Origin of the sequence: Peteryoungia aggregata LMG 23059, assembly GCF_030814435.1 — a bacterium.
Taxonomy (GTDB): Bacteria; Pseudomonadota; Alphaproteobacteria; order Rhizobiales; family Rhizobiaceae; genus Allorhizobium; species Allorhizobium aggregatum.
The window spans coordinates 570,329-627,999 of record NZ_JAUSUW010000001.1; the positions used below are offsets into that span (position 1 = coordinate 570,329).

At 61.0% G+C, this 57,671-nt stretch carries 52 protein-coding genes (2 of these 52 running past the window's edge); 21 read left to right on the plus strand and 31 right to left on the minus strand.

Annotated features, from left to right (window positions below; all coding sequences use genetic code 11):
• From J2045_RS02650 to J2045_RS02710, 13 genes are all read right to left on the minus strand, one after another.
• Window positions 1-1,828, minus strand: partial view of a PA14 domain-containing protein gene (locus J2045_RS02650; protein ID WP_307369092.1) — the 5' portion only. The gene continues 683 nt to the left of window position 1, outside the view; the window shows 1,828 of its 2,511 coding nt (coding positions 1-1,828); the start codon lies at window positions 1,826-1,828; its stop codon lies beyond the left edge, outside the window.
• Complete coding sequence (locus J2045_RS02655) at window positions 1,825-3,102, minus strand: HAD family hydrolase (RefSeq protein WP_307369094.1); 1,278 nt, start codon at window positions 3,100-3,102, stop codon at window positions 1,825-1,827. Before J2045_RS02655 ends, J2045_RS02650 begins: the two co-directional genes overlap by 4 nt.
• Window positions 3,102-4,145, minus strand: a complete 1,044-nt coding sequence (locus J2045_RS02660) for an ABC transporter ATP-binding protein (RefSeq protein WP_307369096.1) — start codon at window positions 4,143-4,145, stop codon at window positions 3,102-3,104. Before J2045_RS02660 ends, J2045_RS02655 begins: the two co-directional genes overlap by 1 nt.
• The gene (locus J2045_RS02665; protein ID WP_307369099.1) at window positions 4,145-5,200 is read right to left on the minus strand and encodes an ABC transporter ATP-binding protein; all 1,056 of its coding nucleotides are present in this window, start codon (window positions 5,198-5,200) and stop codon (window positions 4,145-4,147) included. The genes J2045_RS02660 and J2045_RS02665 overlap by 1 nt, the downstream gene beginning before the upstream one ends.
• Window positions 5,201-5,212: 12 nt before the next feature.
• Window positions 5,213-6,376: an ABC transporter permease gene (locus J2045_RS02670; RefSeq protein ID WP_307369102.1), complete on the minus strand. Its 1,164-nt coding sequence runs from the start codon at window positions 6,374-6,376 to the stop codon at window positions 5,213-5,215.
• A gap of 6 nt (window positions 6,377-6,382) precedes the next feature.
• Window positions 6,383-7,369, minus strand: coding sequence for an ABC transporter permease (locus J2045_RS02675; protein WP_307369105.1), 987 nt, complete (start codon window positions 7,367-7,369; stop codon window positions 6,383-6,385).
• A 141-nt stretch (window positions 7,370-7,510) separates the two neighbouring features.
• On the minus strand, window positions 7,511-9,415 hold the full coding sequence (locus tag J2045_RS02680; protein WP_307369108.1) for an ABC transporter substrate-binding protein: 1,905 nt from the start codon (window positions 9,413-9,415) through the stop codon (window positions 7,511-7,513).
• A 119-nt stretch (window positions 9,416-9,534) separates the two neighbouring features.
• Window positions 9,535-10,578, minus strand: coding sequence for a LacI family DNA-binding transcriptional regulator (locus J2045_RS02685; RefSeq protein WP_307369111.1), 1,044 nt, complete (start codon window positions 10,576-10,578; stop codon window positions 9,535-9,537).
• Between the two features lie 10 nt (window positions 10,579-10,588).
• A complete protein-coding gene (locus J2045_RS02690; RefSeq protein ID WP_307369114.1) occupies window positions 10,589-11,821 on the minus strand; it encodes a CehA/McbA family metallohydrolase in 1,233 nt (410 codons plus the stop codon).
• Window positions 11,818-14,901, minus strand: coding sequence for an alpha-mannosidase (locus tag J2045_RS02695; RefSeq protein WP_307369117.1), 3,084 nt, complete (start codon window positions 14,899-14,901; stop codon window positions 11,818-11,820). The genes J2045_RS02690 and J2045_RS02695 overlap by 4 nt, the downstream gene beginning before the upstream one ends.
• Window positions 14,902-14,923: 22 nt before the next feature.
• Window positions 14,924-16,267: a polygalacturonase PglB gene (pglB, locus tag J2045_RS02700; RefSeq protein ID WP_307369120.1), complete on the minus strand. Its 1,344-nt coding sequence runs from the start codon at window positions 16,265-16,267 to the stop codon at window positions 14,924-14,926.
• 510 nt (window positions 16,268-16,777) lie between these two features.
• Window positions 16,778-17,677 carry a SphA family protein gene (locus J2045_RS02705; protein WP_307369122.1) on the minus strand — a complete coding sequence of 300 codons (900 nt, stop codon included), beginning with the start codon at window positions 17,675-17,677 and terminating at the stop codon, window positions 16,778-16,780.
• 340 nt (window positions 17,678-18,017) lie between these two features.
• Complete coding sequence (locus J2045_RS02710; RefSeq protein WP_166599199.1) at window positions 18,018-18,944, minus strand: LysR substrate-binding domain-containing protein; 927 nt, start codon at window positions 18,942-18,944, stop codon at window positions 18,018-18,020.
• Between the two features lie 186 nt (window positions 18,945-19,130).
• On the opposite strand from J2045_RS02710, the gene J2045_RS02715 reads away from it, so the two are divergent.
• From J2045_RS02715 to J2045_RS02760, 10 genes are all read left to right on the plus strand, one after another.
• Entirely contained in the window at window positions 19,131-20,294 is a 1,164-nt protein-coding gene (locus tag J2045_RS02715; protein WP_307369125.1) for an alpha/beta hydrolase family protein, read from the plus strand.
• Window positions 20,295-20,350: 56 nt separating this feature from the next.
• The gene (locus tag J2045_RS02720) at window positions 20,351-21,298 is read left to right on the plus strand and encodes a VOC family protein (RefSeq protein ID WP_307369128.1); all 948 of its coding nucleotides are present in this window, start codon (window positions 20,351-20,353) and stop codon (window positions 21,296-21,298) included.
• Between the two features lie 36 nt (window positions 21,299-21,334).
• Window positions 21,335-22,552 (plus strand): FAD-dependent oxidoreductase, encoded by a 1,218-nt coding sequence (locus J2045_RS02725; protein ID WP_307369130.1) that lies wholly within the window; start codon window positions 21,335-21,337, stop codon window positions 22,550-22,552.
• Window positions 22,545-22,940, plus strand: coding sequence for a Rieske (2Fe-2S) protein (locus J2045_RS02730; RefSeq protein ID WP_307369132.1), 396 nt, complete (start codon window positions 22,545-22,547; stop codon window positions 22,938-22,940). Before J2045_RS02725 ends, J2045_RS02730 begins: the two co-directional genes overlap by 8 nt.
• The gene (locus J2045_RS02735; RefSeq protein ID WP_307369134.1) at window positions 22,937-24,067 is read left to right on the plus strand and encodes an FAD-dependent oxidoreductase; all 1,131 of its coding nucleotides are present in this window, start codon (window positions 22,937-22,939) and stop codon (window positions 24,065-24,067) included. The genes J2045_RS02730 and J2045_RS02735 overlap by 4 nt, the downstream gene beginning before the upstream one ends.
• Window positions 24,068-24,143: 76 nt before the next feature.
• The gene (locus J2045_RS02740) at window positions 24,144-25,262 is read left to right on the plus strand and encodes an MFS transporter (RefSeq protein ID WP_307369136.1); all 1,119 of its coding nucleotides are present in this window, start codon (window positions 24,144-24,146) and stop codon (window positions 25,260-25,262) included.
• Entirely contained in the window at window positions 25,259-25,840 is a 582-nt protein-coding gene (locus J2045_RS02745; RefSeq protein ID WP_166599050.1) for a cupin domain-containing protein, read from the plus strand. The genes J2045_RS02740 and J2045_RS02745 overlap by 4 nt, the downstream gene beginning before the upstream one ends.
• A 27-nt stretch (window positions 25,841-25,867) precedes the next feature.
• Window positions 25,868-26,845 (plus strand): fumarylacetoacetate hydrolase family protein, encoded by a 978-nt coding sequence (locus J2045_RS02750; RefSeq protein ID WP_307369138.1) that lies wholly within the window; start codon window positions 25,868-25,870, stop codon window positions 26,843-26,845.
• Window positions 26,845-27,762, plus strand: coding sequence for an NAD-dependent epimerase/dehydratase family protein (locus J2045_RS02755; protein ID WP_307369139.1), 918 nt, complete (start codon window positions 26,845-26,847; stop codon window positions 27,760-27,762). The genes J2045_RS02750 and J2045_RS02755 overlap by 1 nt, the downstream gene beginning before the upstream one ends.
• Before the next feature lie 3 nt (window positions 27,763-27,765).
• Complete coding sequence (locus J2045_RS02760) at window positions 27,766-28,545, plus strand: cyclase family protein (RefSeq protein ID WP_307369141.1); 780 nt, start codon at window positions 27,766-27,768, stop codon at window positions 28,543-28,545.
• Window positions 28,546-28,975: 430 nt separating this feature from the next.
• Here J2045_RS02760 and J2045_RS02765 read toward each other — a convergent pair whose 3' ends face one another.
• The 4 genes from J2045_RS02765 to J2045_RS02780 form a co-directional block, all read right to left on the minus strand.
• Window positions 28,976-30,622, minus strand: coding sequence for a subtype B tannase (locus tag J2045_RS02765; RefSeq protein ID WP_307369143.1), 1,647 nt, complete (start codon window positions 30,620-30,622; stop codon window positions 28,976-28,978).
• A 123-nt stretch (window positions 30,623-30,745) separates the two neighbouring features.
• Window positions 30,746-32,020, minus strand: coding sequence for a PHB depolymerase family esterase (locus J2045_RS02770; RefSeq protein WP_307369145.1), 1,275 nt, complete (start codon window positions 32,018-32,020; stop codon window positions 30,746-30,748).
• A 57-nt stretch (window positions 32,021-32,077) separates the two neighbouring features.
• Window positions 32,078-32,716: a DedA family protein gene (locus J2045_RS02775; RefSeq protein WP_307369147.1), complete on the minus strand. Its 639-nt coding sequence runs from the start codon at window positions 32,714-32,716 to the stop codon at window positions 32,078-32,080.
• Window positions 32,709-33,131, minus strand: a complete 423-nt coding sequence (locus J2045_RS02780) for a hypothetical protein (protein ID WP_307369149.1) — start codon at window positions 33,129-33,131, stop codon at window positions 32,709-32,711. The genes J2045_RS02775 and J2045_RS02780 overlap by 8 nt, the downstream gene beginning before the upstream one ends.
• 277 nt (window positions 33,132-33,408) lie before the next feature.
• On the opposite strand from J2045_RS02780, the gene J2045_RS02785 reads away from it, so the two are divergent.
• The 8 genes from J2045_RS02785 (at window position 33,409) to J2045_RS02820 (ending at window position 40,925) form a co-directional block, all read left to right on the plus strand.
• A complete protein-coding gene (locus J2045_RS02785) occupies window positions 33,409-33,972 on the plus strand; it encodes a sigma-70 family RNA polymerase sigma factor (RefSeq protein WP_307369151.1) in 564 nt (187 codons plus the stop codon).
• Window positions 33,959-34,345, plus strand: coding sequence for a hypothetical protein (locus tag J2045_RS02790; protein ID WP_307369153.1), 387 nt, complete (start codon window positions 33,959-33,961; stop codon window positions 34,343-34,345). Before J2045_RS02785 ends, J2045_RS02790 begins: the two co-directional genes overlap by 14 nt.
• A gap of 20 nt (window positions 34,346-34,365) precedes the next feature.
• Window positions 34,366-34,821, plus strand: coding sequence for a periplasmic heavy metal sensor (locus J2045_RS02795; RefSeq protein WP_307369154.1), 456 nt, complete (start codon window positions 34,366-34,368; stop codon window positions 34,819-34,821).
• A gap of 327 nt (window positions 34,822-35,148) precedes the next feature.
• Window positions 35,149-36,120 (plus strand): AraC family transcriptional regulator, encoded by a 972-nt coding sequence (locus tag J2045_RS02800; protein ID WP_307369246.1) that lies wholly within the window; start codon window positions 35,149-35,151, stop codon window positions 36,118-36,120.
• 107 nt (window positions 36,121-36,227) lie between these two features.
• Window positions 36,228-37,199 (plus strand): hypothetical protein, encoded by a 972-nt coding sequence (locus J2045_RS02805; protein WP_307369156.1) that lies wholly within the window; start codon window positions 36,228-36,230, stop codon window positions 37,197-37,199.
• A gap of 86 nt (window positions 37,200-37,285) precedes the next feature.
• Window positions 37,286-38,020 carry a hypothetical protein gene (locus J2045_RS02810; protein ID WP_307369158.1) on the plus strand — a complete coding sequence of 245 codons (735 nt, stop codon included), beginning with the start codon at window positions 37,286-37,288 and terminating at the stop codon, window positions 38,018-38,020.
• Between the two features lie 2 nt (window positions 38,021-38,022).
• Window positions 38,023-40,212, plus strand: a complete 2,190-nt coding sequence (locus J2045_RS02815; protein WP_307369160.1) for a vWA domain-containing protein — start codon at window positions 38,023-38,025, stop codon at window positions 40,210-40,212.
• Complete coding sequence (locus J2045_RS02820; protein WP_307369162.1) at window positions 40,212-40,925, plus strand: hypothetical protein; 714 nt, start codon at window positions 40,212-40,214, stop codon at window positions 40,923-40,925. The genes J2045_RS02815 and J2045_RS02820 overlap by 1 nt, the downstream gene beginning before the upstream one ends.
• A 162-nt stretch (window positions 40,926-41,087) precedes the next feature.
• Here J2045_RS02820 and J2045_RS02825 read toward each other — a convergent pair whose 3' ends face one another.
• The 5 genes from J2045_RS02825 to J2045_RS02845 form a co-directional block, all read right to left on the minus strand.
• Complete coding sequence (locus J2045_RS02825) at window positions 41,088-41,867, minus strand: SDR family oxidoreductase (protein ID WP_307369248.1); 780 nt, start codon at window positions 41,865-41,867, stop codon at window positions 41,088-41,090.
• A gap of 2 nt (window positions 41,868-41,869) precedes the next feature.
• The gene (locus J2045_RS02830; protein ID WP_307369163.1) at window positions 41,870-42,733 is read right to left on the minus strand and encodes an aldose 1-epimerase; all 864 of its coding nucleotides are present in this window, start codon (window positions 42,731-42,733) and stop codon (window positions 41,870-41,872) included.
• Window positions 42,730-43,680, minus strand: a complete 951-nt coding sequence (gene araH, locus J2045_RS02835) for an L-arabinose ABC transporter permease AraH (RefSeq protein WP_166599063.1) — start codon at window positions 43,678-43,680, stop codon at window positions 42,730-42,732. Before araH ends, J2045_RS02830 begins: the two co-directional genes overlap by 4 nt.
• A 17-nt stretch (window positions 43,681-43,697) precedes the next feature.
• Complete coding sequence (gene araG, locus J2045_RS02840) at window positions 43,698-45,206, minus strand: L-arabinose ABC transporter ATP-binding protein AraG (RefSeq protein ID WP_307369166.1); 1,509 nt, start codon at window positions 45,204-45,206, stop codon at window positions 43,698-43,700.
• A 64-nt stretch (window positions 45,207-45,270) separates the two neighbouring features.
• Window positions 45,271-46,254, minus strand: coding sequence for an arabinose ABC transporter substrate-binding protein (locus J2045_RS02845; protein ID WP_307369167.1), 984 nt, complete (start codon window positions 46,252-46,254; stop codon window positions 45,271-45,273).
• 201 nt (window positions 46,255-46,455) lie between these two features.
• Between J2045_RS02845 and J2045_RS02850 the strand changes: the two genes are divergently transcribed.
• Both J2045_RS02850 and dgoD read left to right on the plus strand, forming a co-directional pair.
• Entirely contained in the window at window positions 46,456-47,220 is a 765-nt protein-coding gene (locus tag J2045_RS02850) for a FadR/GntR family transcriptional regulator (RefSeq protein WP_307369250.1), read from the plus strand.
• Between the two features lie 39 nt (window positions 47,221-47,259).
• A complete protein-coding gene (gene dgoD / locus J2045_RS02855; RefSeq protein ID WP_307369169.1) occupies window positions 47,260-48,408 on the plus strand; it encodes a galactonate dehydratase in 1,149 nt (382 codons plus the stop codon).
• Window positions 48,409-48,615: 207 nt separating this feature from the next.
• On the opposite strand, the gene J2045_RS02860 is transcribed toward dgoD, so the two are convergent.
• The 9 genes from J2045_RS02860 to J2045_RS02900 all read right to left on the minus strand — a co-directional run bounded on the left by J2045_RS02860 (window position 48,616) and on the right by J2045_RS02900 (window position 57,431).
• Window positions 48,616-49,803: a saccharopine dehydrogenase family protein gene (locus tag J2045_RS02860; protein ID WP_307369171.1), complete on the minus strand. Its 1,188-nt coding sequence runs from the start codon at window positions 49,801-49,803 to the stop codon at window positions 48,616-48,618.
• 50 nt (window positions 49,804-49,853) lie between these two features.
• Entirely contained in the window at window positions 49,854-51,365 is a 1,512-nt protein-coding gene (locus J2045_RS02865) for an aldehyde dehydrogenase family protein (protein WP_307369173.1), read from the minus strand.
• A 76-nt stretch (window positions 51,366-51,441) separates the two neighbouring features.
• The gene (locus J2045_RS02870) at window positions 51,442-51,789 is read right to left on the minus strand and encodes a cupin domain-containing protein (RefSeq protein WP_370872961.1); all 348 of its coding nucleotides are present in this window, start codon (window positions 51,787-51,789) and stop codon (window positions 51,442-51,444) included.
• 26 nt (window positions 51,790-51,815) lie between these two features.
• Window positions 51,816-52,166 (minus strand): cupin domain-containing protein, encoded by a 351-nt coding sequence (locus tag J2045_RS02875; protein ID WP_307369252.1) that lies wholly within the window; start codon window positions 52,164-52,166, stop codon window positions 51,816-51,818.
• A gap of 4 nt (window positions 52,167-52,170) precedes the next feature.
• On the minus strand, window positions 52,171-53,466 hold the full coding sequence (locus J2045_RS02880) for a nucleotide disphospho-sugar-binding domain-containing protein (RefSeq protein WP_307369176.1): 1,296 nt from the start codon (window positions 53,464-53,466) through the stop codon (window positions 52,171-52,173).
• Between the two features lie 17 nt (window positions 53,467-53,483).
• On the minus strand, window positions 53,484-54,545 hold the full coding sequence (locus J2045_RS02885) for an ABC transporter ATP-binding protein (RefSeq protein WP_307369177.1): 1,062 nt from the start codon (window positions 54,543-54,545) through the stop codon (window positions 53,484-53,486).
• Window positions 54,542-55,330 (minus strand): ABC transporter permease, encoded by a 789-nt coding sequence (locus J2045_RS02890; RefSeq protein WP_307369179.1) that lies wholly within the window; start codon window positions 55,328-55,330, stop codon window positions 54,542-54,544. The genes J2045_RS02885 and J2045_RS02890 overlap by 4 nt, the downstream gene beginning before the upstream one ends.
• Complete coding sequence (locus tag J2045_RS02895) at window positions 55,327-56,214, minus strand: ABC transporter permease (protein ID WP_307369180.1); 888 nt, start codon at window positions 56,212-56,214, stop codon at window positions 55,327-55,329. The genes J2045_RS02890 and J2045_RS02895 overlap by 4 nt, the downstream gene beginning before the upstream one ends.
• Before the next feature lie 146 nt (window positions 56,215-56,360).
• The gene (locus tag J2045_RS02900) at window positions 56,361-57,431 is read right to left on the minus strand and encodes a polyamine ABC transporter substrate-binding protein (RefSeq protein WP_307369182.1); all 1,071 of its coding nucleotides are present in this window, start codon (window positions 57,429-57,431) and stop codon (window positions 56,361-56,363) included.
• Window positions 57,432-57,642: 211 nt separating this feature from the next.
• Here J2045_RS02900 and J2045_RS02905 point away from each other — a divergent pair, with 211 nt between their 5' ends.
• On the plus strand, window positions 57,643-57,671 hold the 5' end (the start) of the coding sequence (locus J2045_RS02905; RefSeq protein ID WP_307369184.1) for a GntR family transcriptional regulator. Its footprint extends 904 nt past the window's final position; 29 of the gene's 933 nt are visible here — the first part of the coding sequence; it begins with the start codon at window positions 57,643-57,645; its stop codon lies beyond the right edge, outside the window.

The following is a 57,671-nucleotide window of genomic DNA, read 5'->3' on the forward strand; positions in this document are numbered from 1 at the left end:
GCCTTGCCGCCTCGTCGTGGCCCTGGACATAATGGGCGGTGATTGCCTCGCCTGCGGGTGGCGTGACCACTTCCGCTGCGGCAACAGGCGGGCTGTAGTCGCCGGCCGCCAACATCGGCAACGCAGCAACACCATCGTTGAGCCATCCCTCACCGAAGCCAACTGTGGCGAAGGGGGCAAGCTCCGTCAGTGGCCCCGCCCGCAATTCCTTGTCATAGGCGCGCCCCATGGTTCCGGCCGGGACACCCGCCAGCGTATGCAGCCCGATCATGACGAAGAGGCGATCGAGCAGCGTCCGCGCACGATCGCGGACAGCGCCCTGGCCAAGATGTTCCAGCGCAAGCAGGCCGATAAAGTCGATCGGGTAGTAGGCTGCAGAATTCCACTCCGCCAGACCGTGAACCTCGACGGAATCGAACCAGTGCATCAGACGATCGCACGCGAGGTCCGCCTGCGCCGCGCCGAGACGACCAGAGCATTCAAAGCGATGGTCCGGATACAGACGACCGGCCAGATACTGCGAAACATGGAAGCAGAGGACATGGTTCTCGCTCCAGAACCACATGACATCGTTTCCGGGTTCATCCACCCAATAGCGATAGCCGAGAATGCTGTGCTCGATTTTCGCCATGATGTCTCCGGGTATCTGAGCAGCATAGCAAGCGGCTGCCCAGAGGAGCGGCACCATGACGAAATCCGAGCAGTCCCGCCGCTCGTCGATCGCAGCAAGCGTGTTGTCGACAATCTCCCGGAACGTCGCACCGACGGGCAAACCATGGGCTAGCGCGGCCACGGCGCGCCCAGCGCGCAGTTCGCCATGTTCGGCCATGTATTCGAGCGCAATCGCCTTTCGTTGCGCCAGGGGCAGATGCCGCATGTCGCGCGGTGGATCTCGAAACCTGGCAAAGGCGATCTGCCGTTCGACCCGAGTCTCCCCGACCGACAACGTAAGGTCCAGAGCGTGATAGGCATCCGGCAAGGTCCACACACCCTCAAGGGTGACCCGCCGTTCACCAGCGCTCAATACCGCACGCGCATCGAGAAGCGGAGGCTTGCCACGCATGTGAACACTGGGCAGGATCTGTGCCCGGATCTCCACGTCGACAGAAGCAGGAGTTCCGAATTCGAGAACAAGCTCGCCATCGCGCACATGCATCGGGCTTGGCCGAACATCCCTCGCCAGCGCCTTCAAAACCTCGATCGTTTCGACAGAAACGTCGACCGGCAATTCGATACGCAGTGGCACCGCGTCGAGAACGGTCAGCTCGAAATACCAAAGTGCGTCACGCTCGGCGAGTTCCTCGGCAAGGACAACGATTTCGCTGCCACCGGCCTCAAGCCACAGCTCGATCTCCGTCACGCTTTCCTTGTTGCGCCGAAAGGGCTCGAACTTTGCGGCCAGCGCGCCGTCCACCCAAAGGTGGACACCGCCACACGTGGCAAGCCGAAGGCGATAGCGACCGGATACCGGCGGCACAATCCGTGTCCGCAGCCAGCGCGCCAACAGGGTCGGACGGTGCCAGAAGCCGGAAAACTCGACCCGCCGGTTGAACCCGGGAAGGTAAAGGGCGCTGATCGGAAAGTCGGCCGTCAACGCCACGGTCCGCGCCGCCACATGCTTCCAGAGTGCCAAGCGGCACGGTAGGTCACCGACATCGACGAAACCATTGACGAACCGGTAATTGACCCGGTCTTCCGCCAGTTCCGGCTCCCCGGGATAGAGCGTTTGGGTGATCTCCCCCATGGCCCAGGCCGTGATCGCTTCGCCCGTTTCGACGAGGAAGCCCTTGGATGCCTTATCGGCATCGGTCGCAAGAGCGTGCTTCATTCGACATCCCCTCCTCTTTCGACTGCGGCTGCCGGCAGGGCAAGCTCGATCTTCTCCAGGAGTGCAGGCAACTGCGTGATCTGCCGGATGGTCAGGCGCGGGCGTTCACGACGGTTTTTCGGGCGATGGGACCGCCGGAGTGACCACGCCAGAAAGACGCTGATGAGGCCGAAGCGGTTGGCGCCCAGGATGTCACGCTCAAGATTGTTGCCGACCATCACCGTGCGTGCGCGGTCATCCCCCGAAAGCCCAAGGGCTTCGAACGCGGCCGCAAACATGCGTGCGGACGGTTTGAGCTCGCCGACATCGCCGGAGATCACATGCGCCTCGAAGCTCGACCATAATCCGTGCTGGCCCAGCAGGTTTTCAAAGGTGGCCCGCGGCCCATCGGCGACAAGCGCCAATCGATGACCCGCAGTCGCCAGTTCCTGCAGCATGGCATCGGCGCCGGGGATGAGCTTGCCGGACAAGACGACATCAGTGCCTGGTGACTTTACCTCCGTGGATTCGTCAACCAGCGTATCACCGCAGTCGAGCAGGACGGCCGCCAGATGCGGCACTGTCCCGGGAAGCCGCCTCGTCAGCGAGGCAAAGCGTCGTGGGATCCAGTCGCCGAGAACCTCCCATGGAAGAAGGACCGGCTGTATAGCATCGGATACGGGCGCAAAGGTCCACGCCGGAGCGAACGAACGGCGTTTGAGATGAAGCCGCGCGAGCCTGATTTCGTAGCGCGATGCCGTGATCAGCCCCTTGTCGGAAAAGAGATTGGAGAGATGGATACCCTCCTCCCCGGCAAAGGCACCGCACATGGCATCGACCAGCAACCCGGCCTGGCGCCTCATTGCGTCGGCATCCGCCCAATGGGCATGTTTGCCTGGCTCGACGAAAAGCACAGGCCGCCCCTCCTCAACCGGCAGCGACCCATCCGATCGCCGCATTGGCAGACGCGTCCCGTGCCTGGATGCTTCGACCCTCACGACGACCCCATCATCATCAAGGTGAACCCAGACATGTTCCAGATCATAGAGGTGCTGAATGTCCCAGTCGTACCAGATCGCGTACTCGATGACGCTCCCCTTGCCAGGCCTGATCCTGAATTTTGAAGACACGGATTTGGCCGGCTCGCGATAAACCGCATAGCCGATCGCAACAGGCGCGAAGGGCTCGTTGCCGTCGAGAAGAAGTTTGGGGCGATGCCTCTGCGCAAGAGCATGGTCGGGACTGTCCGTCGGGACCGGTGGCAATGCGGCCAGGGAAGGAATGCAATCACTCATCAGACGCCGACTCCGGTCAGATCGAGGCTTTCGGCATGATGGCAACGCACTTGCCGCCCCCCTGCAAGCGTTCGCAGTGCCGGGGTCTCCTTGCGGCACGCCTCGTCGGCATAGGGGCAGCGTGGATGAAACGGGCAGCCGCTGGGCACATTCATTGCATCCGCGATCTCGCCTTTCAGGGGAACCCGCTTGCGGGCGCGATTGCCGCGCGGATCGGGCTGCGGCACGGCCGCCAGAAGTGCCTCTGTGTAGGGATGCAACGGCTTCTCGAACATCTCGTCCGTCGGGCCGACCTCCATCAACCGACCGAGATACATGACGCCGACCCGATCCGAGATATGCTCGACCATGCCCAGATCATGCGTGATGAACAGATAGGTCAGGCCCAGCTTTTCCTGCAGGTCCTGCATCAGATTGATGTTCTGCGCGGCGACAGACACGTCGAGGGCCGAAACGGCCTCGTCGGCGGCGATGAAACTCGGGTTGAGGGCCAGCGCACGTGCAATCCCGATGCGCTGGCGCTGACCGCCGGAGAACGCATGCGGATAGCGCATGATGTATTCCGGTCGAAGCCCGACGAGCCCGAGCAGTTCGGCGACCCGATCCTTGATCTCGGCGGGCGTTCCCATGCCATGAATGACAAGCGGCTCTCCCACGAGGTCAAGCAGGCGCATACGGGGATTGAGCGAGGAATAAGGATCCTGGAAGATCATCTGCATCTCCCGCCGGATCGACCGCATTTCGCGATCGCCGAGACGGGTGAGGTCGACCACCTCGCCACTCTCCCTGCGAAACAGGATCTCGCCATCTGTGAGGTCATAGGCCCTGAGGATCAGCCTTGCGATCGAGGATTTTCCCGAGCCGCTTTCGCCGACAAGGCCAAAGGTCTCGCCCTTCCGGATGTCGAAACTGATGTCGTCGACAGCCTTGACCGTGGCGACCTCGCGGCGGCGCCAACCCTCGTAGATCGGAAAGTACTTCTTGACCCCGCGAACCGAAATCAGCGTGTCCTTGTCCAGGGTCTCTTGGTGAGGCATCTGCATCAGGCAAACTCTTTCGCTGGGACGATCTGGCCCGCAAAGTGGCAGCGGGCCTTCTGGCCGCTGGCGAATGAAACATCGTCTGGAACCGCCACGTCACAGACCCCGGCAACGCCGTGCAGACAGCGCGGATGGAAGGAACAGCCCCGGGGCACATTGTAGGGGTCCGGCACCACACCGGCGATGGTGCGCAGCCGGTTTCCATGGCTGCGGCCCAGACGCGGGATCGATTGGAGAAGCGCTTGCGTGTAGGGGTGCTTGGGCTCGTAGAAGATCTCGTCCACCGTCCCGGTTTCCACGACACGGCCGAGATACATCACCGCGACACGGTCGGCGATATCGGCCACAACGCCAAAATTGTGGGTGATGAAGACGATCGCCATGCCGAGATCCTCCTGCAGCGATTTCAGCAGCTCGAGGATCTGCGCCTCCGTCGTCACGTCGAGCGCTGTGGTCGGCTCGTCGGCGATCAGCAAAGTGGGATCACAGGAAAGCGCAAGCGCGATCATCGCCCGCTGACGCATGCCACCGGACAGATGATGCGGATAGCGATCGACAATGTCGCTCGGCCGCGGCATCTGGACGCGAGTGAGCAATTCGATCGCCTGGTTCCTGGCCTCTGCCTTTGAGACCTTCCTGTGCAGCATGACCGTCCGCATGATCTGCGTGCCGATCGTATGCACCGGAGAAAGCGCCGTCATCGGCTCCTGGAACACCATGCCGATATTGCCGCCGCGGATCTCGCGCATTTCTCGGCCCTGCCAGTCGAGATCGGAAATCCGGACTTCGGTGCCATCACTGCGGCGGAAGCGGATCGAGCCATGGGCGTTGATCGCATTGCGTGGCTGGAGCCGCATGATCGACCGCGCCGTAACCGACTTGCCCGATCCGCTCTCGCCGACAATGCCGAGCACTTCGCCTCGGTTGACGTGATAGGAAACGCCGTTGACCGCCTTCACGAGACCGTCGCGCGTCGGAAAATGCACCCCGACATTGTCGAGCTCGAGCAGTCGTTCCGCTGGCATCGGTGCCGGATTTCCGTTGTTGATGGACTTCATCGGACGACCTCCTCATTGTCCATAGGGGTCGGCCGCATCACGCAGGCCATCACCAATGAAGTTGAACGCTAGGACCACCAGCACCACGGCCACGCCGGGCGCCAGCAGCCAGGGCGCCATGGAGATCGATCGCAGATTTTGCGCATCCTGCAGGAGCACACCCCAGCTGACGACGGGTGGACGCAGACCAAGCCCAAGGAAACTGAGCGCCGTTTCGCCGAGGATCATTTCGGGGATAGCCAGTGTCAGGGCGGCGATGATGTAGCTGGTCATGGCCGGCAGCATGTGGCGCGTGACGATCCGGTATTCGGAGGCACCTGCGAGCCGAGCCGCGAGCACATAGTCCTCGGTCTTCAGCGACAGAAACCGCCCGCGCACAACCCGCGCGAGATGGGTCCAGCCGATGAGCGACAGGATGAGCGTGATCAGCACATAGACGAAGATCGGATCCCAGGCGATCGGCAAGGCTGCGGCAAGCCCCATCCAGAGCGGGATGGTCGGGATCGACCGGATGAACTCCATCAGTCTCTGGATCGAGGAGTCGATCCGCCCGCCATAGTAACCGGAGATCGCGCCAAGGCTCAATCCGAGGACGAAAGCGAAGGCAACCCCGACCAGACCAGCCGACAGGGTGACACGGGCACCATGGATAAGGCGGCTGTAGAGGTCACGGCCGAGCGAATCCGTGCCAAGCAGATTGATCTGCTGGCGCCGATCATCAACGCCGAAAAACCGCAGGCGCGTCTCGACCAGACCGAACAAGCTGTAGGGCTCTCCCTCGACGAAGAAGCGGATGGGGAGCGGCTTGCTCGTGTCTTCCACATACATGACACGCGCCGTTTCGAGATCACGCGTTCTCTTCATCGCATAGACAAAGGGGCGGCGGAGTTCGCCTTCGTGAACGATCCGCACGTCGCTTGGCGGTGCAAGCGTATTCAGGCGATTGATTGTGAAAGGTGCATAGGGCGTGAAGAAATGCGCGAAAATCGCCAGCACCGTCAGGATCGTCATGAAGACGAGCGAGACCACCGCAAGCTTGTGCTTTCGGAACCGCCACCAGACCAATGTCCAGGGCTTTGCGGTGTAGAGGGTTTCGTCGCGAAACTCCTCCTTCGGTGCGAGAGGGGGCAGGCGTGGTGCCAACATGTGGGGTGCGAGATTGGGGAGGTCGTTCATGGGGCCTCACGAAAACCGGATACGCGGGTCCGACATCGCGAGCAGGATGTCGGAGAGCACCGTGCCGATGACGGTGAAGACGCTGAGGATGAGAATGAAACTGCCGGCGAGATACATGTCCTGCATCTTGAGCGCCTGAAGCAGCAGCGGTCCCGTCGTCGGCAGGTTGAGCACGACGGCCGTGATGACATCGCCCGAGAACAGCGCGGGCAGCGCCCAGCCAACGGTGGAGATGAAGGGGTTGAGCGCAACACGCACCGGATAACGCCAGACCACGGTCCGCTCGCTGAACCCTTGCGCATAGGCGGTCTCGACATAAGGTTTGCGCAACTCGTCGAGCATGTTGGCGCGCATGACACGAATGAGACCAGCAGCACCTCCCGTGGCAAGCACCACGAGCGGAATCCAGATATGCGTGAGCATGTTGACGAACTTGTCGACATCCCAGGGTCGATCCTGGAATTCCGGCGAAACAAGCCCGCCGACATCCATGTTGAGCCAGACGAAGGTCATCCACATAAGCACAAGGGCGAGCAGGAAATCGGGGATACCCTTGCCCAGGAAGCCGAAGACGGTGAAGACATAGTCGAAGACGGAATATTGCCGGGTGGCGGAATATACGCCGACAGGGATGGCGATCATCCAGGTGAAGATCATGCTGAGCGTCGAGATCGCCAGCGTCAGGCCGAGCCGGTCCCAGATGAGGTCGCTGACCGGTGCGTTCCACTCGAGCGATCGACCGAAGTCGCCGTAGAAGACGATGTTCGAGATCCAGCGCCAGTACTGCACCAGGATCGGATCATTCAATCCGTATTGCTGCCGCATCAGCTCTTCCTGCAGCTCGGTGATGTATTCACCGCCGCTGCGCAGCTGCGCAGCATAGGCCGAGACGAAATCGCCTGGCGGCAGCTGGATGATCATGAAGGCGATGAAGGAGACGAATACCAGGGTGGGAATCGCCCACAGCAATCGCCGGACGGCATAGCCGAGCATGCGTGTTTCCTCTGTCTTGCCCGAACACCCCGCCATGGCGGCTGACCACCACCGGGAGCGCTTCGGCAGATTCGACGGGTGTCTAGGACTGAGAGCCCCGCTTCGACATTGCTGGCGATGCGGGGCTCGACTTCACGGAGATTACTGGACCATCCACATCTGCTGTGTGCCACCCAGACCGATACCACGGGTGATGTCGTCTTCGATCAGACCGTCGCGCAAGTTCTTGAAATTGCTCTTGGCAACAGCCAGTGCAGGCGACTCGCCGACGATACCGATTACCCAGCCCTGCGTGACGAAGGTCTTGATCAGATCCGTCAGCGCCGCATCTGCCGCTTCACGGTTCGATGCCTTTGCAGCTGCGTCCCAGCCAGCAAAAACTTTACGGATCGGATGATCTGCCGGCGGCTCGATGCCTGAGACACCCGCAGTCGAATACCAGATGTAATATTGGTTGGCGTAGGAATCATTGCCCATCATGATCCGCGGATCTGCAGCAACGACGGACAGACGATCGAACGGATACCATTGCATCTGGAACTCGTTGTTGTCGCGGCTGGCATCCCATTGCGTCCGGTCGATCAGGCGCGGCAGCAACTCGACACCGATCTGCTTGTAGTTGTCGGCCACGATTTCCATCGTTTTCGGGCCGTTCGCATGCTGCATCTCGACGACGATCGACAGGCGCGTGCCATCCGGACGCAGACGGAACCCATCTCCGTCCCTCTTGTCGAGGCCGATCCCGTCGAGCAATTGGTTGGCCTTGTCAGGATCGAATTCGGCCCAATGGGTTTCGAGTTCGGGATCAAAATTCGGAGAACCGGTGACGGGTGAGGCCTGTCTGGGTTCCGCCAGTCCGGTGAAGACGAGCTCGTTGATCGTCTCGCGGTCGATGGCAATGCTCAGCGCCTGGCGGAAGTCGGAAGTCTCGTAGAGTCCGCGCAGGACATCGTCCTTGACGTTGAGGTTCGGAACGAGCGACCAGGTCTGGGCCTGTGTCCAGCGGTAGACCTTGTAGTCCCCCTTGGCTTCATTTTCCTTGTAGAAGGTGAAGTCCTGCGGCTCGACATAACGCATCTGCATGTCGATCTGCCCCTGGACGATCATCAGGTTGAACGCCTCCTGCTCACTGAAGAGTCGATGCGAGATGCGATCGATATAAGGCAACTGGTTCCCCGCCTGATCCACGGCATAGTAATAGGGATTGCGAACCATGGTAACGACCTCGGCAGGAGCCGGGGTTTCGATCTTCCACGCCGTGATGACCGGCAGATCCGGGTTCTGCCACCAGGCCGTCACCGCCCCCTTGGAACCCCAGAGATCCTGCCATTTCTCAACGCCGAATTTTTCGGTCGCCGCCTTCAATTCCGCTTCCGAGGCGTGCTTGTTGTTGAACTGCTTCAGATAGTGCTTTGGAAAGATGAAGCTCGGACGATCAAGGCTCGGTTCACCGGTCGAATCCTTGGCCAGGATTTCGAGGAAGTAGACATAAGGCTGATCGAAACTGACCTTGAAGGTCCGGTCATCGACGATTTCCAGATTCATTGGCTTGCCACCCGGGGCAAGCGTCTGATCGACGGACGCCAGCAGATCCCGGTTCAGGAAGACGTCATTGTACCAGAACTCGACATCCTCGGTCGTGACGGGCTGACCGTCCGACCACTTCAACCCCTTGAGCAGCGTGAAAGTGAAGGTGCGGGAATCCTCACTGACGGAGTAGGACTCAACGTAACCCGGAACCAGCGACAGCTTGCCGTCGGCGCCTTGCGACCACTTGACGACGCGCTCTTCCATGAGCTTCGTCGGCCCCCAGCGGTCACCCGGGCCCTTGTAGGCGCGCTGCCAGTTGCCACCATACTGCCCAACCTCGACCGCGTTGACCACGGTTGGATTTTCGGGAAGCCGCTGCTCCACCGGCGGCAGGGCTCCGGCCTTGACCTGTTCCGCAAGCATCGGAGATTCATTGAATGCCAGTGCCGGACCAGCCAGGCAGCAGGCCATCAAGGCCGAAACGAAAACCTTTGAAATTTTTTCACTGCGCTTCATTGCATCCTCCCAGATAACGCAAATATTTTCGTGCCATCCCCACGAAAATCCATGTTTAACCGAAATCTAAACGCTGAATTCTCAAAATCAAGACAAAAATATTTTCACATATACTTGGATTAAATCGCACGCGCACTCTCCCGCTCTATCAGTTTGCAGCCGAGTTCGATGCGGCAGGGCGGATGCTCCGGCCCATAGACCGACAGCCTGTTCTCCAGGGCCTGCAATGCCAGGACCGCCATCTCCTGCAAGGGGACCCGCACCGTCGTTAGCGGCGGTCTGGTCAGGTCGCCAAGCGCCACACCGTCGAAGCCCACGACGGCGACATCTTCAGGCACCCGGATACCGTGGGCCTGAAGTGCCTGCAGCGCACCGACTGCGAGATTGTCGGAAGCGCAAAAAAGAGCGGTGGCTCCGCCGAGCCCGCCTTCTTCCGATAGCAGCAATCGGACGGCCGCCTCGCCATCACTCGGCTTGTAGCCGTCTGCGATATAGACGCGCCCAAGCTCCGCAGGCAGTTGCCTTTCCCGATAGGCATCGAGAAAGCCATCGACACGCCGAGTGATGGTCCCGCGACCACGCCATGTCAGGTGAAGGATATTCTGATGCCCACGCGACAACAGCCACTCGGTCGCGAGCCGCGCCGCATAGCGGTTGCCCGGCGTCACGGTATCAACCGACATCGAGGGGTCCTCGCCATTGAGGAGGACGACCGCAATCCCGGAGGCTGCAAGTGTCCGCAGAAGCTTGGGATTATCGTCGTAAACGAGCACGATACCGTCGGCATAGACAGCCTTGGCGCCATCGATGATTTCCTGGGCATTCAGGCTCTCTCCACCGGAATGCGCAACGACCCGAACCCCGCGCTTTTCGCATTCTCGTGTCAGCGCCGTCAGCAGTGTCCAGGAAAACAGGTTGGTATCGACATGCGGGACGTTGCCGGGCGGCACGGCAAGATAGACCGTGGAGAGCGAGGCAATCGATCCCTTCTGCTGTCGTTTCGCGAGATAGCCGAGACGTCTGGCCGCCTCAAGCACACGGCTGCGCACCTCCGGCGAGATGGAAGCCGTCCCATTAAGCACATGGGAGACGGTGCTGAGCGCCACTCCGGCTTCACGCGACACATCCTTGATTCCGACTTTCGACCTGTCTGAAGTGTCCATGGCTCAGCCCTCACTCGGCGTAGAAGGGGTTGGTGAACAGGCGAGCCTCGTTGCCGTGCCACACCTCAAAACGCAGAAACCGGCCCGAGAAGGGGAGTTCGACGGTGAAACCACCCTCGTCCGGCTTCACTGTATCCTTGTAACCGTTCTCATCGACCAGACGGATCTCATCGCCCTGCGACAGGCCGTCAAAGCGGACCGCAATCGGGGACCCTGATGGGACGCGGGAACCGAAATCCGGATGCCCGATTCCGACCGGCAGCGCGGTCAGATCGTGCGGCGAGAAGGAGACGACATTGCGGCCCGCCCGCACTGCCGCGAGGATGTCGGCAATTGAATGTCCCGACACACGCAAGCGGTTGCTCGGATGTCCATGACGGCGCCGATTCTTCAGATGGAAGTCGCTGCCGCCCGTCACCGGAATCTGTCGTCCCGCCACCAGAAGCTCCTGCCAGAAGGCAAGCGCCTGCGCATTCATCGGTGTCCAGAGCCCGTTCCAGATTTCCAAAGCATCGAAATGCGGCTCGAAACCGGATTGCCATTTGCCTCCCGCCGAATTCTGAAACGGGTGATTGATGACGATGGTCGCACCATTCGCCCGCGCCTCGGCCATGCGGTCGACCACATCGCTCGGACTGCGGCAGCGCCAGTCCTCAACCGGCCTGGCTAGCCCGAGAAAGTTGGTGTGCCCCCAGAACGACGTCAACTCCATCGCCGGGATGACGAGCATACCGGGATCATCAGGGCGAATGATGTTCTGTGAGATGGTGTTGTGATCGGTGATCGCCAGGAAATCCAGGCCACCGGCACGCGCACGATGGATCGCGTCGAGAACGGTCACACCACCGTCGGAATGCTCCGAATGGCTGTGCAGCTCCCCCACCAGCCAGCGCTCCCGTTTGCGGATCAGCCGGATCTTAACGTCGACCTTGCAGGCGGGCCCAATCTTCACGATGCCGAGCACGGCATGCCAGGCTCCTGCAAGCGGCCCGCAGTCGTAGCCGGGCGTCGCACGGTCTTCCTCAAGCGTGATGAAGCCGCGCTCGGCGCCACTCCAGCCCCGCATGCGACCGTGCTGCGCCACGCCGAGATCAATGACGCTGCCACCGCCTCCGAACGGGAAGTGATAGGCCACCTCGATCCGCTCGATATCACCCCCCACCGTAAAAGGAATTTCGACGAAGGACTTCTCCCCCTCCGGAAAGTTGTCGATGGTGATGTTGATTTCCTGGTCGCCGCTCATGTGCCGCTCCTCCCCAGTTTCAGGCTGATGATGTCGAAGGGTTTGAAGTCGAGGTTCAGATGCCCGTTTTCGACCAGCAGCCGGCAGATCGGCTGCTCCAGGAGATCGACGAGCAGCACCTCCGTCAGATCCGGCGCCGGCATGATATCGGCAGCCCTGTGCCGTCCCGTGACTTCCCAGAGGCGAACGACAACACCGCTGCCATCTTCCGCCTCCTTCACCGCTTCGACACAGATCCCGTCCGTCGCAATAGTGAACAGCGCGGAGGTCGCCGCCTCCGCCGGGCGACGTTCCACCTCGGCGCCAGCGACAATCCGCAGCGGCATGTTGAAGTCTTCCCCCGCCCGATGCACGGCATCCTTTTCGCCATCATGCACCATCAGCGCGTAGCGGAACCGATGCGCCCCCTGGTCGGCGCCCGGCCAGGGATAGGTGGGAGAACGCAGCAGCGTCAGGCGGATATCCGAGCCCCGGGCGTCATAGCCGTATTTGCTGTCATTGAGGAAGGCGACACCGAAGTCCGGCTCCGTGACATCCGCCCAGCGCTGCATGACGCATTCGAAGCGTGCCTTGTCCCAGGACGTGTTACGATGCGTCGCCCGCCGCACATGGCCGAACTGGATCTCCGCATCCACGGCGGCCACCTGCAGCGCCAGCGGAAACCCCGCCTTCACCAGCGTGTTGTGCTCGTGCCAATCGACGAATGTGTCGAAATCAACTCGCCGGGCATCCGCTTCCAGAGCCACGACCTGCACGACGCGCGAATTTTCGTAGCGCCACTCGAACCGGATGGCAGCGCGCAGCGGACCCCGCTCGACGACATGGGCACTCACGAGATCGTCGATCTCAAAGACCTGATCCTCGAAGTCGGAATCGATATCCCAGGCGTCATATTGCGCTGGCCGGTCACGATAGGCCTGCAGGCGGTTGCCCGCTTGGCCTGGCTTGAGGATCAGTCGTCCACTGGCGCGATCAACGAGGCGGTCGATCCGCCCTGCGTCATCGAACAGGATCTCCATATGACGGTTCGCCAGTCGACGCTCGGAAACGCTCAGCGCGTCCGCAACGACAGGCATCGTCAGCACCCCATCCAAAGGCACAAGCGAAAGCGGTGCAACACAATCGAACCAGGCCGCATGTTCATGCGAACCATCAGCCCGCACCACCCTCTGCACTTCTCGCCCTTCCAGCAGCGGCGAAGAGACCAGCCCGCCACGGGGCCGCCCTGCAGCATTGAGGACACCAGGACCAATCTGGATGGCCGAAACGAGCTCACGGGCGAGCGTCTCGGCTTCCATGAAGAAGGTCTCGTAGTCACGGTCACTATCCTCATAGACAGCACCGATCGAGGATCCCGGAAGGATGTCGTGAAACTGGTTGAGCATCACGATATCCCAGAGCGACCTCAGCCTTGCATGAGGATAGGCCTGCCCGGTGGCGCGCTGCGCAAGCACGGCCATCAGCTCAAGCTCCCGAAGCGCGATCTCCGCCAACCGGTTGAAACGCTTGTTCTTGGCGACCGAGGTCAGGGTGCCCCGATGGAATTCCAGATAGAATTCCCCCACCCAGACCGGATAGCGTTCCGGATGGGTCTTCATCTCGGCAATCAGCCGCTCGAAGAATGGCCGCATGGCCCCATGCTCGACCTTTGGGCAACCGGGAATACCGCGTTCCATGCGGCGGATGTTGTGGAGCATCTCGCGGGTCGGCCCGCCACCGCCGTCTCCATGACCATAGACGAGGAAGAGCTCTCCGCCGATGCGCTGCTGCCCGTAGCGTTTCCAGGTGCCCATGACATGGGTAGGCTTGAGATTGGGGCAGTAGGTCGTGCCGATGCTCTGGCTGTCATAGGGCTGCGTCGTCAGGAAATAGGCGACCACCTGGCTGCCATCGATGCCCTGCCAGAAGAGCTTTTCCTCCGGCATGCGGTTGGTGTCGTTCCAGGAAAGCTTGTGCGTGACGAAACTGTCGAGCCCCGACTTCACCATCAACTGCGGCAGCGCTGCCGTGTAACCGAACGTATCCGGCAGCCAGACCATGCGTGGTCGGATGCCGAAGGTCTCCTGATGATAGCGGACACCGTAGAGAATGTGTCGAACCAGCGCCTCGCCGCCGGCGATGTTCACATCAGGCTCAAGCCAGAGCGCGCCTTCGATCTCGAAGCGCCCGGCGGAAAACTGCCCCCGGATGCGATCGAAGAGTTCGGGATAGTCCTCACGCAGATAATCAAGCAGGACGCACTGATTGTACATGAACCGGTAGTCGGGAAACTCATCCATCAGCGACAGCATGGTCGCCATCGAGCGCGCCATCTTCTGTCGCGTCTCGCGTACCCGCCAGAGCCATGCGACATCGATATGCGTATGCCCGGTCGCAACAACGACGGGTTTTTCCTCGAAATCAGCGACCTGATAGATCCCAGCAGCAATGGCCCGCGCCGTGTCCAGCGATTTCGCCAACCGCTCCGGATTTCCCGGACGCAGATCGATGGCATCGACAGCCTGCTCGACCACTCGCAGGATGAAGTGTCGACGCGGATCGTTTTCATCCAGCAGTCGTGCGACATCGAGAGGCACGCGCAGATCGTAGTAGACGTCCTCGACCTGCACATCGTGGCGATGCAGCGTCACCGCGAAACCGATCTGCCGGCGATCCTCGATGGTTCCAGCCTCGATCAGGAGGTCGAGGACCTGCCCCGAAACGGCATCGAGGGCCAGCGGAAACTCCCGATGGTTCGCGTCGCCACCCTGGACAATGCGTCCGTCGACACGCACGAGGCATTGCGGGTCGCTGCGTCCCATGACATTGCCGAAGGCGGCTTCGATCCGGCCGAAGATCCGGGCGCCACCAGCGCTGTCGGGCAACACGACCCGACCGCCGAACCAGAAATAGCCGTCGGGCTCGCCCCAGATGTGGTCCCGACCCACGGCGGTCCAGCCAGACCGATCGGAGGTGACCATATCCGACCGTTCCTTGGATGCAGCCTGCCGGTAAACGAGCGGGACCTCCATGCCGATTGGCTGGAAGATCTGCTCGGCGAGAACCGACAGCAGCTTGTCGAGCTTGCGAATGGTCTTCATTGCTTCTCCTCCCGATCCGACGTTACGACCAGACCGGGGATTGCCCCTGCAGAACCACAACGGACTCCGGATGGAACCCCTCCGGCAGCGGGCTCGGACGGCTCACCTTCACGTCTTCGAGAGCCAGGTTTTCGACATCAGAGGCAAAGACACCCGGCATGCCGCCGGGATAGGGCACAAGACCGATGATTTTACCATCCGCGCCGCGCACCCAGGCATTGGCCCGGCCCGCAGCATCCGGTGACGGGGCAAGATCGAACTTCGTCGGGCGCACATCATAGCGGCAGGCATTGAACCGCCCCGGGGCCTGGCGGAGCGAAACACGGCGCAGCGTCACGTTGCGGATCAGCCCAGCCCTGTCGGCGAACAGATTGACGGCCCCTTCCATCTGCCCTTCGATATCCTCGAAAAGTACGTTCTCGATCACGCCGGCCGGATTTGTGCTGCGGCGGTCAAGCGCCGTCATCGTGATCGCTTCGCCCGAACCCCAGAATCCCTCCGGGGTTTCCTTGCAATCCACCGTCAACCGACGAAAAGCGATGTTGGATAGTCGTCCCCCGTCGCGCGAGAACAAACCGAGTGCACGATTGCTGTGTGCGATAACGCAATCCTCGAAGGTGATATTCTGCATGTCGCCGAAACTTTCGGTCCCGAGCTTCAGCGCGCAACTTTCGCTGATAATGTTGCAATGGGCGACACGGATCGAATGGCAGTTGCCGATCGGCAGCCCGTCGGGACCGCGGCTCGTCTTGAGAACGACGCCGTCATCCGCAGTGTCGATGACGCAATTCTCGATCATGACACGCTGGCACGCATCGATCACGACACCGTCCGTATTGGGCATCTTGCGGTCGTTGACGATGGTGACACCGTCGAGGATCACGTCCTCGCTGCGAATGAGATGGACAGTCCACATCGCCGACAGGCCGATCCTGATTCTTTCAATCCTGACATCCGAGCAGCGATCGACGATGAGGGTGCGCGGACGATGACGCGACGGAATATGCGTGCCCATATCCTCAAGGATCCCCTCAATGTAACTCTCACCGGGCGCCTCGATCGTTCCCTGACCATGGAGGCGAACCGATCGGGCACCCTGCGCCAGAATGAGCGCACGATCGGAATCCTCCGCGATGACATCCACGCTGTTTGAGGCATAGAGGCCGTAGTCGGCATGAAACCGCAGGACCGCCCCCTCTTCGAGGCAAAGGTCCGCCCCGCTCGGCAGGCGGAGTGCCCCGCATCGATAGACCCCCTTCGGGAGATGCAAGGACTTGCCCGCGGCAGCGCTCGAATTCAGCTCCTCCTGCAATTGCGCCGTCACATCATCGAGTCTTGCAATGAATATATTTTTAGCCTTCGACACGTCTCGATACCCTCCCCCGCGCTAATTCGACGCCACAAGTCACCAATTAAGCCATCCAAAGCGAACAGGATGCATATCAAGCCGATTTTTACCGAGAAATCCAAATGAAAATAATTTTGCCTCGACAACCATCCACCGAACGCAGCGACGCCATACTCCACTCCCTCGGCCTGCTTGTGCTGGTCGCTTGCCTGCAGGGTTGGCGCCATCAGCCACAACGCCTTCCGTCCGGAACTATGCCTCGACATTGACGACAACATCGGCAACGACATCCTGGATAGGGCGTCGGGATGGTCACGCCCCCGTTTCGTGTTCTTGACGCAGAAGGCCCCGCTGACGCGGGGCCTCTATTCACCTTCTTGGTCCCAGGAGCCTGGCGGCGCGCAGACTTGCGTCAAGAACAAAGGCCACCGATGATCGGGACCGCTCACCGCTTGGCAGCGGACCACACCGCTCAATGAGGGGCGCTCTCGCGGAGCGCTACCTCATCATTTTACGTCTGCGCCTCGGTCAGAACTTCGTTGCGAAGTTCACCCAGATGGTATCGCCTTGAGCCCGGTTTTCGGCAAAGACATCGTGCTGCCAGGAGGCGCTTACCTGTAGAGCGGGATTGAAGCTGTAGGTCAGCGATGGGCCGATCGCGAAGGCCTTGCCCCGCTTGCCGTCGGCAGGCGCCGTCGGGCCCGTGTCGTCCGTCAGCTGCTGGAGGTAATAGCCGACGGCACCGACACGGATCTTGTCGAAATTCCAACCGATCGCGTAGTCGACCACCAGCTCGTTACCGGTCCGGTAGTCGGTGTCCGGGTTCTCGGTGTTGAAGATGACGCGTGCGGTCGCCCCGAATTCGAAACCCTGCGGGTCGAAATAATGGTAGCCGAGAGTCGGCTGGAAGGACCAGTGGTTCAGACCGATATTGGGAAAGTCATTCTCATCGTAGCGACCGGTCGGCATCGCAACGTCGACACCGAAAATGAACGTCTGCTTCTGATCGAGGTACCAGGCGAGACCGACAGCGCCGACCACATCGCCCAAGCCGAAACTGGTGTCGGATTGAGACGGGACCGTCAGATCCAGATGCACCAGAGGCACCACCAGCTGCCCCCAGACCTTCGCGCCGGCAAACTCGACATCGGAGACGTAGAGAAAGCGCATGGTCTCCGCGATGGCGCGCACATCGAAGTCGAACGGCTGCGCATCACCATCGCCGTCATTGGTCTGATCGGCCTTGAAATGGCTCGTCTGCGACAGGAAATACAGACCCGGATAGGGCGGGATCTGTCCCGCGAAGAACTGGGGGGAACCGGGCGCATATTGCGTATTCCCGTTTTCCGCCGCACCCGCCACATTCACCCCGACACCCGCCATCAGCGTCCCGAGAGCCAGACATTTCAAACTGTTCGCTACACCCATTCCGTCCTCCTAAACATGGGATACTGACGATCGCACGGCCCTCCCGACGAAAACGTCGGCCTGTCGATTGTCGGCGCCTCCGGACATGAAAAACGGCAAAGCAAGAGCGTTCACCGCCGTGGCGGTGTCAGTCGGCTAACTCTGTTGCATTTCCCTCTCCAGCACCGTCAGCCGTTACCCAGCTGCGGCAGATCCGCCCCGCCGACAATGTTCCCTGCATTGCCGAGCGACCGCCTCATTCATCCAGTAGAAGCGAAGTTGACATATGTAAAATCGTCATTCGGAATATGAAGTATTGACCGCCTGAATGACTGCGCCACTTCAGATTGGCGGTTGGTGGTCAATCAAACTCTTTCAGTGAGCTCCTAAACATCGCCGCACCTTTGTGGATCTGAGCACGGACCCAGGCCAGCCCCGGATCGCGTGTACGATAACTGTGCCATTGCAAGGACTGCTCCAGCGGCGGGAACGGCAGCGGAGGCTCGACGATTGCAATCCCCCCAAGGTTGAGCATGCTGAGAGCGAGCGTGCGCTGTACCAGTGCAATGCGCGTCGTGCCTCGGATCAGGAGCGGCAGCGAGGCGAAGGAATAGGTGCTTGCATCCACCCTGATCTGCAGCCCCAGCTGGCTGCAGATGCGTTGGGCGAAGCTTTCCCCACCGTTTGGCGGCTGCATCACGACGTGTCCCGCAGCCAGGAAGGCCGCCTCGGTCATCGGCATCAGGGCCAAGGGACCGTCCGCATCCACCACGCAACAGATCTGATCGTCGAGCAGGTGTTCCGCCGGATGGCTTGGCGAACAGAAGACAGTTGGCGCGACCAGGAGGTCAGCCTCGCCGCGTTCCAAGAGCAGATGCGGGTAGTTCTGTTGGGGTTTGAAGTTCACCTGCATGCCCGGCGCCTGTTCCGTCATGATCTTCAGAAAGGGCGGCATGACCGTGTGTAGCGAATAGTCCGAGACGATGAGATTGATGCTGCGCGTGCTCTCTTCGGGCACGAAGGACGGGGTCGAGACGACGGCCGCCTCGATGCGTACGATGATGTCTCTGAGCGGCTGTTCAAGCGACACGGCCAGCGGCGAAAGCTCCATGGTCCGCCCGACCTGAATGAGCAACGGATCGTCGAAATAGTCGCGCAGCCTGCCCAGCGCATTGCTCATGGCGGATTGCGTGATGAACATCTCCTCCGCAGCGCGACTGACATTGCGGACGCGGATCAGGGTGTCCAGCGCGACCAGCAGATTGAGATCGAGATTCTTGAAGCGCATGACGACGTCCTCCACGTATTCACGACGCAAATATAAATCATTCATCAAAGCAATTTTGTAAACAGTTTGATTTTCGTTAAGTCTTCTCCTGGGAGGAGATGTCGTTACGAAGGCCGTTTGCGGTCGGCGTCGCGACGGGCCTCTCACCGGCATTCTCGCCGTAATCGGCGACTTCGAGGAGACCCAATGTTCAAGTATTTTCCGACCAACTACGTGTGGAACCTCTCGGTCAATCTGTCGATCGAGATGGGTGCTCGTATGGGAGAGATCGAGGAAATGTGCGCGCCGCTGCAGGATGCAGCCAAGGCGCCCGACGCGGCCGGCACCCAGGCCTTCCGCGAGACCTGGATCAAAATGGCGGACAAGCTGGTCTCGCTCGCCGATGAAGACGAAGCCCGAGGTCGATCGATCTCTGCCGGCGACAAGCTGATCCGCGCCGCCAACTACATGCTGACGGCAGAACGCCTTCTGGCCCACGGCTCGGAAGGGCGCATGGCGCTCTATAAGCGCTTCCTGGCCGCTTTCGAAAGAGGACTGGCGCTATCGGGATCCGCCTGCCGCCGGGTCGAGATCCCCTATGAAGGCAAGCATCTGTCGGCGCTCTATGTGCCAGCAGAAGGCGTCGAGGGGCGACAGCCGCTGCTCGTCCAGGTCAATGGGCTGGACAGCACCAAGGAGATGAAACTCCTCGTCGGACTGCCCATCTGGCTGGCCAAGCGGGGCATCGCATCGCTGATCGTCGATCAGCCGGGGACCGGCGAAGCCCTGCGCCTTCAAGGCCTAACCGCCCGTTTCGACAGCGAACACTGGGCAAGCCGCGTCGTCGACTGGCTGGAAACGCAAGACTTCGTTGATCCCAGGCGCATCGGCATGGAAGGCGTTTCCCTCGGCGGCTACTACTGTCCGCGTGCTGTTGCCTTCGAGCCGCGCTTCGCCTGCGGCGTCGTCTGGGGAGCCAATCACGACTGGCGCGACGTTCAGAAGAAGCGGCTCGCCAAGGAAGGTAACTTCCCGGTCCCGCATTACTGGAGCCACGTCATGTGGGTCTGGGGCGCGAAGGACATGGACGACTTCATGCAGATCGCCGAGAAGGTGCATCTCAATGGAGTTCTGGATCGCATCCACGTGCCGTTCCTCGTCACCCACGGCGAGAAGGACAGCCAGATCCCGTTGCAATGGGCCCATGCCACTTATGACCAGTTGGTCAACAGCCCCAAGCGCGAATTGAAGATCTTCGACGAACGGACGGGCGGCGTGCAGCATTCGAGCTTCGACAATTCAGCCAATGCCGGGGCCTACATCGCGGATTGGGTGGCAGAGGTGCTGGGCGGCAAGACCGCTACCGCCTGAGAGCCTCGAACATGAACGAACCGGATCTCAAGGTCTGGAAGTGGGAGTAGAAGAATATGAATATCGTTGGTCCTGATTATCTCGTCTTCGGTGTCGATGACGTCGCAGCTGCAATCGAATATCTGACGGCCTGGGGCCTGAAGCCGGTGGATGTGACAGACAAGGGCGGCCTCTTCGAGACGCTTGACGGCACGGGTATCATCATCCGGCACAAGTCCGATCCGTCTCTGCCACCGCCGCTGCCGACCTCCAACATGCTGCGCCAGCAGGTCTACGGCGTGCGCTCCGCTGCCGATCTCGATGCGATCGAAGCCGAACTTGGCAAGGATCGGCGCGTCACCCGCCTCTCCAACGGCTCGATCGAACTCAAGGACGACCATGGTTTCGAACTGAAGTTCCAGGTGACGATCCGCCGCGAACTCGACATGCCGGCCGAGAAGATCAATGCACCCGGTGCCCCGGCCCAGCGCAAGCCGAACGAGATCGGCGTCTGGGAAGAGATGCCGGCCCTGCCCCGCACGCTCAGCCATGTCGTTTTGTTCGTACCCGACATCGAGATCGCGACGAAGTTCTATTGCGATCGCCTCGGCTTCGTCATCACCGATGTGCTGACCGGCGCCGGCCCGTTCCTCCGCCCGAAGGCCAACGACGACCACCACACCCTCTTCTTCATCCGCACGCCCGAATACATGAAGGGTTGCGAGCACCTCGCCTTCCACATGGGCGGCCCGACCGAACTGATGGTGGCCGGCACGCGCTTCGTGAAGAAGGGCTACCAGAGTTTCTGGGGTCCCGGCCGTCACAAATTCGGTTCGAACTGGTTCTGGTACTTCAACAGCCCGCTCGGCTGTCATTTCGAATATGACGCCGACATGGACAAGCACGACGACACCTGGGTCGCGCGTGAAGCGCCGATGGGCGCGGAAGCCTCGCAGATCGTTCTCTTCGAATACCGCGAAAAATGGGCTCCCGGCGGCGGCCCACCGCCGGGCGCGAAGGGCTGAGACACAGACAAACATGCATGCTCTGGGAGGAAAACCATGCACAAAGGGAAGCGCATAGGAATTGTGGGCAGTGGTCCGGGCGGCGTATCCGCCGCCATCGGCCTCCTGAATGCTGGCTATCGGGTTCGCTTGTTCGAACAGAACCCGTCACCAAAACCGCTGGGGGGAGCGGTTCTTCTATCAGCGCCGGTTCTGGCGATCTTGCGCAGCTACGGTGTAGACGTCGTCAACAATTTCGGCAGCAAGACGAGAGTGCAGTTCCGCAATCCACGTGGAAAGGTTCGCGTCGACCTGCCCTTCAATCCGTCCGTCGAAAAGGCGCTCGGCATTGAAGGCTGGCACTACGGCATTCTCCGCTCTTCAGCCTTCGCTCGCATGCTCGAAGTTCTCAATACACTCGATCCGAATGCGCTCGTGCCAGGGCGTAAATTCGTATCCTATGAGGAGCACGACGACGAACTCACCGTCACGTTCGAGAACGGCGACACGGAAGTCGTCGATCTTCTGATCGGCGCCGACGGTATCCGCTCGCGTGTATCCCAGCAGGCGCTGGGCGATCTGAACCTGTTCCATGTGGGATTACGGGTTTGGCTTGCCTGGTGCGAGGACATTCCGGAATTGCCGAAGGACATGGGCGCCCTTCATCACGGGCGCCATGTTCAGGCCAGCTATTTCCCCATGAAACACGAAGGCAAGCCGGGTTACGAGTGGTGGATCGTAGAGCCATCGTCGGAAACGGCCAAACCGCCGGCCGATACGGAGGCTCATATACGGGCCTTGCTGAAGCCGTTTGCCTATCCGATGAATCTCTTCGCCGACCGGACCGATTTCTCCAGCCAGATATTCCGGTGGGAGATCTACAACCGACCATCCCTGAAGACCTGGTCAAACGGACGAGTCGTTTGTCTCGGGGATGCGGTCCATCCTGTCTCGCCCTATGCGGCCTATGGGATGGGTATGGCGATCGAAGACGGCTACTTCCTAGCCCGCGCCATCGGATCCTGTGACCTTGCCGACCGCATCGCGCTGACCCAGGCGATCAAGACCTTTGAGGCGGAACGCGTAGGATACTGCAATCACCATGTCGAGTTCGCCCGCAAACTCGGCAACATTTTCCATCAGGCCCCTGCACCCCTCGCCTGGCTGCGCGACCTGGTTCTGGATAACACCGGACTGCTCCAGAAGATGGTTCAGAAGGACTACCTCTCTGACGCCGAGCGCATGTCCCTTTCCTTAAGGGAACTGCATGTCTAGCCATGAGGCATCGCCCTTGTTTCCAAAGCTGGGCCAGCGCCTCTGCCATGCACATGATGTGGCGGAAGGCGAGGCTCGGGGTTTCGGGCCGCTGGAAGGCACGAAGCGGAAGGTCATCCTTGTCCGACGAAACGGCGTGCTGCACGCCTGGCTAGATGCCTGCCCGCACTACTCCACCGGAACACCGATGGCCTGGAAGACAGACGCCTATCTGAATGGCGAGCGCACACATCTCACCTGCCATTCCCACAATGCCCTGTTCGAAATGGATACGGGCGAATGCATTCTGGGGCCCTGCCTCGGACAGAGTTTGACACGAATTGAAATCGCGGTGGGCGAAGAGGGCGACGTGTTCGTCGTTGGACCACGCGAAGGAGGAGTAGCATGAATTCGGGTATCAAGAAGATCCTGGTGATTGGTGGCGGCTTTGCCGGCATGACGGCCGCCCTGCAGCTGTCCCGACAGGGTTTCGAGGTCGATCTCGTCGAGATCGATGCCGGTTGGAGATCCTATGGGGCGGGCATCAGCCTGCATGGTTCGACCCTTCGCGTCATCAAGCAGCTCGGACTGATCGACCAGTTCATGCAGGACGGCTTTGCGAGCGACGGCGTTGAACTGCGCGGCCCCAATGATGCGGTGCTTGTGACCATTCCCACACCGCGCGTGGCCGGCCCCGACATTCCCGGCGGTGGCGCGATCCTGCGTCCGGCGCTGGCGAAGCTCCTGTCGCAGGCGGTGCGTGCGTCTTCCACCCATATCCGCCTTGGCGTGACCTTCACCGACATTTCCCGGGATGAAGACGGTGCCACAGTCACCTTCAACGACGGCAGTTCATCGCGCTATGATCTGGTGATCGGCGCCGATGGTCTTTATTCGGCCGTGCGTGCCAAGGTCTTCCCCGAGGCCCCTAAGCCCCGCTTCATCGGCCAGTCCGTATGGCGCGCGGTCCTGCCACGACCCGAAGGCATCGATACCGTGACCATGTGGATGGGACCGAAGCTGAAAGTCGGCGTCAATCGCGTGACCGAGGATCTCGTCTATCTCTTCCTGACCGAAGATCGGGCCACCAATGACTACGTGCCGCCGGAAACCTTCGTCGAAACTCTTCGGTCGCTGCTGGAGCGCTTTCCGTCACCGACGATCCGCAAGATTGCGTCCGAACTGTCGTCGGAGCACCAGATCGTCTACCGCCCGCTCGAGCAGATGCTCCTGCCCCGCCCCTGGCACCGCGATCGCATCGCGCTGATCGGCGACGCCGTGCATGCCACGACCCCTCACCTGGCCGCTGGCGCCTGCATTGGCATCGAAGATGCGATGGTGCTTGCAGAAGAGCTTGTCAGGGGCAACGACGTGCAAAGTGCGCTCGGCGCCTTCGAGGAACGCCGCTGGGAACGCTGCCGCATGGTGGTGGAGAATTCCGGTCGGCTGGCCGACATCGAGATGCATGATGGAAGCCGCGAGGAGCATGCCGCGATCATGCAGCAGTCCATGAAATCACTGGCTCAGGCCATCTGAAACAACATCAGCGCATGGACCGGGAGGAGCCGGGAGGCCGGGCGGACATGCGCGCACCGCAGGGAGGAATTGATAAATGTCAGGACAAAAATTTAGAATAGCGGGAGCTGCGGCACTCGTCATCGGTCACTGTGCGGGCATGCTTGATCTGGTGGCGCTGCCGGTCTGGGTGGGCGCCCTTGTCGAGCGCTTCGGTTTCAGCCCGCAACAGGCTGGTGCACTTGCGACACTCTTCCTGCTCGGCGCGGTCGGCGCAAGCATAGTTGCCGCACCGCGCTTCAACGGGCTGAACCAGAAGCTGCTCGCGACGCTCGGCTTTGCCATCGCATCCGGAACCTTCCTGGTTGCCTCGACGCAATCCACCTTCCCGGTGCTGGCTGTCCTGCATCTCGTTGCGGGCCTGGCGACGGGAGCGGCTCTCTCCATGGTGCATGGTACAATGGGCCACGCCACCAACCCGCACAGGCTGTTTGCCGCCGCCGGCATGGCGCTTGGCCTCTTCGCCATCATTCTGCTCGCCGCCATTCCCCAGCTCCTGATCTCGCAAGGCGGTCCCGTGTTGTTTCAGGTGTTTGGCGGGATCATGGCCATTGCAGCCGTCGCATCGGCCCTGCTGTTCCGAAATCCGGTCAATGTGCTCCAACTGGAAAAGACACCGTTCAGCCGGGCAACCTGGTTCACCATTCTCGGCATCAGCGTCATGACCTTCAACCAGGCCATGGTCTTTTCCTTCGTCGAGGTGATCGGCAAGTCACGCGGCTTCGAACCGGGTCATGTGCTCGCCGTCCTGATCGCTCTCGGCTTTGTCAACTTCCTCTTCCCGGCTCCGCTTGCGGCCTTCCTCCAGACCCGGGTTTCGGCGCCGTTGATCACGCAGATCGGCCCCGCGATCCAGGCCATCCTTGCGATCATCGTCACGTCTGCCACCGCATTCCCGATCTGGGCCCCGGCAGCGGCTGTGTTCGTTGCCATCCAGATCTTCACCCACACCTTCGTCTTCGGACTTCTGGCCAAGCTCGACCCGACCGGACGCGCAGTCGCCGCAACACCGGCAATGTTGATGCTCGGTGCGGCGCTTGGACCGATCGTGGGGGGCGCATTGGGTGAAAATCTCGGCTTCTCGGCCCTCGGCGTGGCGGCAATCGTGGTCGCCGGCGCTTCCATCGGCTTCTTCACCAAGGCGAAAACAGCATGACAACATTCCCATCCATCACCCGGATCGTCACCGGACACACTGACGACGGTCGGTCCATCCTCACAGAGGTCGGACCGCTGCCCAGTGTCGTCGAAATCACTGCGATCCCGGGAACCATCTTTCACGAGGTCTGGTCGACCACCGCAAGCCCGGCTCCCGTGGGCAATGGTGCCGATCCGACGCTGGGTCCGCTGGTGCTGCCTCCTCCCCCCGGCGGCACCCGGATCCGGTTCGTCGACATACCACCGGATACGGAGGAGTTCCTCAAGACCGGTGCAGAGCGCATGGAAGAAGCGTTCGAGCAGGTCGGCGACAAGGCGGCTTCCACCGTGAAGGAGAACTCGCCACACCCGCTGATGCACAGAACGGAATCGATCGACTACGGCGTTGTCATCGAGGGGGAGATGACGCTGGTTCTCGATGATGGCGAGGTGCTCCTCAAGCCAGGCTCGGTCGTGATCCAGCGGGGAACCAACCATGCTTGGGCGAACCGATCCGGGCGCCTGTGCCGGATGCTGTTCGTACTCGTTGCCGGCACCTACGAGCCCGGCCTCGCCGACAAACTCGCCGGACAATGAAGCCAATCCAGCAGAAATGAGGTCGATATGAAGTTTGCAACCTATCACGACGGCACCCGCGACGGGCAGCTTTGGGTGGTCTCCCGCGACCTGAGCCGCGCCATTCCGGCGACGGGCATCGCCACCTGCCTGCTTGAGGCGATCGAGACCTGGGATGATGCCTCTCCGAAGCTGGCGGCGCTTTATGAAAGGCTGAACAATTTCGAAGAGCCGTTCGCGACCCGTTTCGAACCCGAACGTTGCCTGGCGCCCCTGCCGCGTGCACCGCAATGGCTGGATGCTTCCGCCTTCCTCAATCATGGGCGGTTGATGGACAAGGCCTTCGACAATCCGCCGAACCCGGAATTCGAAACCATCCCGCTGATCTATCAGGGCGCCAGCGATGATTTCCGCGGACCCCTTGCCGATGTCGAGTTCCCCGATGACAAGCTGTTCATCGACATGGAAGGCGAATTCGGCGTCGTGCTTTCAGACGTCCCGATGGGCACGTCAGCCGAAGAGGCCGAGGCGCATATCCGTTTGCTCGTACAGATCAACGACTGGTCGCTTCGCGCCGTGGGCCCAAGGGAAATGCGCGCCGGCTTCGGCTTCCTGCAGGCGAAACCCTCCACCGCCTTTGCCCCGGTCGCGATCACCCCTGACGAACTGGGCGACCACTGGTCGAATGGGCGTGTCGTTCTGAAGCTGCATGTCGAGATCAACGGCCGTGAAGTTGGTCGCGCCGATGGTCGCGAGATGCATTTCTCCTTTGGCCAGCTGATTGCGCATTGCGCCCGCACACGCCGTCTCACGGCTGGCACCGTGGTTGGCTCTGGCACGGTCTCCAACGCGGACAGGGCCGCCGGCTCGTCCTGCATTTCCGAAATCAGGGTCATCGAACTTCTCGATGAAGGGGCCGCACGCACGCCCTTCCTCACCTGGGGGGACCGGGTGCGCATGGAAAGCCGCCTGCCGGATGGCTCGGCCCCGTTTGGCGTAATCGACCAGCGCGTGGTGAAGGCCTGATGCGGATCCTGGTCACCGGAGCCGAGGGGTTTCTCGGGCGCGGCCTCGGTGCCGCATTGCCCAAGACATATCCAGACGCGCAGCGGATCGTTCTGACTGACCGTTCATTTGCGGCAGCGGGCGGCACAAGCGGCATTGAGCATCTGCCCGGTGACCTTGGCGACCCAGACTTTCTCGATCGGTTGATCGAACCGGGCTTCGATCTCGTCTTTCATCTGGCGAGCATTCCGGGCGGACTGGCGGAGCGTGACCAGACGCTCGGCCATCAGGTCAATCTCCTGGCGCCACTCGGCCTCGTGGAAAAGTTAGCCAAGCGCCAGCCGGGCTTGCGTTTTGTCTTTGCATCCTCGATCGCTGTCTATGGTGATCTGGGGCAGGAAATAGTCACCGACACAACAGCCTGTCAGCCTGAGCTCACCTATGGCGCTCACAAGCGGATCACCGAGATCTTGCTGGCCGACATGACGCGCAGGGGTGTGCTGTCAGCCATAAGCCTGCGTTTCCCAGGCCTCGTCGCCCGTCCCGCCACAGAAAGCGGCCATGGCTCGGCATTCATGAGCCAGATCTTCCACAGCATAGCGGCAGGAGAGCCCTATACCTGCCCGGTTCCGGCGGAAAGCACCTGCTGGTGGATGTCGAACAGTGCTGCCGTTGACGCTCTGCTGCACGCAGCAGGCGCAACCGCGGCACAAAGTGTAATCCAGCCGCCAGTGCTTCACGCGAGCGTTGCCGATGTCGCAAATGCCGTCGCCCGCGTGACCGGTCAGACGGCGAAGGTGACGTTCGGCAAGGACGCCACCCTGCAACGCATTTTCGGCGCCATGCCGCGGCTGGATGCAAGCACGGCCATTTCTTGCGGCTTTCAGGCGGATGTCGATCTCGATGCGCTTGTGAAAGCAGCTCTTTCAGGAGATTGACCCATGAAGATCATCGACCTTTCTGTCGCCATTGAAAACGACGTTCCCGCCGATCCGCCGGGTCTTGGCCCGAGGATCAGCTATACGAGCCACGCCGAGGGCGCCGAAGAGGTTCTGCGGTTCTTTCCGGGCCTCGACATCGCCGACGTTCCCGGCGGCGAAGGCTGGGCCGTCGAACAACTCAACCTGACGGCTCATGCCGGGACGCATCTTGATGCCCCCTGGCACTTCGCCTCGACCATGAACAACGGTGAGCGCGCCTGGACGATCGACGAAGTGCCGCTCGACTGGTGCATCCGTCCTGGCGTAAAGCTTGATCTGCGCGAACTGCCGGACGGATATGTTGCCACCGCATCCGATCTTGAAGCGGCACTTGAGGCGACGGGCCATCACTTGCAGCCGTTCGATATCGTGTTGATCAACACCGCCGCCGGCGCTGCCTATGGCAGGCCGGAGTTTCTTGGTCGCGGCTGCGGTATAGGCCGCGAGGCAACGCACTGGCTGATGAACAAGGGAGTTCACATTGCCGGCACGGACGCCTGGTCCTGGGACGCACCATTCCCCGTCACGGCGAGGCGTTTTGCCGAAACAAGGGATGCAGGTCTGATATGGGAAGGCCACAAGGCCGGTCGCGAAGGCATATTCCTGCATATGGAAAAGCTGACACGGCTTGCCGAACTGCCGCCATCCGGCTTCACCGTTTCCTGCCTGCCGGTCAAGATCAAGGGCGGTTCGGCAGGCTGGTGCCGCGCCGTGGCCCTTTTTCCGTTGGAAGAGGCGTAACCCGCTACGGATAAACATCATCCCGGCAGCTCGTGTCTGGCGGCGGGTGATTGTGCCCCGAGATATATCACGCTTCCAGCGCTGATGAAGGCAAGAACACGCACTTCAAGTGCCATTAACTTTGTCTGCCGCAAAGGTAAACGACGAACTCTACCAAAAATGACCATGACCTGAGACCCTGAAGTTCCTCCAGCTTTTGGGGCCTAGAACACCTTGCCCGCGAGCGTCCGGCCAGTCCGTTTCAACACCGTCGGCTTCCTGCCTTGGGTGCAGGAGTTGAAAAGCCCCAATAGCCATTGACCGGACGCATGAGTGTCGTCTCCAGTTTGACCTTAGGCTGAAGAAGAGCCCACCCAGACAAGATCGACGTTCTCGCCACTCTGACTTTGTCCTCGCCAGATGCATCAATCCAGCCCACGGGGCTCACCGCTCAAGGTCGAGACGGCGGCCCTGCTTGCGCCAACACATCTGCCAGCCAGGCATAGGCTTCCTGCACATCGTAATTGCCGCTGTGAGCGGTCATCCAGGGCAGGCGGAAGTCGACGGACTTTACATCGCTATCCATGCGGGCCGCTTCGGCAAGCGAGAGTTCCACGGCAAAAGAGGTATCCCTGTCGATCATGCCATGGCGGATATACCAGTAACCTGCCGCCTTCGCCTCGGTGCGAAGATAGGCCATGGGGTTGATCAGGCGCAGCTGCTCGGCAAGCGCCGCGCCTGCTCCACTTGTATAGCCTTCCCAGTCCATGCCGGTATCGTCGGGACCGGATCCATCCCCTTTGACCTCGTTGTTGTTCCAGCCGAAGGCGCTGAAGTTCGAATAGGCCTGCGTTGGCGCGCCAAACAGCGAGTTCTCGCCGTCAATGCCTTCGTTCCCGGTATTGGCGCTGCGGTCGAAGGCGGGCACGTTCTTCAGCGCGGAGGTCTTGGCGACGAAACCCAGGAAGGCGTCGAAGTCGAGTGCCGTCACGGCGCCGTTTTCGACGGTCACCCAATCATTCTCTAGAACGAGCGTCTTCTCGCCGCCTCGCTGCCGCAGAGTGATTTCGAAATCTTCGCCACGGGCGGGGACTGTGCCACCTGCTGCGACATCGCGTTCGACTTCCTTGCGAACCTCATCGGTGATTGCGGCCTTCATGGTCGCAGAGGTGAGCGGCGCGCCATCGGCGCGGGTCAGCTTCAAGCCATCCAGATAGGCGGGATATGCGGCAGCAAGCTCAGCGGAGGCAGCCTGCGCCCGTCCGCTCCAACGATTGTCTGCGGTGTTTTCCGCCGTGCGGATGCCGCTATAGAGCCATTCATAGGCCATGTCGGCGTGACCGAGATCGGTGATCGGGCAATAGGCGATGACGGCGAAGACGTCGTCGTTGAGACTGCTTGTCCCTTCTTCCGCAACGCCGGCAGCACCAATCTCGGCCAGATGGCGCAGATAATCCGGGCTGTTCCCGCTCGCGGCAACCACGGAAGACAGACCGCCCCCGCCGGAGGTTCCGGTGATGACAATGCGCTCCGCCGATCCGGGCAGGGTCGTATCGTTGAGCCTCAGGTAACGGATGGCCGCTTTGGTGTCGATCACGGCAGCAGGCGCCTTGCCCGGAAGGCTGCCATCGGCCGCCAGAATGCCGCGTCCGCGACTGCCGATATCAACATAGACATAGCCGGCAGCGAGCGCCGCCCCGGCCTTGTCCGTATCGCTGTCCGATCGGTAGGTGCCGCCGTCTTCGATATCGGACTGAAGTTCGCTGGCGAACCAGCCGCCGTTGTTGACATTCAGGATGATTGCCGAGGTCTCGGATGCCGTCTCCGGAACGAAGATGCTGAGCTTCTGGTATGTCAGCGGATCGACAAGCGTTTGCGTATCCGCGCCCGAGGGACTTCCGCCCGGCCCCATCCTGCGGGCCGGCTGCTCGGATGCCATAGCGACAGGCTTGCCGACATAAACAGCATCATAGCGGCGCAGCACCATGGCTTTGCCATCCACAGTAACATTGACGACAGCAAAGCGCGCGGGATCGAGTGTCAATGCCGTGTCGAAAGCACCTTGCGCCATCGCATCTGCCGCCGTCAAACTCGCCATCATGCTCACCCCGCCCAAAAGGCCGCGCATGGTTCTCGATAAGGGTTTCATCAGGTTCATCCTCTTTCCAACGGTGGTAGACGCATTTTGTGATTGTCCATCAAGACAGACCAGAGCGCCAGCTCAGGCCCTAGCCTGCCGGAACAACCAGTCGCGGATATGGTCGATCTCGTAGGCGATCCGCCAGGTGTTGACGTGGTTGGCCGCGGGGCTGTCCTCCTGGCCCTCAGGATGCACGGTGCCGGTTGCAAAATGCGCATGGAGGATCGGCGTGCCGCCGGTTTTTTCCAGCTCGGCTGCGGCAGCGGAGAGGTCTGCGGGCGTCGCCCGACCGTTCCATTCCGCCCGGGAGACCTTGGCGCCTTCGGCTTCGAGAACCTCCATGATGGCGTTCTGTCCCGGATAGGCCTTGGCGTCGCCAGCGCTGACCACGACCCACATCTTGTCCGTGGCGAGCGGCTTGCAAAGTTCCGGTGCCCATTGGCAGGCGACGAGGAAGGACGCGGCAAACAGATCCGGATACTTGATGTTGATCGCGATCGACAGCATGCCGCCACCCGACTGGCCCGTCGTGTAGAGCCGGTTCTCATCGATCGAGTATTCCGCTGCGACCGCCTTCAGCAGCCCAACCACAAGGTCAAGATAGGGCGATTCTTCCGACTGGTCGTTGACGAATTGCTCGGGAAACTGCGGCGCGACGACGAAGCAGGGCCGCTTTGCCTGTTCCGCCGGATCGGCCCAGATGACAGCGCCCAGTCCCTGCACCAGCGTGCGGTCGACTTCAGTCGAGGTCACACCCGCATCATGCATGAAATTGACCAGCGGATAGCGCTTAGACGGGTCGTAGTCGCGCGGGATGAAGAGATTGTAGGCGAGCGTCTTGCCGGTCGCCGGATCGGTGTAGACGAGCGGCTTGAACTCGTCGACGATCAGGTTCTTCTGCGTTGTGTTCGAGACGGCCGTATCATTTGCAGCAATCTCATCGCCGCCAACCGTCTTGACCGCCTTGGCCTGGACCACACTCGCCTCGGCCTTCTTGTGCACGATGTCGCGCTTCACATGGATATAGGTCGGCGCTGCCGTATCCTCGGGCGACAGTTCGACAATGACGAAGCGGCCGTTGCGGCCCTCGGCGGAAAGATCTGCCGTCGTGTTGGCATAGACGCGCGTCACTGCGCGGTCGGCAACGGTAAATGCGTCCGCAGACAGAGCGGCCGTCTCGATCTCCGTGCCGTATTCAAGCGCCAGCGCCGTCAACCGCTGACCATTGCCGAAGACCTGCGTGATGGCGGTCACGACCTGAATTCCAGCGCCGCCCTCGACGGCAAGGACAAGACGGGGCGTGCCAGCGGCAAGACCGAGGCCTGCAAGGCTGACGAGGAAGGTACGTCTGTTCATAGGGTGCTCCAAAGTCGTGGAAGTGGCCGTGAATTGATTGCCAGTTGAACGGCGGCTTCACTCAATTCCGTCGCCGGTCGCAGAATTATCTTGAGCAGGCTCGCCTCTCTCCCGCCGCCAGCTTCGCCAGAGATGGAAACCGGTCACGAGCACCAGGGTGCCGAGCAGCACGATGCCGATCGCGTTGCCGATGAGCGATGCGACCTGGGCGATCTGGCTGGCGAAAACATAGCCGAGCAGGCTGTAGCCGCAGCACCAGCACACGGCACCGAGAACGGCAGCAAGCGTGAAGGAGGCCCAGGGCAGAGACAGGGCACCCGAGAGATAACCCATATAGGGACCAAGCGGGCTGAACACGGTGCGGCTCAGGAACACCGCCACCGGCCCCCGGCGGGCAAGCAGCCCCTCAGCCTTCCCGAACAGCCCTTCCATGCGGGGATGCCGACGCAAGCTTGCCAAAAGCGGCGCGCCACCCTTGCGCGCCAGGCCATAGGCAAGCTGGTCGCCGATCACGAAGCCGCCAAAGGCTGAGATCTGAACCTGCCACAACACCAGATCACCGCTGGACGCAAAGCCTCCGGCGGTCATGACGAGGATCGAGGAGGGCACCGGCAGCGCCAGGCACGACAGCAGCAATGCACCCATGATGAGCCAAAGGCCATAGGTCGGGACGAGCCCGAGGAGGATATCAGTCATGGTCGTCAGCCCCGGCCTCGCCGCGTCCGTGCTCCAGACCGGGCGACATGTCCTCGCGTCCATCGTTTTGCCGTCTCCGCTCCGCTTCGAGCGCGGCCTTGGCCTTGCGAATGCGCGCTTCCAGTTCCGGAAGCGTGATGCCCATGTGCTCGACCACATCCGCCAGCGTCGGCTGCTTGTGGTCGGGCTCAAGCTGCATCTCGCGGATAATCACCTCGCGGGGCAGGTCCCAGGACTTCGCCACATAATAGGGGGACATCCACGGCGCCAGCGACTGCTCCTGATGGGCGGGATCGGAGAAATAGAGAAGTTCCGAGACGAAACGCACGCCGAACCAGCTGAGCCCGGCAAGGCCGATGACCAATACGACAGTCGGCAGCGGATGCCGGGTCAGGAGAAATCGGAAGAAGCGCATGGGGTATCCAGGTGACTGTGATGGCGCTTGAACGAAAGCCCTCACCGTTTCCGTCGCGGCTGCAACGAGAAAGATCGATCCTCCGACGGAAAATCCTTTCCCCACCGTTCAACATGGCAGTTCTTGTCGCCAACCTTCGTGAATGCTTATGATGATCCTCTTGATGCCGTGGGGAGAATATAGTCCCGCATGGTCCAGCCAGGCACGCCCGATGTCGGGTATGCCCGCGATACGGTCGCTCGCACCGGCATCGACGGAGAAGAGGAACTGCGCCCGCTTGCAGGACGAAGATGCATCTCTGCTGAAAGCCTTCGCCGCCGGCGATAACCGCGCGGCGCAAACGCTCATCGAACGGCTGTCGCCTCGGGTGCTGGCCCAGGCGCTGCGTCTGCTCGGCAACCGATCGGAAGCAGAGGATATCATGCAGGAAGCCCTGCTCCGCCTCTGGCGGACGGCCCCCACATGGCAACCCAGGGCGAGGGTGAGCACCTGGCTTTACCGGGTCACGGCCAACCTGTGTCTTGACCGTCTGCGCGCCCGTTGCCAGATGGTTTCCATCGACGCAGTGCCGGGTGAAATGACCGCAGGCGATCCCGCCATCATCGCGAGCCTTCAGCAGGAGGCGCGGCTCGATGCCCTGCGCCGGGCGCTGGCCGAACTGCCCGAACGCCAGGCGCTGGCAGTGTCCTTGCGTTTTATCGAGGGGCTCGGCAATCCGGAAATCGCGGCGATCATGGATATCGGGGTCGAGGCGGTGGAATCGCTGACCGCGCGTGGCAAGCGCGCCCTTGCCGCCGCATTGTCGTCGAAGAAGGAGGCCCTGGGTTATGCAGATGAATGATGACCGGCTGGACGAGCTGTTTGCCGATCTGCGCAGCATCGAGGCGGCCCCGTCTGACGCTTTGACAGCGAGGCTCATCGCTGACGCACAAAGCGAGAGTGATAGATTGGCAGCAACGCGCGAGCGCCTCGCAGATCGGCCTACCCGCTTTTCTCCTCGTCTGCTGGTCGAGGATATCCTTGGTCTGATCGGCGGATGGCGCCCCGCGCTCGGGATGGCTGCTTCGCTGTGCTGCGGCATCTGGTTTGGCGCGGTCGGCAGCGATCCGGCGATGTTTCTGTCCGGCCTTGGCCTCGACCGGCCGGCGATCACCGTAGACCTGCCCGAAAACCCCTCGGAGCTCATCGCAACACCCAAAGGCATGACAGAGTGAATGACGAAACGGATCAGCAAATGACCGACAGATTGTCCAACCGCCTCGTCGAGGCCATCCCCTCGCGGATCCATCGCCGGATCTTCATCGGCTCGCTGAGCCTCAACGCCCTGATCATCGGTATCATGATCGGCGATGCGCTGTTCATCCACCCGCCACAGCCACTGCGCTCGGTCGAGGTCTCGCGCAATATGCTGTTTGACGCGCTGCCTGCTGCCTATCGGGACGAGGTCGCCCACCTGCTGCGCAACGACCCGGCCTTCCGCGATCTGTCCGATACCAACATTGCCGATCTTCGGGCCGTGTTGACGGCAGAGCCCTTCGATCCGGAGGCTCTCGATCGGCTGTTGTCTGAGAAGTCGGAGCGCATGAAAACCGCCGAAAGCGTCCTGCAGACCGCATTGGTCGCACGACTGGCCGCAGTCACGTCACAAGAGCGCCTTCAGGTCGCGGACAGACTCGGGCGTCGTCCCTAGTGTCCGGGAGGATCTCTTTACGCACATTGCCCCTGATGACAGAGCACACGGTAGCGGAATCTGCCATGATCCTGGGGGATGTTCAGGAAAGCTTGCTGACCTGCACCACGCACGTCACAACAGCCGATCGACCATCACTGTAACTGTCAATGGCGAGAATATGTCCAACGGGCGGGTCAATCAGCCACCTCTATGTAAAGAGTATGCCACCGGCAAATCCTCGGCTTTGAAGGGCAACCTGATCTAGTTCTTGACACATCTGCGGCAGGCGGCAACCTTTGTAAAAAGGTCAAATGGCGACAACAGGGAAGGCAAGGCTTGGTAACGATGATCAAACCACTCCCCGTCATTTCGCTTTCGACCGAGAATTTTGACCCTTGCAACAGGGTGCAGGCCTTTGAGGCCGCAGCGGCGGCGATTTGCAAGCTGGCGATAGAACCAGAAACGCCTGACACCTATGCGTCCTCCACAACGATCAAGATCCTGCCGGGTGTTGTGACGGCGCGGACCAGTCATTCAGCGTCGGTCACCACCCGCACGCGGGCGATGGCGGCGGATGAGGGGGACAATCTGCTCATCCACATACCGCTGAACCACGGATTCTCCATGGCGCAGACCGGCGGGGCGGCGGTGGAATGCAAGCTGGGAGAGGTCTATCTGGACCCAAACGAGGTGGCGGGGCGGGCGGTTTTTCAGGCCGCGCGGTCGGATTTGTTCTATGTCTCGATTCCGCGCGCCGCGCTGGCGCAATCAGCGCGGGCGCTGAATGGGCGGCTGCGCCAGACCATGCCGGTATCCCCACAATGGCGTATGTTCATCCGCTATGCACAGTCCCTGGACGCCGAGGCCGAAGTGCTGGCCCCGGAGGAGCGCGCGCAGTACAGCGCGCATCTGTATGAACTGGCCCAGATCGCCCTGACCGCAGGTGACACCGCACGTCTGGAGGCGCAGGGCCGCGGGGTCAGAGCGGCGAGGCTGAGCGCGGTCAAGGCCGGGATTGACGCACATCTGACCGAACCGGGCCTGTCACTGGCCGTCATAGCCGCCGCCGCGGGTATTTCCGAACGCTACGCCCGCGCGCTGTTTGCCGAAGATCAGACCACCTTTCGCGATTATCTGACCCGCAGGCGGATGCAGCTTTTTCGGCGCATGTTGGCAGATCAGGGGCAGGACCACCGATCGATTTCAGATCTGGCAATGGCGGTTGGGTTTGGCGATTTGTCGTGGTTCAACAAGTGCTTTCGCCAGATCTATGGCGAAACCCCATCCGAAAGCCGCGCGCGTCTGTCGCATCGTTAGCTTTGTGCCGCCCACCCCGTGCTGAGTGCCGTCTGCCCCAAGCATTGGCCGCAAATCTTGCCTACTTTGTCCTCAGCCTATCTAGGGCTCGCCTTGGTTGAGGACACATGAGCAATTTCAACTTTTCGACCGCGCTGCGCGTTATGCGCCAGACCGCGCCTTTTTTAATGTTTCGGCTGGCCATCTATTTCAGCATTGCCGCAGCCTATGTGTTGGTGACAGGTGTTGGCGCCGGTGTGGGTTATGGCATTGGTGGTTTCTGGGACGATGAACGCAGGCTGGCCGCCAGCGCGTATGGGGCAGCCGGGGGCTTTGGCCTGACGGCCGCAGTGCTGTATTTCCTGCGCGAGTATGTCCTTTACACGGTGAAGGCAGGCCACATTGCCGTCATGGTCGAACTGCTGCAGGGCCGGGAAATTCCGGGGGGCCAGGGTCAGATTGCCTATGCCCGCGCCAAGGTGACCGAGCGATTTGGCACCTCAAACGTTCTTTTCGGCATTGATCAGCTGGTCAAGGGCGTCATCAATGCGGTGACGGGGCTCTTGGAGGGGCTGATGTCGATCCTGCCAATTCCGGGGCTGGACAGGCTGATGTCGGTAATCCGGGCCTATCTGCGGGTGGCAGTTGGGCTTTTGGACGAGGTGATGCTGGCGCACTGCTTTGAAACCCGCACCGTGAACCCGTATGAAGCATCAAAAACCGCGCTGGTGCTCTATGCCCAGAACGCGAGGGCAATGCTGGTCAATGCGGCTTGGGTGACGCTGTGGGTCTGGCTACTGTCGGCCCTGATCTTTGTGATCATGCTGGTGCCTGCCGGGCTGGTGGCCTGGCTGTTGCCGGGGCAGATGTCGGCGATGGGGGTTGTCTTTGCCCTCCTGTTTGCCTGGGCCGTCAAGGTGGCGCTGATCGAACCCTTTGCCATTGCCTGCATGTTGCAAGCCTATTTCAAGCTGACGGCCGGGCAGCCCCCCGATCCGGCATGGCAAGCCAAGCTGGAGCGAGCATCGGACAAATTCAAGGCTTTGGGAGAGCGGGCCTATCACTGGGCCAGCCCGCGACGGGGTGAAACCGCGCTTTGACAGGCCATATCAACCGCCTTTCAGCACAGATCAACACAGCTTTCCCGTGCGCCATTTCCCGATACCCTTCACACCGGAGCCCACTTATGCGCCTTGCCGCCATTGTTCTGAGCGCCTTTGCCCTGCCCCTGCACGCCGAAACCATCCCGGTCTTCACCCCTGGGGATGAGGGGCGGCCCTTTGTCGATGTCTACGCCTCTGGCCTGTATTCGGCTAGCTGTGTCGAAGGGGCAGGCTGCACCTGTGCCGCCATGCCGCTGGACCGCGGCGGTGTAGCGGTGGCCTTGGGTCTGGAGTCGGTTGCGGCGGACGTGCAGGGGGTCTGGGACAGCCCGGCCAGCGACCACAGTCTGACCAATGAAACGGCCGAGGCTTTGCACGCCCGTTTCGGCGGGTCGGGCTATTGCCCGCAAACCACGCTGGAACCTCACGATGGTCAGTGGCGTGATAGCAAACCCATCCATATTTCCGTGCAATGCGGGCCTGTAGGGGAGATGCTCCGTCAGGTTCTCGCCGATCAGAAGATCGTCACTGCCGCCATTGTCTGGAACGGGGTGTTCTCCAGCGAAACCGTCCAGACCGCCTTTATGGCCGCCGACCCCGATCCCGAATACACGCCCCATGCTTTCAAAGACATCACCCCGGTGGAAAGCGTCGGCACGGCACAGGCCATGACCGAGATGGGGCCGGTGACTTCGACCGGGAGGATGCAACTGTTAACGCCAAACCTTTTCGCGGTGGACTGGGAGGTCAAGGGCATGACGGAAGTCGGGGCATGCAATTGGTCCACAAGGCACCTCGTAACGCGGGTAGGGAAATGACCATGATTCAATTCGCCAAGATTTTCGCTGTTTTCGCGGTTCTTGCCAGCCCCGCGCTGGCCGATAGCCCGCGCAGCATCATCGTGATGGACGGATCGGGGTCCATGTGGGGCCAGATCGACGGGCGCGCCAAGCTGGAGATCGCGCGCGAAACGGTGGCGACCGTGCTGGGCGGCATTCCCGCAGATCAGGAATTGGGCCTGATGGCTTATGGCCATCGCGAAAAGGGCAATTGCAGTGACATCGAGCTGATTGTCCCCCCCGCCCCCGGCACCGGGGCCGAGATCGCGGCTCAAGTCGGGAAGATGCGGTTTCTGGGCAAGACGCCACTGTCGGAATCGGTTCGCCAAGCCGCCGAGGCGTTGCGCTATGGCGAAACTGCGGCGACCGTAGTTCTGGTAACGGACGGGCTGGAAACCTGCGACGCCGATCCTTGCGCCTTGGGTCGTGAACTGGAAGCTGCGGGCCTGAACTTCACCGCCCATGTCATCGGCTTTGGCCTGTCAGGGGCCGAAGGCGCGCAGGTGGCCTGTCTGGCCACCGAAACCGGCGGGCAATATCTGCAAGCCTCGGACGCAGGTGGGCTGGCCGATGCACTGGCTGCCACCGTTACCGCCAAACTGCCTCCACCACAGCCCGCGCCGGTGCCCGAACCCGAACCCGTGCTGGCCAAGGCAAGCCTCACTGTGCCCGAAACCGCCCCTGCCGGATCATCGTTGCGAATCGAGTTTGTCGGCCCGCATGAAGAACACGATTATATCCGCATACTGGACGCCAACGGCGAATGGCTGGCCGAATCCGCAGTCGATACCGAGCGCTTTGTCGAGGTGCGTCTGCCCTTCAGGACCGGCCCACATGAGGTGGTCTATCTGTTGAAAGCGCAGGAAATCATCGCCCGTGCCCGCCTGACCCTGACCGAATCCCCGGTGTCGATTACCGCCCCCGACATGGCGCAGGTAGGGAGTGATGTGACGATCACCTGGACCGGGCCAGATGCGTATCTGGACAATATTCAACTCTATCGTCAGGTCGATGACGTCCGGTTTGGCTATGGCTATGTCGCAAATCAGAACGAGATGACATTCACCATGCCCGATGAACCGGGTGTCTTTGAATTCCGCTATACGTTTCAGGACAGCGAGGTCATCTACACCCGCCCCATTACGGTGACGCTGGATAAGGTCGAAGCCAAGCCTGCCACTGGGCTGACTTCTATTCCAGTCTCTCTGTCGGTTCCTGCAAAGTTTGCAGGACAACCGATCCTGTGGTCTGCCGAACCCCTGGACCCCCACCCCGACGCCCCCGAAGCACTGGCCATGCCCGAGGCGATGACAGGCCCTTGGAACGCGGAGCTTTACCCCGGCCGCTGGCGCATCTACGCCGAAGCCCCGGCGGAGGTGACCGCAGGTCGGGGATTCGGAGCCGATATCACCGTCACCGATGCGGCAGGGCAGGTGTTCGAAATTCCCCTGACGCCGTTTGAAACCATGGGCATGGGCGAAGACCTTCCTTCAGGCGACACGGTGGCCGTCACGATCAAGGCAGAAGGCTATGATGGGCTGGTCGAATGGTCGGCGATGCCCGAAGGCGGGACGCAGGATGACCGCCTTGCAGATACCGTGGCGAACGGATGGCAAACCACTTTGATACCGGGTCAGTGGGCTATTTTTGGCATGGCGGCCGATGCCACGTTCTTTGACCGTGTCACCATAGCCGCCGGACAGACAGACTATGTGATCCCGCGCGAAGGTCCGGTAGACCCTGCACAGGCAAGTGATGACGTCGCTTATCGTTGTGATGCGGCACCGAGTTGCCGTGTCAATGATGCGCAGACCGGCCTGGGCTTTGCCCTTCCTGCCGGATGGTTTACCGACTTTCCCCATTTTTATGAAACCGCTGCGGGCGTGTCGGCGGGCCAGCCCACGATCGCGTTCATGACCGCAGTAGGCGACCGGATCGAGTTGAACCCGATCCGTTGGAGCGCTCAGAATGGAACCTGTCTTGATACCGCCGCTGGACAGTTGTGTCATTGGGCTGATGCAACAGAGGTGGTGATCAAAGCCCACACGGCCATAGCAGCCAGTCTGACCTTTACCCCGACCCGCCAGGACATCACGATTCCCGGCATCCGGCTTGACCTGACGCCGGAAGTCGCTGCCGCCCTGCGCGCAAAACTCTTGGGAGAAAACTGATGCAAGCCCGTCTTTTCGTTGCTGGCCTGTTGGGGGCCATTGGTTTGAGCCAGCCCGCCTTTGCGGAAGACAAGATCGTTGTTGCCAACTGTGGAGACGCAGGCTGCACCTGCAGCCTGTCCCCTGTGACGCTTGCGGATTACGAGCTCGTGGTCGGAAGCCCGGCACCATCCGGTGCAGAAAACATGGTGTTGGTGATCAAGGGGAACGACTATATCTGGAGCAATGCAGGCACCGATCAAATCGATGCCTCCTACGGAGGCGACGGTGTTTGCCCGATTGAACTTTTCAACATCACGCCGGAAGACGGCACATGGCGCGGATCGGTACGCGTGCAGAAGATTGAAGGCTGCCTGCCGCAGGTCGCGGACATGGTGCCGCCGTTGGTGGATCGCATGAACAGCAGCAAACAGATCACCTGGGGTGGCAAGTTCCACCCGTCGAAATTTGTGGTGGGTAACGCGCCCGATGGCATACGTTGGACTGAACGCAGCCCCACCCGGTTTGACGGGGTTTTCCCTGTGCCCGCCAATGGCACACTGGATGTCAGCGTGATCGCAACCGCGACTCTCACCGCACCTGATCGTGCCGAAGCGACGATGGCCTTGCGCTTTGCTGCCGCAGCAGGGGGCGATGCCGGGGCGCTCGCCCTGCTCGGTATGGCCAATTGCCGGGTGGAAGCGATCTATGACTTTGAAAGGGTGGGGCCATAGCTCTTGGATTTGTCAATTCGGCGCAAGTCTGTCGGCCCGGCAAACGCAAAAACGCCCTGCCAGACAGAGACGGTTAGGGATTTGGCGGCCAATCGTATGTTAAATCCGCGTAATCACCGATTTATGTTTGAATTGGTTGCGGGGGCATGAACCGCTTGAAAATCACGCCGGATGCTGCTGGACGCTCAGGCCGCCATCGATGGTCAGGCAGGTAGCGTTCATGAAGGGGCATTCGTCCGAGATCATGAAGACCGCCGCCATGGCGATTTCTTCCGGTGAGGCGATCCGTCCACCCGGATGCAGCTTCATCGTCTCGGCTTTGGCAGCTTCGGGATCGGGAAATCCGTTCCAGTAATCGATCACCTTCTGGGTCGCGACATAGCCGGGGGCAAGCGCATTCACCCGGATATTGGCGGCGGCATATTCAAGGCCGAGCGATTTGGTCATGCCGAGCAGCGCATGTTTGGCAAGCGGATAGGGAAAGGTGTGCTGGATCACGGTGAAGGCATGGGTCGAGGCGATGTTGAGGATGACCCCCCCGCTGCCGGCCAGCATGCCTTTCAGCACCGCGCGGCTACAGTTCCACGCGCCCTTGAGATTGATGTCGAAGCAGCGCGCCCAGGCTTCATCGGTAAGCTCAAGCGGTTCGGCAAAGACATTGACGCCGGCATTGTTGACGAGGGCATTGATCTCGCCGATCGTCTCTCTCGCCTGTCCGATCGCAGCCTCGATCGAGGCGGCATCGGTGATGTCGGCGGCGGCATGGCAGAGCTTTGCCCCTCGAGTTGCAAGATCTGCCGCAGCTTTCGCCAGCAGATCCCCGTCGCGATCGATCAGCAGCAGGGCCGCCCCCTCGCGTGCAAAGGCCTCGGCCATGGCAAGCCCGATGCCCTGGGCCGCACCTGTGATCATGATCCGCTTTCCGTAGAGCCGGTTGCCCATGGTCATATCCTCCTCAGGCGAATGGTGATTTCACTGCTGATTGATTCCCCGGCTGCCAGCCGCTTCAACCCTGCATAGCCCGGCATGTGATGGGCGTTCGGCAGGTGGGACATCGGTTCGAAGCAGAAGAAGTCGGTGCGATCGACCGGCATGTAGAGCATGTAGATATCATGGATCGACCCGGCGTCGATGTCGGCAGCGAGCCTGAGTTCCGGCCATTCTATGGAGGCCTGTCCGTCCCAGCCGGCAAAGGCATTGTTGACAAAGCGATCCGGCAACAATGCGGGTTCGGCAAAATCGAGTTCTCTTGACAGAGGCCCGCTCTCGCCCGGCAAGTGCCCTGCGCGTTCGCTCCACGCGGTCCGTGCCAGCGCGGTGAGGCGCGTCTGCGCCGTCCGGGCGAAGAAGGGATGTTGCCCAAGCCCGTAGAGCAGCGGCCTTTCGCCTTCATGGCGCACGGATAGCTTGAGGCTGAGAGCGTTTTCGGCAAGCGAGATGGTTTGCCATGCCTGATAAACATATGGGGAAAGCGGACCGGGCCGATGCCTGAGCGACAGCGTCACCGATGCGTGATCGGCCTTGTCGATATCCCATGGCTCAAGCCAGCCGTCGCCATGCAGGTAGAAGGGGTCCGAGCTGTTGGGCAGGAAACGATAGTCTGTGCCTTCAAGCGCAAAACTGTTGTGCTCTAGCCGGTTGCCGAAGGGCACCAGCGGGAAGCTCGCGAAGCGTCCCTCCGGGCCACCGCCGGGGATCAGGAATGCCTCGCCGTCGAACCGGGCTTCAGTCAGGGCAGCACCTTGACTTGTAACCCGTACCTGAAGGGCCCCGTTCGACAGCAGAAGCGTTTCCCGACCCGCAGTCACCGATGCCGTCCGGCAGCCGAGGAGCGCAGATTGTCGAGCAGGACGGCGATCAACAGGATCAGGCCGCGCACGACATATTGGTAGAAAGCCTGGATGTTGAGAAGGTTCATGACATTTTCGGCAATGCCCATGATCATCACGCCGACGATCACACCACTCATGGTCGCCCGGCCACCCGCCAGCGACACCCCACCGAGAACGCAGGCCGAGATAACCGAGAGTTCAAGGCCGGTTGCGGCATTCGGCTGGCCCGACGTGATGCGCGAGGCAAGCAGGATGCCGGCGATGGCGCAGACCAGCCCCTGCAGGGCAAAGATCCAGATGCGCATGTTGACGACATTGACGCCGGCCAGCCGCGAGGCTTCGGGATTGCCGCCAATGGCGAGTGTATTCTTGCCGAAGACCGTGCGGTTGAGCACGAAGCCGAAGACGATGAAGAGAGCGGCCATGACCCAGATAGGGGTCGGGATCCCGAGGAAACGCGACAGCGCCAGCTGGTAGAAATCCGGATTGTTGATGCCGACGGCGCGTCCATCCGACACGATCAGCGCGAAACCGCGCACGATCTGCATGGTCGCAAGCGTGGTGATGAGCGCGTTGATGTGGAAGCGGGCGATGACGACGCCATTGATCAGACCGACAAAGGCGCCGCTGGCGAGGGCCGCGATCAGGCCGAGCGTGATCGAGCCGGTCGCATTGGAGGCCATGACCGCGATCATGCCGGAAAAGGCAACGATGGAGCCCACCGAGAGGTCGAAATCGCGGGAGGCAAGGCAGAACATCATGGTGCAGGCGACGATGCCGATGGTGACGACCGATTGCAGCAGGCCAAGCATGTTGCGCTCGGTCATGAAGTTGGGAACGGTCAGCGCCACGATGGCAAAGGCGACCACGAAGATCACCACCAGGCCCTGATCGCCGAGAAGAAGTTTCTTAAGAGACGGCATGGATGTCGGTCCTGAATCTAGAGTGTGGCGGCGGCTGCGGTGCGATCTGGCAGGGCGGCGGTGAGGATCAGGCGTTCGTGGAAATCCGGACGTGGGACGTCGGCTGCCACATGCCCCTGGCACATCACCATGATCCGGTCGGATATGCCCATGACTTCAGGCAACTCGCTGGAGATGACGATGATCGCCATGCCCTCGGCTGCCAGGCCATAAAGAATTTCGTAGATTTCCGCCTTGGCGCCAATGTCGATGCCGCGTGTCGGCTCGTCGATAACGAGAACCTTGACGCCCTGCTCGGACAGCCAGCGTCCGAGAATGACCTTCTGCTGGTTGCCGCCGGAGAGGTTGATAATGTCCTGGAGGCGCGATGGCGTGCGAACTCTGAGCCTTGCGATGAAATCATCGGCGACCGAGGCTTCCTTCTTGGGGCTCAGGATGCCGAAGGGTGAGAAGTGCCGGCGCGAGGAGATCGTGATGTTTTCTTCGATCGACCGCCCCTGAACGATGCCATCATGCTTGCGATCTTCCGGGCAAAGCACGATGCCGGCCCGGATCGATGCGCCGGGGCTGTTGGCCGTGACGGTGACGCCATCAACCACGACCCTGCCGCCTTCACGCCTGTCCGCGCCAAACAGCAGCCGCGCCATTTCGCTGCGCCCGGCGCCGATCAGGCCGAAGAAGCCGAGGATCTCGCCCTGGCGCACGGAAAAGCTGATCGGCTGGCGCAGATTGGGGCCGCTCAGATCAGAGACCTCCAGGCGCACGGGTCCGAATTCACGCGGTCGCCAGCCCCAGATATTGCTGATCTCGCGACCAACCATTTCGGCGATGATCTGATCCCGGTTCGTCTCTGCGATGTCTGGATGATGGGCGGCAAGCTTGCCGTCGCGCAACACGGTCAAGCTGTCGCAGAGCCTGAATATCTCATCGAGGCGGTGCGACACATAAAGAATGACCGTGCCCTTGGCCTTCAGTTTTTCGATAAGGGCAAACAGCACCTCGCTTTCACGCGAGGACAATGACGAGGTTGGCTCGTCGAGCGCGATGACACGCGCATCGAGGATGACAGCCTTGGCGATCTCGACCATCTGGCGCTCGCCGATCGACAGGGAGGACACCTTGGCATCCGGATCAATATCAATGCCGATATCGCGCAGCTTGAGAGCCACGCTATCGCTGAGGCTGCGTCGGTTGATGACGCCGGCGGATGACGGGAAGCGGCCGAGCCAGAGGTTTTCGGCAACCGTCAGTTCTGGGACGAGCTGCAGTTCCTGGTGGATGACGATGACGCCCGAGGCGAAGGCATCGCGCACCGATTTATAGGTCTGCGTCACGCCATCGATGGAAATGGTGCCGGTATCGGCAGATTGGTCGCCGGACAGAAGGCGGATCAGGGTCGACTTGCCCGCGCCGTTTTCGCCCATCAGGCCATGAACGGCGCCTTTTTCGACCGAGAAGGACACGTTCGACAGGGCCTGGACGCCGGGATAGCCCTTGCTGATGTCTTTGAATTCGAGAAAGGCCATGAAAGCTCCGCAGAGTGGCCCGGCGCCGGTTGATCGCCGCCGGGCAGATGTTGCGAAAGGCAGATTACTCGATCCCGAGATCCTTGCGCACAGCTTCATAGTCGCTGCGCATGGCGAGCGCGCCGGCGGTCAGCGTCAGCTTTTCCGGTTCCTTGCCATTGGCAACCCACTCATACATGTTCATCGCGGTCTCATAGCCGTGGCGCTTCGGCGAGATGATCACGGTGCCGAAGAACCCGGTCGGTGTGGGCTTCTTGAACTCGTTGATCGCCGATTCCGCGCCGCCGATGCCAACGCCGATGACGTTATCGGCGGAGATGCCGACCGATTCCGTTGCCCTGACAGCGCCGAGAACGGCTTCGTCATTGAGGCCGAAGGCGATCCAGTGCTTCACGTCGGCATGCTTGTTGAGCACGGTGGTGGCCGCATTCAGGGCAGCTTCCGTGTCGGTCTTGGCCTGCGGCGCATCATAGATGTTTTCTGCCGGGAAGCCGGCAGCCTTGAGCGCAGCAATCGCGCCTTCAACGCGGTCGACGGCGGTCGGCAACTGGTCATAGGAGACGCGGATCGCGCCGACGTCCTTCATGTCCCAGCCGCGCTTCTTGATTTCGTCGGCCAGCGCCTGGCCAACGGTCTCGCCGATCTTGGTTGCCGAAATGCCCATATGCACGACATCTTCGAGCGCATTGCCGTCGGCGCCGACGAGACGATCGTCGACGGTCATCAGTTTCAAGTCATTGGCTGCTGCCTTCGCGACGATGCCCGGGCCAAGCTTGACATCCGGTGTGCAGACGATGAAGCCCTGCGCGCCCTGGGCGGCAAGGTTGTCGATCGCCGACATGAGCTTTTCACCGTCCTCGGCGCCAATCTTGACGAGGGTAAAGCCCTTTTCGGCGGCGGCCTGGTCCGCGAATTTCCATTCGTCCTGGAACCAGGGCTCTTCAGGCTGCTTGACGATGAAGCCGATCTTGATGTCGGCGGCATAGGTTGTGCCGGCCGCCGCAAACGCGACGACGCCAGCCAGAATGGCGGCTTTCCATGAACGCATGTGATCTCTCCCATATCCCAAAAATTGAGCAACTGCCCTCCGACAGTGCCCAAGAATTAGGTTAAATCATCGTACCAGTCAATTGCCTTGGTATGATGATTGAGATAAAGATTGCGAATTGCCGGCTTGGCAAGCGGGTGCGATATCGTAAGCCCCTGCAAATTCGGATAGACGATGGGTTTGAGACGGCAGAGGGAGGCGATGGTGGCAAGCGTGGAGCAGCACAGCGAAGGGCAGGGACCGGTCACGGTTCGCCGACCGCGTGTCCGCCGCAGCATTACGGCGGCGATTGCGCAGGACATCTGCGCCGATCGGTATCCACCGGGGTCGCAGCTGCCGCGGGAAAACGATCTCTGCGAGATCTACGGCGTCAGCCGCACCGTCATCCGCGAATCGCTGAAAATCCTCGAATCCAAGGGCCTGCTGCATGGCAAGCCACGGGTCGGCACGGTCGTCTGTGACAAGGATGACTGGAATATCCTCGATGCTGACGTGCTCGAATGGATCGGCCCCTATATCAAGGATTTCGACCTGCTCGGCTGCATCCTCGAAGCCAGACGGACGATCGAGCCCGTCGCCGCCGAACTGGCGGCAAGCCGGGCGACAACGCAGCAGATTGCCGATCTGGAAAGCGCCTGGCGCCAGATGCGCGATTCGAGCGATGACCCGGAACGCTTCACCGAGGCCGATGTGCAGTTTCACGCCGTGTTGCTGCTTGCCAGCCACAACCAGGTGTTCCGGCGGCTGTCGAGCGCCATCCATGCCGCCCTTCGCTACGCCTTGCATGCCTCGAACGTCGCGGTTGAAAGCCGTGAAGACGCGGTGGTGATCCATGGCGAACTGGTCGAAGCCTTGCGGATGCGTGACGGCGAAAAGGCAAGGCATGCGTCCAACCGGATGCTTGATCTGGCCGTGCATGATCTGGCCGCCGCTGAACGGGTGATCGGCCGCAACAACAGCAGATAAGCGGGCTGAACGCCTGCGACAGCAGAGAAGAAGACGCGCATGAAAATCACCAAGCTCACGACCTACATCGTCCCGCCGCGCTGGATGTTCCTCAAGATCGAAACCGACGAGGGCATCGTCGGCTGGGGTGAGCCGGTTGTTGAAGGCCGCGCATTGACGGTCGAGGCGGCCGTGCATGAGCTTTCGGACTATCTGATCGGCAAGGATCCGATGATGATCGAGGATCACTGGCAGGTCATGTACCGCGCCGGTTTCTATCGCGGCGGTGCCATCCACATGAGCGCTATCGCCGGCATCGACCAGGCGCTCTGGGACATCAAGGGCAAGGCTCTCGGCCAACCCATCCACGCGCTGCTCGGTGGTCAGGTGCGTGACCGGATCAAGGTCTATTCCTGGATCGGCGGCGATCGTCCCTCGGACGTAGCCAACAATGCCCGCGATGTCGTTGCCCGTGGTTTCAAGGCCATCAAGCTGAATGGCTGCGAGGAAATGCAGATCGTCGATACCTGGGAGAAGGTCGAGAAGGCCGTGGAGACGATCGCCATCATCCGTGAAGCGGTCGGTCCCCATGTCGGGATCGGCGTCGATTTCCATGGCCGCGTCCATCGTCCCATGGCCAAGGTGCTCGCCAAGGAACTGCAGCCCTACAACCTCCTGTTCATCGAGGAGCCGGTGCTGTCGGAAAACCGCGAAGCCCTGCGCGAGATAGCCAATCACTGCTCGACCCCGATCGCGCTCGGTGAGCGGCTCTACTCGCGCTGGGACTTCAAGTCGGTTCTGTCTGACGGTTTCGTCGATATCCTGCAGCCAGACCTCTCCCATGCCGGCGGCATCACCGAGTGCCGCAAGATCGCAACCATGGCGGAGGCCTATGATGTGGCCCTTGCACCGCATTGCCCGCTCGGCCCGATCGCGCTCGCCGCCTGCCTGCAGGTCGATGCCGTCAGCCACAATGCCTTCATTCAGGAACAGAGCCTCGGCATTCACTACAATACCGGCAACGACATTCTGGATTACATCTCCAACAAGGAGGTGTTCCACTATGCCGATGGTTTCGTCAGCATTCCGCAGGGCCCGGGCCTCGGCGTCGAGGTTGACGAGCAATATGTGATCGAGCGAGCCAAGGAAGGCCATCGCTGGCGCAATCCCGTCTGGCGCCATGAGGATGGCAGTGTCGCAGAATGGTGAGCCGCAAGTGGACCGGCTCACCTAAGGCCATATAAAAATGCCTTGTGCCCCACTGGAACTCAGATCGCAAAGCCGCCCCGTGTTGAAGCGCATCGATTGAGTCCCCTTGCATCGTCTGTGGAAAGGACGAGAGGACAGCCTGAACAGGCGACCGCTTTGTCTCGTTCGCGAGGTCATCAGCGGCCCGGGCCCTACAGTCGAAAAGCCTTATTCCATATGGCTCGCGACCTTGAACTTCCGCTTTGCGAGCTCCGCAAAGTAGGGCGATACCTCGAAATATTCCTCCGGCGCCCAGACACCCGGCTTCATGGTGCCGGCCAGCATCAACTGTGCGGCAATCGAACCGTTCATCGATGTGCAGGCATCGACATAAGGGGCATAGATCGGATCCGGCTCGACGATGACTTCGACCCGCACTGTTGTTGGCTTGCCGTTCTTTCGTCCCTTGCCGATGGCGAAGTGAATCTCGTGGCTGTCCTGTTCAGGGATCCGGTCACGATTGCGCTCGATGTTGCGATTGATGACCTTTTGCAGCACGTCCAGTGGAGTGATCTCGACATTGTTGATGACAACAGGCTCGGCAAAATCCCCGAAGCCGGCCTTGACCAGACCGACCCAGGCCTCATGCTCGCGATGCGGCAGATGCAGCTTCCACGAAAACTCCTTGATGCCCTTCTCCCGGATCCCGTCAGCCAACGGCACCGTCAGCTGTTCGGAATGCGGAGAATGCATGAATTCACACGATCCCCAGGGCTCCGGGAGTTCGAGAACCTCCCGCCCGCTCATCGGGGCACAGGTCACATGCTCCCCTCCATAGAACTGCGTGCTTTCCTGCGCATATTCCGCCAGCACGGTCGAGATGCTGTAGGGGGGCACGAGAACCGGATTTTCCTCGCCGACGAATTCGGCGGCCCAATAGAGCTTGATGGAATCGATCTCATCGAGCTGGTCGGCCACTGCGCGGCAAATCACATTCGACATGCCAGGATCCGCTCCACAACCGATCACGGCAGTGACACCGGCAGCCTTGAACCGGTCGTGCTCGGCCAGCTGCTTGACAGTGAAGGTCCCGAGCCCACCCAGATCGACATAATGCACCTTTGCCGTCAGGACAGCCTCGAAGATGGCCATCTGGAAGCCGAGAAGGGTCGGTACGCAGTTGATGCACAGATCGGATCCGGCAATCGCTGCAGACAGGATCGCGCCATCGGCAACATCAAGATCGACAAGCTCAATGCGAGGGTCGGAGAGCTCCGCCTGCAGAGCTTCCATGCGTGGGCGCGCCGCATCACACAGACGGATGGTCGTGATGTCGATGATGCATCGGTCGGAAAGCAGATCGCGGATGATGCCCGCGCCCATCAGGCCGGCGCCTCCAAGGATGGTGATGATCATGTATTCTTGTCCCTGTTGTCATCTCATATGCGCCGGCCCGGCCGGCTAACTCAGACGTGCTTGCGGCCACCTGTTTCGTAGAACCAGTCATCCGGATAGGGATACCACCAGTCCTGCCGCACCGGCTTGTGGTCGATGATAACCATCTTGGAGCGGCGGAAGGTGTCGAGGCCGAGGCGCGAGAGTTCGCGGCCGATGCCCGATGATTTCCAGCCGCCGAAGGGTAGCGCGTCATTGTCGATCAGGGGATTGTTGACCCAGACCATGCCGGCCTCCAGTCGCTCGGCAGCGTCCATGGCCTCCTCCAGCGAGGTGGTGAAGACCGAGGCGCCGAGGCCGAATTCGCTGTCATTCGCCTTGTCGATGGCCTCGTTGAAATCGGCAACGCGCATCACGGCGGCGACAGGGCCGAAACATTCCTCATGCATGATCGCCATATCGGCGGTGCAGCCGGTGAGGATGGTCGGCTCATAGAACCAGCCGACCGGTTCCGACGGCGGGATGCGCCCGCCGGTTTCGACCTTTGCGCCCTTTGACACGGCATCCTCCACCAGCCTGATCACCTTGGCACGGGCGGCTTCCGAGACGAGCGGGCCGATTTCCGCGCAGCTCAGCCCATGACCGATGCGCAGGCGTCTGGTTTCCGCCACGAATTTTGCGATGAAGTCATCAAACACGGCATCGACCACGAAGAAGCGCTCGGCCGAGGTGCAGACCTGACCGGACATGTGGAAGGCGGCTGTGACGGCGCCGGCTGCGGCAATCTCCAGCGGCGCATGGGCGGTGATGATCATCGGATCGGAGCCGCCCGCCTCGATGACGGCAGGCTTCATCTGCCCGGCGGCGGCCATGGCGACCGCCCTGCCCGCAGCAACCGAGCCGGTAAAGGCCACCGCATGGGTCTTCGGCGAGGCGATCAGTGCCTGGGCGAGCGCAGCCCCACCCGGCAGGCAGGCAATCAGTCCATCCGGCAGATCGGCAAAGACCTGCATGAATTCCAGCGTCGAGAGCGTGGTGGCCGGCGCCGGTTTGATGATGCAGCCATTACCCGAGGCGAGCGACGCCGCCACCGTCCAGCACATCAGAAGGATCGGGAAATTGAAGGGCATGATGTGCACGGACAAACCGAGCGGTTCGTAGCGGGCAAATTGGAAGGACCCGGCCTGCGTCGTGCCGGCCACCTTGCCGGCCTCGTCGCGGGCCATTTCGGCGAAATAGCGGAAGGCACCGGCGCAATTGGCGACTTCGCCGATCGCTTCCGGATAGGGCTTGCCCATTTCGCGCGACATGATCTCGGCGCAGCGGCGCATGTCGGTCGCCTCGATGCGGTTGGCGATCTTATGCAGGATAGTGGCCCGCGTCTTGGCATCGAGTGCCTTCCACTTGCGCTGTGCAGCGGTTGCGGCGTCCAGCGTTGCGGACAGCTCGTCCCCGGTCACTTCGGTAATCACGCCGACCGTTTCGAGACGGGCCGGATCGATGACCTCAAGGACAGGCCCCAGACTTTGCCGGTAACCACCGGATGAATAGTATTGGGGCTTGGAAAGGTCGAAACTGCTCATGGCGTCCTGCCTGCATGGTAAATTCGAGAATGGGACGGCGCGCCCGGCACGGGGTTTGGTCCGGGCGCAGCTTCGGTCAGCGGATCATGTAGACCTTCTTGATCGTCTCATGGACCGTGCAGACGCCCTTCCAGTCCTTGGGGAAGAAGGCGGCGGTATCGGGCGTGATCTCGATCACCTCGCCGCTTTCATGCACATAGGTGCTGCGGCCTTCGAGGAAGTGGCAGAATTCGTCGCGCGTTACGTGGCAGTCCCATTTGCCCGGCGTGCAGATCCAAAGGCCGCATTCGCTTTCGCCATTCGGTCCCTTGTGGATCAGCCTGCCGGAGACATGGCTTACGCCCTCGATCATGGTCGGGATAGTGCCCCAGTCGACGAGGTCGGTCTGCTCAAGGGGATTACGCATCAGGGGTGCGGAGGTCATGGTCATGGTCCTTTCGAGTGGCCGGATCAGGCCAGCATGTAGATATTGCGCATGGTTTCATGCACGGTGCATTCGCCGGTCCAGCCGGCCTTGAACATCACCGCCGTGCCGGGCGAAACTTCGATCACCTCGCCATCATCAGAGCGATAGGTCGCCGAGCCGGCGACGAAATGGCAGAACTCGTCGCGCGGGATGGACAGGCGCCATTTTCCCGGCGTGCAGACCCAGATCCCGGTTTCCGGCTGGTTGTTCGGACCCTTGAAAAGAAGGCGCCCGGTGGAGGCAGAACTGCCCTCGATGGCATCAGCCTGCACACCCCAGTCGACGAGGTCGGCAAAGGTGGTGGCGCCATGGATATGCGGCGCCGTGGTCTTCAATGTGTCAACCATTGTGAGTTTCCGTCTTCAGCAGCGTGTCGAGAATGCCGGCAGCCTTTTTCGGGCCGTTCTGGCTCTGCATGTGTTTGGACGTGGCAGAAAGTTTCGCCTTCATCGCCGGGTCGTTGATCATGTGATCGATCTTTGCGGCGAGGTCCGCATCAGTCCAGTCATAACGCGGCATCTTGAAACCGTGGCCGGTTTCGTCGACGCGGGTCGCATTGTCATGGCCGTCCCAGACATAGGGCATGATGATGGCGGGCTTGCCGAAATAGAGGCATTCGGTGAAGGAGTTGTTGCCGCCGTGATGGATGACGGCATCGACCTGCGGGATCACCGAGGGCTGCGGGAACCAGCTGTCGATGATGACATTGTCGGGCACATCGGAATACTGATCCTTGTAATCGCCGACATTGACGAGCGCGCGATAGGGAAGTTTCGCGACCGTGGCGATGATCCGCTTCAGAAGCTCGGTATCACCGGCGCCCAGCGAACCGAAGGAGACATAGAGCAGCGGCTTGTCGTTGTTCGCTTTGAAGACCGGCACCTCATAGGGCTTTTCCGAGCGCACGCAGCCTTCGAGATACTGGAACTGGCCGGGATCAAGCGGGTGTTCGCGCTCGAACTTGACCGCTTCCGGATAGAGCAGAAGGTTCATGAAGGGCGAAGCTTCGAAGAACTGGCCGATCGGATAAGACGCCTCGCCATTTTCGGCCAGGAAGGCGTTGAAGTCTTCATGGATCGGCTGGATCACGGCATTGAAATGATCGCGATAGGCGGCATGGCCGGCATAATCGTCAGCGCCGCAGCCGGACAGATGCGGCGGGATCTTCGTATCCTCGATCTCGTTTTCCGAGCAGGAAATGATGCGCACCCAGGGCTTGCCGAACTGCTTGATGGCCGGGAACAGGATGACATTGTCGACGCAGATCAGGTCCGGCTTGATGCGGGCGAGCACGCCCGGCAGATCCTTCTGCGCCCATTTGGCGCTGTCGACGATCGCGGTCCAGCAGTCCTTCACATAGGTGTCGATCTGCTCATAGGGGCTCTTGCGGAAATTCGGGATGTGGCCGTTGATGAAGTCCTCCCAGAACTTCGCCATCTGTTCCGGTGGCATGGGTTCGGAGAGGTTCACCGGATGCGCCTCGAAGCCATAGCCTTGATAGACGGAGACAAAGCCCGGATCAGAGAGGAAGACGGCCTTGTGGCCCAGTGCCTCGACGGCCTGGGCAATGCCGACCGAGTTCAAGGCGGGGCCGAAGGCGGCTTCGGGAAAGAATGCGATGGTCTTTTGCGACATGGGGCTCCCCTTTGTTCTCAAGCCTTGAAAAGACGGATGCGATCCGGATCGATCGCGATGTAGATCGTGTCACCGGCGGTGTGCGGAACGGCGGCATTGGCCGGCACCCTGACCTGCAGCGGCGTCTCGCTGGCGGCGATCCTGACATGCAGGACGCGGTCGAGGCCGTGATAGGCCATGTCGACGACCCTGCCCTCGATGCCTGCACCGGCTGTTGTGACCCTGATGTTTTCGGGCCTAACCGCCAGAGTTGCGATCCCGTGGATTTCGGTCGAGACGGCCAGGTTGAGGCCAACGGCATTGAAGCTCCCGTCGGACGCGACCACACCGTCAATGAAATTCATCACGCCGATAAAATTGGCGACGAAGCGATCGGCGGGCCTTTCATAGACCTCTTCCGGCGAGCCGCATTGCAGCAACTGGCCATCCTTCAGGATCGCCATGCGGTCGGCCATGACGAGGGCCTCTTCCTGATCGTGGGTGACGATGATGAAGGTGATGCCGACCTCGTGCTGAAGACGTTTCAGCTCCAGTTGCATGCGTTCGCGCAGTTTCTTGTCGAGCGCGCCGAGCGGTTCATCGAGCAGCAGCACCTTGGGACGCTTGACCAGCGCCCGGGCCAGCGCCACACGCTGCTTCTGTCCGCCGGACAGTTGATCGGGCTTGCGCGCGGCGAACTGGCCAAGGTCGGTAACGGCCATGATTTCTTCGACGCGCCTTGCGATTTCCGCCTTGGGCAAGCGGTCCATCTCAAGCCCGTAAGCCAGGTTGCGGGCGACGGTCATATGCGGAAAGAGCGCATAGGACTGGAACATCAGGTTGAGCGGTCGCTTTTCCGGCGGCAGGGCGGAAATGTCCTTGCCTTCCAGCAGGATGCGGCCACCGCTCGGCGTCTCGAAGCCGGCCAGCATGCGCAAGAGCGTGGTCTTGCCGCAGCCCGACGGGCCGAGCAGCGCGAAGAACTCGTTGCGGCGAATGTCGAGCGAGACGTGATCGACGGCGGTGACCGGCCCGAAGCTCTTGTGAAGGCCGTCGATCGCCAGGATCGGCGCGTCATGCGAAAGGCGCGTATCAGTCATTGCATCTGTTCTTTGTTGAGCCATTGCGAGATGAGCAGCGCCGTGGCGCTGACCCCCATGACGATCGTGGCAAGGGCATTGATTTCCGGCGTGATGCCAAAGCGGATCATCGAATAGATCTGGATCGGCAGCGTGATCGAGGAGCGTCCGGCACCGGCCGTGAAGAAGGCGATGATGAACTCGTCGACCGACAGCGTGAAGGCGAGCAAGGCACCGGCGACGATCGCCGGCAGCAGAACCGGGAAGGTCACGCGCCAGAAGGTCATCCAGCCCGACGCGCCCAGATCACGCGAAGCCTCAACGATGGAATAGTCGAAATGCTTGAGCCGCGCCCTGACCACCGAACTGACGAATGCCAGATCGAAGATGACGTGACTGATGATGATCGTGTGCAGGCCGAGCGTCACATTGAGCAGCGAGAAGAAGGTCAGAAGGGCGACCGCAAGCACGATATCGGGAATGACCATGGGCGCGAAGGCGAGCGCCTCAAGCCCGGTGCTCTTGCGGCGGCGGCTTTCCATGCCAAGGGCCAGCAGCGTTCCGAGCACAGTGGCAATCACAGTGGCGAAAACGGCAACAATCAGCGTGTTCCAGGCGGCGCCGAGGATCTCGCCATTGCTGGCAAGGGCTGCATACCACTTGAAGGAAAAGCCGGACCAGCTTGTCGGCAGCCCCGCCTCATTGAAGGACAGGCCAACCAGAACTGCGATCGGCAGATAGAGAAAGCCGAAAACGGCCAGCAGGACGAGCCGCCCCGGAACGCGCGAGGAATGGGACAGTCTCATACGCCTGCCCTCGCCTGCTGGTCTGCATTTTCGCCTGCCCTCTCGCCGCTGGCGCGCGCCGTTGCCCGGGCCTGCAGCATGAGGAGGAGGATCATGATGGCAATCAGCACCAGGCCGAGTGCGGCGCCGAACGGCCAGTCATTAGCGCTGAGGAACTGGTCATAGACGACATTGCCGATCATCTGGAACCGTCCACCGCCCAGCAGGGCCGGCGTGACGAAATTGCCGATCGACAGGACAAAGACAAAGACGCCGCCGGCTGCGACGCCTGGCAGGGTGAGCGGCAGTGTCACACGCCAGAAGGTGCGGAACGGACCGCCGCCGAGATCGCGGGAGGCCTCCATCAGCTCCGGATTGAGCCGCGACAGCGACGAATAGATCGCGAGGATCACGAAGGGCAGATAGTTGTAGACGAGGCCGATGATCACCGCGCCCTCGGTATAGAGAAGCGACAGCGGCTCGCCCTCATAGCCGAACCAGCGCAGGAGATTGTTGATAAGGCCTTCGCGGTTGAGCAGCACCATCCAGGCATAGGTCCGGATCAGGTAGTTGCTCCAGAAGGGCAGAACGGCAAAGAACAGCAGCATGGGCTGGCGCATCTGTGGCGCACGGCTGATCGCATAGGCCGCCGGATAGGCGATCAGGATCGCCAAAAGCGTGGCAAGGCCGGCAATGCGGGCCGATGTCAGGAAGATATTGGCATAAAGCGGATCTATGACGCGGGTGAAATTCTCGAGCGTCAGCGTGTATTCAATGCCACCCCAGACGCCGCGTTCGAAGAAGGCATAGGAGAGGATGAGCAGGCATGGCACGATCATGAATGCCACGAGCCAGGCGACAGCCGGCGCGGCAAGCAGGTTCGATCGGGCGGATTGGTAGGACATGCAGGCGTTCCACGACACTGAAATGGCAAGGGCTGCGGCCAAAGGACAATAGCGTCCAGAGCGGGTCATCCCGAGGGGCGATCGAGGGAGACAGGCGCCTCCCTCGATGCAGTGCAGGCAGTCGTTGGCGATTGCCGGACGTCAGGTCAGTTGGCGGCCTTGATCTCGCTGACGGCGCGAGAATAGTCCTTCTGGGCCGGACCGAGATCACGCAACAATTCGAACTTTGTCAGCTCCGCCGGTGTCATGCCCATGTTCGGGTATTGCTCGATCAGTGCCTTATCGAGGCTCTCCATCGCCGGCTTGTTCGGCACCTTGTAGAGGATGTTCTGGGCTGCCCAGGCATGGTTTGCCGGATCAAGGATGAAGTTGATGAACTTCATCGCCGCATCCTTCTTCTCCGAGTTCTTCATGACGACGATGGTATCGACCCAGAGATCCGAGCCCTCCTTCGGCACGACGAACTTGATGTCCTTGTTTTCGGTGATGCCATAATTGCACCAGCCGTCCCAGGCATGCACGAGCGAGGCCTCGCCTGAGACAAGCTTCGAATAGAAGGTCGTGTCGTCATAGGCGAGCAGCGTCTTTTTCGCCGCGATCAGCAGATCCTTGACCTCGGCGATCTTTGCCGGGTCCGTCTCGTTGACCGAATAGCCCTTGGCGAGTTCGCCCGCCGCCATCAGCCAGCGGTCGGTCGCGAGCATAGTGGTCTTGCCCTTGATGTCATCCGAGGGAGCCAGCAGGTTCATCCAGCTGTCGGGCGTGGTCTTGACCAGATCGGAACGATAGCAGAGGCCGGTGGTGCCCCAGGTATAAGGCACGGAATAGGCATTGCCCGGGTCATAAGCGAGGCTTGCCGCTTCGGGGTAAAGATTGGCGAGGTTCGGAATTGCCGCCTTGTCGAGCGGCTCCACCAGGTTCTGGTGGTTGAGGATTTCGGCAAAGGGCGAAGATACGAAGACAAGGTCATAGCCCTTGCCCTGGCTTGCCATCAGCTTGCCCATGATTTCTTCGTTGGTGGCGTGATTGACCACCTCGATCTCCAGACCGGTTGCGGCCTTGAAGGTCTCGGCAATGTCCTTTGCCATATAGCCATCCCAGTTCGAGATGACGAGATCAGCCGCATTGGCTGCAGTCACGCTGCCGGCAAGCATAGTCGCGGCGAGAAGTCTGACCGTATAGACACGGGTTTTGGCGTATCCGCTCTTCTTGTGCACGGATCTCTCCCTTTGCTGATGATTGTTCCAACCTCGTCGGCGAGGTGTCGGTCATCCGATCTCGTGTCGCCGTTGCCTGGCAGTATTAATTGAAAAAATAATACGTCAATAGACTCCGTCGATTTTCTTTAACCACGGAAAAAAGACAGGCTGCCGCTTGCCAATTCCGCCTGAAGAGGCGAGCATGGAACGGATAATCAGCAGGTGATCCATGTCGACAGAACCCGGGCGCATACATTT

What these genes read in the sequence shown, in the direction of transcription:
- J2045_RS02655 (WP_307369094.1), bottom strand. Translation starts at nt 3,102, where the DNA reads ATGAGTGATTGCATTCCTTCCCTGGCCGCATTGCCACCGGTCCCGACG.
- J2045_RS02660 (WP_307369096.1), bottom strand. Translation starts at nt 4,145, where the DNA reads ATGCAGATGCCTCACCAAGAGACCCTGGACAAGGACACGCTGATTTCG.
- J2045_RS02665 (WP_307369099.1), bottom strand. Translation starts at nt 5,200, where the DNA reads ATGAAGTCCATCAACAACGGAAATCCGGCACCGATGCCAGCGGAACGA.
- J2045_RS02670 (WP_307369102.1), bottom strand. Translation starts at nt 6,376, where the DNA reads ATGAACGACCTCCCCAATCTCGCACCCCACATGTTGGCACCACGCCTG.
- J2045_RS02675 (WP_307369105.1), bottom strand. Translation starts at nt 7,369, where the DNA reads ATGCTCGGCTATGCCGTCCGGCGATTGCTGTGGGCGATTCCCACCCTG.
- J2045_RS02680 (WP_307369108.1), bottom strand. Translation starts at nt 9,415, where the DNA reads ATGAAGCGCAGTGAAAAAATTTCAAAGGTTTTCGTTTCGGCCTTGATG.
- J2045_RS02685 (WP_307369111.1), bottom strand. Translation starts at nt 10,578, where the DNA reads ATGGACACTTCAGACAGGTCGAAAGTCGGAATCAAGGATGTGTCGCGT.
- J2045_RS02690 (WP_307369114.1), bottom strand. Translation starts at nt 11,821, where the DNA reads ATGAGCGGCGACCAGGAAATCAACATCACCATCGACAACTTTCCGGAG.
- J2045_RS02695 (WP_307369117.1), bottom strand. Translation starts at nt 14,901, where the DNA reads ATGAAGACCATTCGCAAGCTCGACAAGCTGCTGTCGGTTCTCGCCGAG.
- J2045_RS02705 (WP_307369122.1), bottom strand. Translation starts at nt 17,677, where the DNA reads ATGGGTGTAGCGAACAGTTTGAAATGTCTGGCTCTCGGGACGCTGATG.
- J2045_RS02710 (WP_166599199.1), bottom strand. Translation starts at nt 18,944, where the DNA reads ATGCGCTTCAAGAATCTCGATCTCAATCTGCTGGTCGCGCTGGACACC.
- J2045_RS02715 (WP_307369125.1), top strand. Translation starts at nt 19,131, where the DNA reads ATGTTCAAGTATTTTCCGACCAACTACGTGTGGAACCTCTCGGTCAAT.
- J2045_RS02720 (WP_307369128.1), top strand. Translation starts at nt 20,351, where the DNA reads ATGAATATCGTTGGTCCTGATTATCTCGTCTTCGGTGTCGATGACGTC.
- J2045_RS02725 (WP_307369130.1), top strand. Translation starts at nt 21,335, where the DNA reads ATGCACAAAGGGAAGCGCATAGGAATTGTGGGCAGTGGTCCGGGCGGC.
- J2045_RS02730 (WP_307369132.1), top strand. Translation starts at nt 22,545, where the DNA reads ATGTCTAGCCATGAGGCATCGCCCTTGTTTCCAAAGCTGGGCCAGCGC.
- J2045_RS02735 (WP_307369134.1), top strand. Translation starts at nt 22,937, where the DNA reads ATGAATTCGGGTATCAAGAAGATCCTGGTGATTGGTGGCGGCTTTGCC.
- J2045_RS02740 (WP_307369136.1), top strand. Translation starts at nt 24,144, where the DNA reads ATGTCAGGACAAAAATTTAGAATAGCGGGAGCTGCGGCACTCGTCATC.
- J2045_RS02745 (WP_166599050.1), top strand. Translation starts at nt 25,259, where the DNA reads ATGACAACATTCCCATCCATCACCCGGATCGTCACCGGACACACTGAC.
- J2045_RS02750 (WP_307369138.1), top strand. Translation starts at nt 25,868, where the DNA reads ATGAAGTTTGCAACCTATCACGACGGCACCCGCGACGGGCAGCTTTGG.
- J2045_RS02755 (WP_307369139.1), top strand. Translation starts at nt 26,845, where the DNA reads ATGCGGATCCTGGTCACCGGAGCCGAGGGGTTTCTCGGGCGCGGCCTC.
- J2045_RS02760 (WP_307369141.1), top strand. Translation starts at nt 27,766, where the DNA reads ATGAAGATCATCGACCTTTCTGTCGCCATTGAAAACGACGTTCCCGCC.
- J2045_RS02765 (WP_307369143.1), bottom strand. Translation starts at nt 30,622, where the DNA reads ATGGCGAGTTTGACGGCGGCAGATGCGATGGCGCAAGGTGCTTTCGAC.
- J2045_RS02770 (WP_307369145.1), bottom strand. Translation starts at nt 32,020, where the DNA reads ATGAACAGACGTACCTTCCTCGTCAGCCTTGCAGGCCTCGGTCTTGCC.
- J2045_RS02775 (WP_307369147.1), bottom strand. Translation starts at nt 32,716, where the DNA reads ATGACTGATATCCTCCTCGGGCTCGTCCCGACCTATGGCCTTTGGCTC.
- J2045_RS02780 (WP_307369149.1), bottom strand. Translation starts at nt 33,131, where the DNA reads ATGCGCTTCTTCCGATTTCTCCTGACCCGGCATCCGCTGCCGACTGTC.
- J2045_RS02790 (WP_307369153.1), top strand. Translation starts at nt 33,959, where the DNA reads ATGCAGATGAATGATGACCGGCTGGACGAGCTGTTTGCCGATCTGCGC.
- J2045_RS02795 (WP_307369154.1), top strand. Translation starts at nt 34,366, where the DNA reads ATGACCGACAGATTGTCCAACCGCCTCGTCGAGGCCATCCCCTCGCGG.
- J2045_RS02800 (WP_307369246.1), top strand. Translation starts at nt 35,149, where the DNA reads ATGATCAAACCACTCCCCGTCATTTCGCTTTCGACCGAGAATTTTGAC.
- J2045_RS02805 (WP_307369156.1), top strand. Translation starts at nt 36,228, where the DNA reads ATGAGCAATTTCAACTTTTCGACCGCGCTGCGCGTTATGCGCCAGACC.
- J2045_RS02810 (WP_307369158.1), top strand. Translation starts at nt 37,286, where the DNA reads ATGCGCCTTGCCGCCATTGTTCTGAGCGCCTTTGCCCTGCCCCTGCAC.
- J2045_RS02815 (WP_307369160.1), top strand. Translation starts at nt 38,023, where the DNA reads ATGATTCAATTCGCCAAGATTTTCGCTGTTTTCGCGGTTCTTGCCAGC.
- J2045_RS02820 (WP_307369162.1), top strand. Translation starts at nt 40,212, where the DNA reads ATGCAAGCCCGTCTTTTCGTTGCTGGCCTGTTGGGGGCCATTGGTTTG.
- J2045_RS02825 (WP_307369248.1), bottom strand. Translation starts at nt 41,867, where the DNA reads ATGGGCAACCGGCTCTACGGAAAGCGGATCATGATCACAGGTGCGGCC.
- araH (WP_166599063.1), bottom strand. Translation starts at nt 43,680, where the DNA reads ATGCCGTCTCTTAAGAAACTTCTTCTCGGCGATCAGGGCCTGGTGGTG.
- araG (WP_307369166.1), bottom strand. Translation starts at nt 45,206, where the DNA reads ATGGCCTTTCTCGAATTCAAAGACATCAGCAAGGGCTATCCCGGCGTC.
- J2045_RS02845 (WP_307369167.1), bottom strand. Translation starts at nt 46,254, where the DNA reads ATGCGTTCATGGAAAGCCGCCATTCTGGCTGGCGTCGTCGCGTTTGCG.
- J2045_RS02850 (WP_307369250.1), top strand. Translation starts at nt 46,456, where the DNA reads ATGGTGGCAAGCGTGGAGCAGCACAGCGAAGGGCAGGGACCGGTCACG.
- dgoD (WP_307369169.1), top strand. Translation starts at nt 47,260, where the DNA reads ATGAAAATCACCAAGCTCACGACCTACATCGTCCCGCCGCGCTGGATG.
- J2045_RS02860 (WP_307369171.1), bottom strand. Translation starts at nt 49,803, where the DNA reads ATGATCATCACCATCCTTGGAGGCGCCGGCCTGATGGGCGCGGGCATC.
- J2045_RS02865 (WP_307369173.1), bottom strand. Translation starts at nt 51,365, where the DNA reads ATGAGCAGTTTCGACCTTTCCAAGCCCCAATACTATTCATCCGGTGGT.
- J2045_RS02870 (WP_370872961.1), bottom strand. Translation starts at nt 51,789, where the DNA reads ATGACCTCCGCACCCCTGATGCGTAATCCCCTTGAGCAGACCGACCTC.
- J2045_RS02880 (WP_307369176.1), bottom strand. Translation starts at nt 53,466, where the DNA reads ATGTCGCAAAAGACCATCGCATTCTTTCCCGAAGCCGCCTTCGGCCCC.
- J2045_RS02885 (WP_307369177.1), bottom strand. Translation starts at nt 54,545, where the DNA reads ATGACTGATACGCGCCTTTCGCATGACGCGCCGATCCTGGCGATCGAC.
- J2045_RS02890 (WP_307369179.1), bottom strand. Translation starts at nt 55,330, where the DNA reads ATGAGACTGTCCCATTCCTCGCGCGTTCCGGGGCGGCTCGTCCTGCTG.
- J2045_RS02895 (WP_307369180.1), bottom strand. Translation starts at nt 56,214, where the DNA reads ATGTCCTACCAATCCGCCCGATCGAACCTGCTTGCCGCGCCGGCTGTC.